Raw genomic sequence first — 42,514 nt, 5'->3', positions numbered from 1 at the left:
GGGGGGGGCCACCTCGCTTTTCCCCCCCCCGGGGGCGCGGTCGCGCGACGGGGGTCCCGGGGCGCGTGCCGCGCCCGTGAACGCCCGGACGAGGTCAGCCCTCGAAGGTGACGTCCAGCGTGATCTGGCCCACGCCGGTCAGGGCCTTCGAGATCGGGCAGCCGACCTTGGCGGCCTCGGCCGCGGCCTTGAAGCCCGCCTCGTCGATGCCGGACGCGAAACCGCGCACGGTCAGGGCGCTCTTGCTGATGTGGAGACCGCCGGCCGGGTCCGGGCCGAGCGTGACCACGGCCGAGACCTCGATCTGCTCCGGCGTGGCGCCGGCCTGGCCCAGCTCGTTCGTGAAGGCCATCGTGTAGCAGGACGAGTGCGAGGCGGCGAGGAGCTCCTCGGGGCTGGTGACCCCGTTCGCCTCCTCGGCGGCACGCGCCGGGAACGACACGTCGTACGTGCCGACGCCGGACGACGAGAGCTCGACCTGGCCCTTCCCGTCCTGGAAGGTGCCGTTCCAGGCGGTGCGAGCGGTACGTGCTGGCATGGTGCACTCCTTGAAGATCGCGTTGTGACCTCGGACGGGTCCCTGCGTGCCCGACCCTACGACGCCCGCCGGGCAGTCGCGTCACGGCGCGAAGTCGAGCGCCTCCTCGTCCACGGCCAGTACCGTCCAGCTGCTGCCCGCGGCGTCCGCGAGGTCGTACGCGGGCACCACCAGCACCGCGCCGTCTGGCAGGGTGTAGCCCACCTCGGTCAGCTCGGCCGACACGATCGTCACGTCCTGGACCGGCCAGGCGATCGGGCCGCCGGGCGCGGGCGACGGCCCGGCGTCCCCGTCCGGGGCGGCCTGCCGGGCGCTCGGCGCCGTGCCCGCGAACCGGGGGTCGCCCAGGCGCTCCACGGCCGCCTCCTCGCTGACCACCGGATACTCGCCCAGGCTCTCGCCCGCGGCGGTGCGCACCTCAGCCGTCCCCGGCGTGTCCGTCAGGCCGACGCCCGCGTGGAACACGAGCCGCGTCGCGGAGTCCAGGTCGCCGCCAGCGGTGAGCGGCTCGACGCTCTCGGCCTCGGCCCCGGACTCGTCCGGCGCCCCCATGACCGAGGGCCCGTCCTCGCGGGCCTCCGGCGCCGCCCCGGTGTCGGTCCCGCTGTCCAGCGCGGCGGGCAGGGCCCCCGGCCCGGACTCCCCGAGCAGGTAGCCGCCACCGCCCACCGCGACGACACCCGCCACGGCGGCCGCCACGAGCCACGGCGTCCGGCGGCGGTGCCGCCGCATCGCGAGCTCGTCCACCGACGGCGCGGCGGGCTCGGCGGGCGCAGGGGGCTCGGTCGCCGCCGGCCCCGGCAACCGCCCGCCCGACCCGGCGATCAGCGCGTCGACCTTGGCCCGGAGCACGTCGTCGGCCGGACCGGGCGCGCGCCGCGCCGGGTCCGCCGCCGTCAGACGGTCGAACGCCTGGTCCTCCGGTCGCTGGTGCTCGTTCATCGCTGTCCCTCCGTGCCGTGCCCGGCTCCGCGCCGCGCACACCCTCCATATGTGCTCATGCGTCCACCGCTTGCTCGTGGGCGTCCCACGCCTCGCGCAGGCGGGCCCGTGCCCGGGACAGCGCCGCGTCGGCGCCGCCGCGGGAGACGCCGAGCACCTGGGCCAGGTCGTCGCCCGACAGCCCGTCCCAGGCGACGAGCAGGAGGATGCGCCGGTCGCGCGGGGACAGCAGGGACAGGACCTGCCGCACGGCGTCGTCGTCGACGGCGAGCGTCGCGGGGTCCACGTCGTCTGGCTCGTCCGGGACCACGGCGACGGGCAGCGCCCGCATCTTGCGCCGGTGGTTCGCCAGCACGTAGCCGGCGGTGCGGTAGAGCCAGGGCAGCTCGGCGGCGTCGGGCACGTCGTCGCGCCGGCGCCACGCGGTGGCGAGCACCTCGGCGGCGAGGTCCTCGGCGTCGGAGGCGCGGCCGCCGTCGGGCAGCCGCCGCACGAAGTAGGAGTAGAGGGCGCGCGAGTGCGCGTCGAAGAGCGCGCCGAACCAGGCCTCGTCGTGCTGCGGCGGTTCGTCGTGCGGGGCGCCGGGGCTGTCGTCCACGCCCCCACTCTGTCGTGAATGCCGGGTTCCTTGCACCCTCGGACACAAGAAAACCCTGGCGGGCGACTCGCCCCGCCAGGGTTCTCCGATCAGGCCCGCTCAGGTCAGCAGGCGCCCAGGTCCTGCCACACGCCCCACTCGCCGGTGGTGCCGGGCGTCTCGCCCTGCGTCCACCACTTGGCGCGCCACTCGTGGCCGCCGTGCGACACGGTGTTGCCGCCCACGTAGGTCGACGACGCGCTCCACGCGGCCGAGGCGCAGGCCTCGCCGGGCGGGTCGGTCGGGTCGGTGGGCGGGTCGGTCGGGTCCGTCGGCGGGTCCGTCGGGTCGGTCGGCCCGCCGCCCTCGATCGGACCGGGGTTGCCGGAGCCGAGCACGTTCCACAGCGCGCCGGTCAGCGCGCCGGACCGGTCACCCGAGAGGTCCCACCACATGGCGCCGCCGAGCCCCTCGGACCGGATGTACTGCGCCTTCTTGGCGACGGACTGGTCGTTGTCGTACGACCACCAGGTGTTGCCGTCGTGCCGCCAGGCGGCCCCGAGGTCGGCGTCGTAGTAGCCGGTGCCGACGTTCTTGATCACGTCGTAGTCGTTGATCCCCGCCTCCCACTGGCCGGGAGCGGCGCTGGTCGCGGTGCCCCACGCGTCCGACGACGACGCACCGGTCCAGCCGCGCCCGTACATCGCGAGGCCCAGGCCGAGCTGCGCGGGAGCGATCCCGGCGTCGGTGTACGACTTCACCGCGAGGTCCGCGCTGAACTGCCGGGCCTCCTCCCGCGGGTCGGCCGGGTCGTGGTACAAGTTGCCCTGGTGGCCGGTCAGCGCCGGGTCCCAGGCGCCGTGCAGGTCGTAGCCCTGCACGTTGCCGAAGTCGAGGGACTCGAAGATCTCGGGGTCGTTCCAGCCGCCGTCCTCGATGTCCGCCGGGTTGGCCGGCAGGAACGCGGACAGCTCGTAGTCCTTGCCCGTCTGGGCGCCGACGGCGTCGAGCTGCTCACGGAACTCGGCGAGCAGGAGCTTGAAGTTCCGGGCGTCGTTCACCTCGTCGACGTGGTTGCCCACGTTGCCGTTCTGCGAGCCGGGCCACTCCCAGTCGATGTCGAACCCGTCGAAGACACCGGCGGCGGCACCGGCGCCGCCACGGCCGTCGATCACCGGCAGGTTGCCCTTGATGAACATGTTCACGCAGCTCGACACGAACTTCTCGCGCGAGGCGTCGGTCGCTGCGGCCAGCGAGAAGTTCTTGGACCAGGTCCACCCGCCGATCGACATCATGACCTTGAGGTCGGGGTGCTTGGCCTTGAGCTGCTTGAGCTGGTTGAACGAGCCGGCCAGGGGCTGGTCCCAGGTGTCGGCCGCACCGGAGACCGAGTTGGCCGCCGTGTAGCCCATGCCATAGTCGGCCCAGGCGTCACCCGCGCCGTCGGACCCGTTGGGGCCCTCACCCTGCGCCTTGTTGGCCTCGAAGCACTCGAGGTTCTGGTGGTGGATGTTGGCGAACGCGTAGTTGATGTGGGTCAGCTCGTCGGCCACGCCGGACGTGTCGATCTGCTTGACCTGGTAGCCGCGGCCGTACACGCCCCACTGCGTGAAGTAGCCGACGCTGCGGAAGCCGTTGATGGCGGAGCTGCTCGCCCCGGCGGCGGCGGGCTCGGCCTCGGCCGCGTTCGCCTCGCGCATGCTGGCGCCCGCCACGACGGCGGAGGCCGCCACCGCGAGCGCGGCCACCCCCGCGAGTATCCGTCGGGTGGTCTTACTGGCGCCTGATAGCGGTTCGTACGTCGAGTCCATCGTCTTCCCTCTCTGGTCCGGGCACTGCTCCGGTAACGGTGGTCGCGCTGGTCATGCTTCGTTAAAAGTAAGGAAACCTGCGTTAACGGGAAATAAGGGGATTCCACACGGTGGGACTACGTAGTGGTAAGGGGCGAACCGCACGCGGTTGTTTCGGTGTGAAACCTTCGCCACCGAAACAACTTCGTGCGGTATCAGGTACCCGGGCCGTCCGCGGTGGGGCAGGATCCCAGGCCCGGGGCCGGATCGCAGCAAAAGTCGCACGCTCAGGTTGATGCGGGTGAAACGTGTGGAGGTCATACTTGCGAGCACCGTGAACGAATCCGGGAGGCTCGACGATGACCGCGCTGCCGCAGCAAGTCGTTTTTCCGCTCCCCCTCGGTGACCGCACCGTGGCCCCTCACGTCGCGTGCGAGCTCACGCGTGTGGTGGGTGACGAACCTGGATGTGTGGACCAGACAGCACGGATGCTCGACGAGGAGCATCTGGTCGGGACGGCGCTGATGCCGGACCCGCTGCCTGCCGCACGTGCGGTCCGCGAGGCCGTAGGCCCGCTCGGGCTCGACGACGAGGCACGCCGTGTGCTGCTCGTCGCCGCAGTCGCCGTGGTGGACCGCACCGAGCTGTTGCTCGCCGCATCGGGCACAGACATCGACACCCTCATGGCCGGCCCCGCCGGCCGCCACCTCCATCTCGTGGGCGGCCGGTTCCGCTTCCACCATCCGCGCGTGCGCTCCGTGGTGCACGACGACGCCGACCTCGCCTCGCGCACCGCCGCCCACGTGGCGCTGGCGGAGGTGCACCGCAAGGCCGACGAGCCGCTCATCGCCATGTGGCACACGGCCCTCAGCACGCTCGCGGGAGACCCCCTGCTGGCGGACGGCCTGGTCGAGCTCGCCGAGCAGCACCTGGCGCGCGGCGACGTCCACCGTGCGCACGAGGTGGCGCGCGAGGCCGCGAGCCACGGCACCGACCGGGTGCGGGCGCGTGCCTTCGCGGTGGCCGGCCGGGCCGCGCTGTGGGCAGGGCACGTGCACGACGCCGTCGTGTACCTCCGGCGCGCGACCAGTCCCGCCGACAGCGGCTCGTCCGCGGCCGGCGCGCCCGACGCCGCACGCTCGCTCGGCGTGGCGCTGGCGCTGCTGGACGGGCGGCCCGACGCCGTCGTCCCCGAGGACGCGGCCGGACCCGACCGCGCCGCGATCGCCGCCGCCCGCAAGACGATCCGGCTGCTCGACGGCGCGCCCGGCGAGGCCGCCGCGATCCTGTCCGAGGTGGCGGAGCTGGCCCCTGCCCGCCCGCCGGGCTGGTGGTTCGACGGGCCGGACGAGGCCCTGACGCCGCTCGCGGAGGCGCACCTGCGGGTGGCGCAGGCGTACCTGGCCCTGCGCCTGGGCAACATCACCGGCGCCGCCTCGGTGCTCGACGACGCCGTGGAGCGCCTCCCCGTGGCCCTCGCCTTCGGCGGGCTCGGGATCGCGCTCGCGCGCCGGCTCGACCTGGTCCGGGACGGGCACCTGCGCCGGCCGACCGCCGCGCTCGAGGCGTCGGTGCCCGGCCAGGTCGCTCCGGTCGTCCGGGCGGCCACGCTCGGCGACCGGGCCCAGACCGCCGTCTTCGACGGGCGCTGGGTGGAGGCCGCGACCCTGCTCGGGCTCGCGGCCGAGCGCGGCGGCGACGAGCTGCGCCGGCTCTGGCTGCCCACGCCCGACCCGGTGGAGCTGCTGGTGCTCGCCGGTCAGGACCGGGCCGCGCGCCGCTCGCACGAACGCCTGCGGCTGCGCGTGCTGCCGTCCGTCGGCACGGACGCGGCCGGGAGCTATCCGGCCGGGGCCGGCCACGCCGGGCCGGGGCACGCGGTGTCCGGCACCGCCGGCCACCCGGGGGTGTCGAACGGCTTCGCCGGCGGCCCGATGCGCCGACGCCGCCTCGACCTGGCGCGCGCCGAGCTCGCGCTCGCCGACGCGTCGGGCGTGAACCGGGCGCGCGAGCGGGCCGTCGAGGCGTCGCTCCGCGTGGGCTCCACGTTCGAGCGCGGCCTCACGGAGCTGGTGGCCGCGCGCGCCTTCGCCCGGCTGGGCCTGCCCGGGGACGCCGCCGCGCACCTGCTGGGCGCGCACGAGCTGTTCGAGGAGTCCGGCGCCAAGGCCTGGCAGCACATCGCCGAGCAGGCGCTCACCACGCCCGGGTTCGTGCGGGAGGCGCCGGCCCGCCAGGCGAGCGCTCCCCCGCCGCCTGCCGCGGCGGCCGCCCCGGTCCCCACGCAGCCGCGGGACGAGCCGGCGGGCGCCCCGGTGATCGACGTCGGCGAAGAGCTGTGCGGGCAGTGGACCGACCTGCTCACGGAGCGAGAGCTCGATGTCGCGCGGCTCGTGGTGCAGGGCCGGACCAACCGGCAGGTCGCGGCCAGCCTCTACGTGTCGGTGCGGACCGTGGAGGTGCACCTGGGGCGGGTCTTCCGCAAGCTCGGGGTGCGGTCCCGCACGGAGCTGGCGGTACTGGCGCTGCGGGGGTAGGCCCCGCGGCGTCAGGCCTCCAGCAGGATGGTCACCGGCCCGTCGTTGACCAGCTCCACCTGCATGTCGGCACCGAACCGGCCCGTCTCGACCGTCAGGCCGCGCTCGCGCAGCGCGGCCACGACGGCGTCCACGAGCGGTTCGGCGACCGGCCCCGGCGCCGCCTGGTTCCACGTGGGGCGGCGCCCCTTGCGGGCGTCGCCGTAGAGCGTGAACTGGCTGACGACGAGCACGGGTGCGCCGACGTCGGCCACCGACTGCTCGTCGTGCAGGATCCGCAGGTCCGCGATCTTGCGGGCGATGGTCTCGACCTGGGCCGGGCCGTCGTCGTGCGTCACGCCGACCAGCGCCAGGACGCCGGGCTTGTCGATGGCGCCCACGACCTCGCCGTCCACGGTCACCGAGGCCCGGGTGACGCGCTGGAGCACCGCCTTCATCGACGGCCCTCGGCGTAGGCGTCCGCGAAGACGGCACGGACCTCGCCGACCGGGCGGCCGCCGCCGAGCACGGGCACGCGGCCCAGCCCGTCGAGCCCGCCCGGGTACACGCCCGGCAGGCCCGCCGCGCCCGCGGCACGCAGCGCGGCGGCGAGGATGGCGGGGCGGGCGCGGGCGGAGCCGTCGAGCACCTTGAACGCGAGCGCGGAGCCGTCGGGCAGGCCGGCGGCGTAGACGCCCTCGGCGCCGTCCTTGGCGACCAGGCCCGGCACCGCCTGCATGGCGAGCGTGACGTCGCGCCCCGTGCCGCCCACCATCTCGGGGTGCGCGGAGATCGCCCGGGCGGCGCGCGCCTCGTGCGAGCGGACGTCCTCCGTCGGCGCGGCGCCCAGCGTCGAGAACGCGCGCGCCAGGCCGAGCAGCGTCGTGGAGAACAGGGGCGCGCCGCAGCCGTCGACGGTGGTGTGCATGACGAGCTCGGTGTCGCCGGTCAGCTCCAGGATGGTGCTGCGGACCGCGCGCTGCAGGGGGTGCTCGGGCGACAGGTAGGTCTCGATGTCCCAGCCCTGCGTGAGGCAGGTGGCGAGCATCGCCGCGTGCTTGCCCGAGCAGTTCTGCGCGAGCGGCGCCGGGCCCGGACCGCCGTCGTGCGGGGCGATGTGCCAGTCCAGCGCGGCCGGCGGGTAGAGCGGCAGGTCAGGGGTGTTCCGCAGGGCGCCGGAGCCGAGACCCACGGAGCCCAGGATCTGCAGCACGCCCTCCAGGTGGAACTGCTCGCCGTTGTGGCTCGCCGAGGCCAGTGCGAGCAGGCGGTCCGGCAGCTCCAGGCCCGCGCGCAGCATCGCGAGGAGCTGCAGCGGCTTGAGCGACGACCGCGGCCAGATCGGCGCGGTGGGGTTGCCCACCTGGACCACGGGCCGCCCGGTCGGGTCGAGCACCACGAGGTGCCCCAGGTGCACCGACTCCACGATGTCGCCGCGGATCACCTCGGCCAGGGGCCCGGCGTCGGGACCGGCGTCCATCGGCGCGGTCACCATCCGCCCTGCGGTCCGCGCGGCTTGTTGCCCGTGCCGTACGGCTGCAGGCGGGGGCGCACGTCGGCCCAGTAGACGATGGCCGGGACCACCGCGATCACGTTCAGGAAGGAGTACGCCGTTACCATCATCGGCGGCAGCCCGAGCAGCCCGAAGACCGCCGCGACACCGAGGATCGCGAGCCAGATCGGCTTCGAGAGCTTGCCCTCGGACGTGTAGGCGTGGGCGGGACGCCGGATCGCGTCGACCAGGGCGATGACCTGGACCGCGAAGACGACGACGCCCAGCACGATGAAGACGAACGTTTGGAGAGCTCCGAACACAGCACGAGCCTACGGCAAGCGCGGCCGCGAATCGCCTGGTCCGGATGGTCAGCCGGCCCGGCGCGCGTCGTCCTCGTGCCTGGCGCCGAACAGCATGCTGGCCAGCATCAGCATGAACACCACCCAGCCGAGCACACCGGGGAGCCAGACCCAGGACCAGCTCACCGTCGTGCCGACGACGAGCACGGCGATGCCCGTCAGGCTCCACAGCGCCACGGTGTAGATGCCGAACCGCGCGGCGGCCGACGGGTCGCGGTCGAACCGGGTGCCGGCCTGCGCGTGCGCGGACTCCTGTTCGAGCACCCACTGCTTCTTCCGGTTGGTGGTGGTCGCAGCGAGCCACGAGAGCAGCACCACGCCGGCCACGAGCACGATCCCGTCCAGGACGAGCCACCCGTTCGTCCCGCCGAACAGGTGCACCAGGGCGAGCAGGGCACCCACGAGCACCAGGCCCCAGCCGAACCCGAACAGCGCGGCACGTCGGCGCGGCATCGGGTGGCTGGCCGTCGTCTCCTGGCTCAGCGAGCCGCCCACGACGGCGCCGAGCGCGAGCCCCGCCACCAGCGCGAGCGCGGTGGGCAGCAGGGGCCCGAGGTCCCTGTGCGCGTAGCCGACGGCGGCGAACACCGTGCCCACCACGCTCGCCGCGAGCACGATCGACTGCAGCACCACGGCCGCGACGAACGTCCCGGATGCCGGGACCCGGTTCCGGGCCATCAGGTCGTAGGAGGACGGTGCGGGCCGCTCGGCGTCGCGCGGGCCCGCGTCCGCCTCCTCGACCAGGGCGCGCACGTCGCCGAGCTCGCCGACCGCGCGCCGCGCGGCGTCGTCGGGCGCCACGCCGCCGGCGGCCAGCTCGGCCACGCGGTCCAGGAGGTTCGCGCGGATCTCCTCCTTGAGGTCCTGCACGTCGGGGGTCGTCGGGATGCCCGCGAAGGCCTCGTCCAGCAGGCGGTGCACCGAGGTGTTCGTCATCAGGAACCTTTCAGGTCGAGGAGGGAGTCGATGGTGCGTCGCGTGGCCACCCACGCGTCCACGTTGCGCCGGTACACGGCACGCCCCGCGTCGGTGATGCGGTAGTACTTGCGGCGTCCGCCCTGGGACTCGTCGCCCCAGTACGCCTCGACCAGCCCGTCCTTCACGAGCCGCCGGTAGGCCGCGTAGAGCGTGGCCTCCTTGATCTCGTGGTCGCCGCCGGTCGCGTCGCGGATCTGCTTGTAGATCTCGAAGCCGTAGCGATCCCGGGCGCGCAGCACGCCGAGCACGATCGTGTCGGTGTGCCCGCGCAGGAGGTCGGCGGCGAAGGGGTCTATCACGCCAACTACTGTATCTGATCAAGTACTTGACGACAACAAGCTCTGTGCACGGCCTGTGGACAGCCGGCTACAGCTCCGGCAGCGCCTCGCGGGCCTCGCCCGGGCCGGCGCCCGACGCCTCCAGGGCGTCGACGACCGGCGAGCGCAGCAGCATCACCAGGGACTGGACCTGCCAGTCGCCCTCGCCCACGGTCCGCGGGTCCAGCTGGGCGGCGAGGGCCGTCAGCAGCTCGCGCCCCCGGGCGGCGTCGCCCCCGGAGCCGAAGTCGGAGGCGAGGAGCCGCACGCCGGACGCGAAGCCCTCGACCAGCCCGGCGACCGGCTGCACGTCGTGGTCCCCCTCGACCACCGGGAGCACGCGGCGGGCCAGCACCCGCACGGACCGCATCACCCGGTCCACGAGCACCGCCTGCGCCTCCAGCCGGGCCAGCTCGCCGCGGTGGATGCGGCCCACCGAGATCCGCGCCAGCTCGCGGGCGTCGCGGGCGGCCTCCTGCCACTCGGCGAGCACCGGTTCCGAGGCGCGGCCGCGCACGAGCGCCGCGCGGACGTCGTCGACGTCGTCCGACCGCATGCCGCGGGCGAGCGTCTCCAGGGTCTCGGCCAGCTCGGTCACGGCGCGCTCGGCGAGCGCCCGCGGACGGCGCCGGGTGTCGCCCGGGGTGAGCAGCGCGACCGTGAGCGCGACGGCGCCGCCGACCAGGGCGTCGGTCCACCGCCCGAGCGGCCCGCCGGAGACCTGGGGCAGGCCCACCACGATGATCGCCTGGACCCCCGCCTGCGTGACCAGCAGCGTGCCCCGGTCGATGAACCGGGCGGCGATCGCGGAGATGAACAGCACCAGGCTGAGCTGCCACCAGCCCGAGCCGATCAGGTGCACGATCAGGTCGCCCATGGCGACGCCGACCGCCACGCCCACGGCCATCTCGGAGACCCGGCGCACGTCCCGCTGCGCCGTGAAGCCGAGCAGCACCCACGCCGCGACGGGCGCGAAGAAGGGCTGCTCGTGCCCCAGCACGTACCGCGCGATCAGGTACGCGACGCCGGCGGCGAGCGAGGCCTGCGCGATCGGGATCAGGCTCGCCCGCGCGCGGGTCCAGCCCTGCCGCAGCCGGGTGCGCAGCATGAGCGTGCGCATGGCCTTGCGCCACATCTCGTCGGCGGGGCCGGGCAGTGAGGTCACGGTGGCATCCTGCCACCCGGCCTCACGGACGCGTCAGATGAGCGACGCCGGGCCGCGCAGCCCCTTGGTGAGCGGCCCGTGCGACTCCGGCCGGTCGACCGACATGCCGTCGCCCGGGACCACGATCTCCTGCGCCGCCGACACCTCGATGGCCTGCCCCGAGACGTCGCCGGACACCATGAGCTCGGCGTCCTCCGGGACGTTGCGCTTGAGCACGGCCAGGCCGATGGGTCCCAGCTCGTGGTGGCGCGCCATCGAGGTCAGCGTGCCCACGACCTTGCCGGGCGCGCCGTCCGCCCCGGGCAGGCGCACCTCGGCCCCCGCCTCCGGGAGCAGGTGCTGCGAGCCGTCGAGGTGCAGCATCACGAGCCGGCGCGGCGGGCGGCCGAGGTTGTGCACGCGCGCAACGGTCTCCTGGCCGCGGTAGCAGCCCTTGTTGATGTGCACGGCGGTGCGCAGCAGGTCGAGCTCGTGCGGGATGGTGCGGTCGTCGACCTCGCGCGCCTGGCGCGGGCGCCAGGCCTCGACGCGCAGGGCCTCCGTGGCCCACGTGCCGGCGAGCGGCCAGCCGGCGGCCTCGCGGGCCGCGACCTGCGCCTCCAGCTCGGCGCGCGGCACCAGCACGAGCCGCCACGGCCGCATCGCGCCGGGGTGCTCGCCCTCGGCCGGGCCGTAGCGCGTGCCCCCGCCGACGACGTTGGGCCAGGCGTCGTGCCAGGTGACCGGCTCGCCCTCCGCGCCCTCGGCGGCCACGGGCTCGCCGATCGCCGCCCACTCGTCGGTGGCGTCGGTGATCTCGACGCGCAGCATGAACTTCATGCGGTCGAGCCAGCCGGCCAGGCCCGGCGCCGACTCGCGCTCGGTGATCAGCCAGGTGGCCTCGCCGTCGTCCACCACGCCCGCGACGTGCTCGATGTGGCCCTGCGGCGACAGGACGAGCAGCTCGGTGCTGGTCCGCGGCGCGAGGTCCTCGAGCTGCTGGGAGGTGATCGAGTGCAGCCAGCTCAGCCGGTCGGGGCCGGCCACGCGGACGATCCCGAGGTGCGACTGGTCGACGACGGCCCCGCCGCGCGACAGCGCGCGCTGCTCGGCCGTCGGGTCGCCGTAGTGCCAGGCGACCCCGGCGTCGGGCCCGGCGGCGGCGACCGCGCCGCGCCGGCTCAGCAGGGGGCTCTCGTAATCCATGCTCACCTCAGGTGCAGCGTCGGGAACGGGCGGGGCATTCCCGCCGGGGTTCGGTTACTGCCGGTCCAGCTCGGCCGAGGCGTACGAACGCAGCGGCTCACCGAAGGCGGCGAGCTCCTCGACCCACAGCAGCCGGCCCTGCACCAGGCCGTACAGCCGCTTGGAGGCGCGCACCTCGGACGCCGTCGACGTCCGGGCGATCGCGTCCGAGGCGAGGTCGATCCGCCCGTTGCCCGCGGCGCCGATGTAGACGGTGATGCGCCCGGAGGCGTCGGCCACGAGCACCTCGAGCGCGTGCTTGTTCTCCTCGAGGCCCTCGGGGCGGTCCGTGGAGACGCGCCAGTAGCCGGTCTCGGTGGACCAGACGGTGCCGGCCTCACCGACCTCGGCGGCCTCGGGCCACTCGCCGTCGTCGGGCAGCTTGTCGGGGACGACGCTCTCCAGGACCCGCAGCGTGGACTCGAACCGCAGGTAGGGGCCGCCGTCGTGGTCGAAGACCAGGTCCTGCACGAAGGTCTTCTTGCCGACGCCGGGGTAGTCGATCACACCCTCGCCGCGCCAGCGGCCGACCAGCCAGGCCAGCGGGTACACCTCGGGCGAGAGACCGTCCGGGAAGGTGAACGTCATCAGCGCTGGCCGGTGTACAGCTTGTAGACGACGTAGCCGGCGAACCAGGCGACCGCGACTGCGACCGCCACGATGAGGCCGGTGAAGATGAGCTCAAGGGCGTGGATCGACATGGTGCCGATCCTAACGTCCACCGCCTACAGTCGGCCCATGCGCCAGCTCGTGATCAAGACCACCTCAGGCCTGGACCGCCCCGAGGCCACCAACCAGGCCTTCACCGTGGCCGCCGCGGCCGTCGCGTCGGGGGCGGAGGTGAGCCTGTGGCTCACGGGCGAGTCGGCGTGGCTCGCACTCCCCGGCCGCGCGGCCGAGCTCGAGCTGGAGCACGCGACGCCCCTGCCCGACCTGATCGAGGTCATCCTGTCGGCCGGGACCGTCACGGTCTGCACGCAGTGCGCGGCGCGGCGCGACATCACCGAGGCGGACGTGCTGCCCGGCGTCCGGATCGCGGGCTCGGCACTGTTCACCGAGGAAATCCTGCGCGACGGGGCGCAGGCGCTCGTCTACTAGCCGGCGCCTAGGCGCGGACCAGGCCCGACCGGCGCAGCAGCAGGTACAGCTCGCACCCGAGGCACAGCCCGACGACGGCGTTGAGCGCGGCGGCGACGAACGCCGCGGCGGCCGCGATCGGCACGGCCGGCAGCACGCCGAAGAAGCCGAGGATCACGCCCACGCCGGTGACGAACAGGCCGACACCCTGCGCGAAGCGCGGCGGGCGGCGGTCCTCCATCTCCGTGGGCGGGCCGAGCCGCGGCCGCACGAACCGCTTGTAGAGCATGCCCTGCCACGAGCCCTCGGCGCCGCGCACCGTACCGAGCACGAAGCTCAGCATGATGAAGGTCAGCAGCCACAGCCCCGCGGTGCTCGCGCCCAGCAGGACGACGGCGGCCAGGAGCACCGCCGTGATGCTCGCCCCGACGCGTGGTCCCCGCGGGTCGATCCCCTTGCTCGCGTTCATGACTGCCCTTCCCCGTCTGCCTGGACCGCCGCTGCCGGAACCCGGCTCAGCGCCTGCCGCGCCTGCGTGTCGGACACGACGCCGCTCATCCGGGCCACCTCGTGCCCGCCGCCGTCGACCACGAGCACCGTGGGCGTGCGGAGCACGCCGAGGGTGCGCACCAGGTCGAGGTGGTCGTCGACGAGCACCTCGCGGTGCGCGACGCCGTCACCCTTGCCGGTCAGCCCCCCGAGCACCCGCGACGTGGAGCGGCAGGCCGCGCACACCTCGGCGGAGAACTGCACGAAGGTCACCCGGTCGGCCAGCGCGATCCCGGAGGACGCCCAGTCGATGCCGACCGGGGTCTCACGGGGTGCACGGACAGCCCCCTGCCGCGCGGACCACCACACGCCGAGCACTGCCGTGCCCAGCACGAGCACGGCCAGCGCGATCACCTGTCCCAACATTTAGCCCACCCTGCCGTGCCTCGCTCATCCAGACAAGTCCTGATCCGCGATATGGATGGGCAATGAGGCCGGTCACAGTGGGGGTGGCTGACCTTCTCGGGTGCCCGCCCACATGATTCCCTGGTCTGCACAACCAGTCGGAGCAGTATTTCTGGTGCCGAAATGCCACCCGGCCCGACGGGGCCCCGGTGGTAGCGTGCATGCATCCGCATATATAGGAGAATTGTCTAGGATGGAAGTTTTGCCAACTCGAACGTGGAATGGTCTGACCATTCCGGCGGCCGGGGTGTACCAGATCGACCAGAACCACAAGCGGCTCGGCTTCCTCGCCATGCACATGATGGTCAGCCCCGTCCGGGGCGAGTTCGCCGAGGGCACCGCGACGGTCACCGTCGGCGAGGACCCCCTGATGTCGCAGGTCACCTGCTCCATCCAGGCGGCTTCCGTGGACACCCATGTGGACGAGCGCGACACGCACCTGCGCAGCGCCGACTTCCTCGACGTGGAGAACCACCCCACCATCGAGTTCCGCAGCACCGGGTTCCGGATGCGCACCCAGGTGGACCCGATCTTCTCGTGGGCGCGCCTCAAGGCCGGCACCGCGGGCCGGCGGCCGCACGACCCGACCCAGGCGGACGGCTCGTTCACCAAGTTCGTCATGGACGGCCTGCTGACGGTGCGCGGCACGACGCGCCCGGTCACGCTGGAGTGCGAGTTCGGCGGCGTGGGGCACGACCCCTACGGGCAGGACATCTTCGGCTTCCACGGCAGCTGCGAGATCGAGCGCGAGGAGTGGGGCCTGCTCTGGAACGTCGCGCTCGAGGCGGGCGGCGTCCTGGTCGCCAAGAAGGTCCGCATCGAGATCGCGGGCGAGATGATCCGCCAGTCCTGAGGCGGACCGCGCCGGTCACCTCAGAGGATGACCATCCGGCCCACGACGAACACGAAGATGCCGCACACCGCGACGGGCAGCGCGGCCGCCGAGAGCCCGGCCAGACGCGCGCCGCGGGCAGGCAGCCGCTCCAGCAGCAGGTGCAGCGCCCCGACCACGATGCCCGCGACCAGGCCGCACCAGAGGCCGCTCACGGTGTCGATGTTCGGCAGCAGCGTGCCGGCCGCACCGCCCACCGCCACGGCGGCGACGGCGGAGATGCCGAGCGCCACCCAGCCGCGCACCGGCAGCGCCGACACCGCTGCCGCGACCGCGAGCGCCACCGCGCTGGTCACGACGAGGGCGGCCCCGGCGTCGGACCGGGCGGCGGCGATCCAGCCGGCGGCGGCGATCGCGACGACGACGCCGGCCACGGTGCCCGAGACGGACTCGGTGAGCTGGGGGCGCCCGTCGCGCCGGAGCATCTGCGCGATGAAGGCGAGCACGACCGCGCCCGCCAGCACCATCGGCAGGTGCCGCAGCACGGGCTCGCCCTCGGTGAGGTACACGGCGCCCGCGCCCCCGAGGCCGCAGAGCGCCACGACCACGCGCGTGCTCCCGGACGCGGGCAGGCGCAGCAGCGACGGCCACCCGAGCGCGACGAGAACCACCAGGACCACGACCGCGCCCACCAGGGGCAGGGGCCGGGGCTGGACGTAGGACGCGGCGGCGACGAGGGCCGCGAGCGCAGCGGTCGTCACGGCGCGGGTGGAGACGGACACGGCTCAGAGTTTTCCAGAGAGTTCGCGAGTTGCCTCAATCGCGGCCCGGCAGGCCCGATATCTCGGGCCTGAGCGAGACGAGCAACACACGCGTCATGCGAACGTCACGGCTCCTGACCAGCATGGTGGTGCTCAGGAAAAGGGCGTGTAACATGCACGCAACAAGCAACAGGGCAGACTTCCGCAGAGCCAGTTGGACGCGACGGACGTCTCGCTGCAGCGAGACCCGAGCCAGGGACGGTAGCAGGACGCCGGTTCCGAGAGGAGGTGCGTCAATGGCAGAACTGTTGATCCTCACGCCCGCCACCGGCGGGTCGGCCGAGGTACTGCCCGCACTGGGACTGCTGTCCCATCGGGTGCGGGTGCTCCCGATGGAGCCCTCCGCGCTCGTCGACGCCCCGGACGCGGACGTCGTGCTGCTGGACGCCCGCCGCGACCTGGTCGCGGCCCGCACCACCTGCCGCCTGCTGCACGCCACGGGCCTGACGGTGCCGCTCGTGCTGATCCTCACCGAGGGCGGCCTGACGGTCGTGACCCACGAGTGGGGTGCCGATGACCTCCTGCTGGAGTCGGCCTCGCCCGCCGAGGTCGAGGCGCGGCTGCGTCTCGTGGTGGAGCGCTCGGCGCGCGGCCCGGCCGAGGAGTCGCAGCAGGAGATCTCCGCGGGCGAGCTCGCGATCGACGCCGGCGGGTACACCGCCCGGCTCCGCGGCCGCCCCATCGACCTGACCTACAAGGAGTTCGAGCTCCTCAAGTACCTGGTGCAGCACCCGGGCCGCGTCTTCACGCGGGCCCAGCTGCTGCAGGAGGTCTGGGGCTACGACTACTACGGGGGCACGCGCACGGTCGACGTGCACGTGCGGCGCCTGCGCGCCAAGCTCGGCCCCGAGCACGAGCAGCTCATCGGCACGGTGCGCAACGTGGGCTACCGGTTCGACCCGCCCAAGGAGCGTGCGGTCGAGGAACCGCCGGCACCGGAGAGCAAGCCGGCGTCCGACACCAAGCAGGCGGACGACCCGAACGGCGGCCCCGCCGGGAAGCGTGTGGCGCAGGCCGGGAACTGACCCGGCCCGGAACCCGCGCAGACCGCGCGGTGAGCACGTAAGTTCGTAACTGTGACCGCACTCTCGGCCAGGACGGCCGTCCGCACGGCAGCCGCCAGCGACTACACGAGCGCCCTCGTCGAGGGCCCGTGGCAGCACGAGTTCGTGTCCTCGGGCGGCTCCCGCTTCCACGTGGCGGTCGCCGGGCCCGAGGGCCGCTCCGCTCCCCTGGTGCTCCTGCTGCACGGCTACCCGCAGTTCTGGTGGGCGTGGCGCGCGCAGATCCCCGTCCTGGCCGACGCCGGCTACCGCGTCGCCGCGATGGACGTGCGCGGCGTGGGCGGCTCGGACAAGCCGCCGTCGGGCTACGCGATCCCGGCCCGGGCGGCCGACGTCGCCGGCGTGGTGCGCTCCCTCGGGCGCGAGAAGGCGGTGGTCGTGGGGCACGGCACGGGCGGCATGCTCGCCTGGGCGGTCGCGGCCCTCCACCCGGGCACGACGACGGCGATCGCCGCGCTGGCGAGCCCGCACCCCGCCAGGGTGCGCCCGCGCCACGGCGCGGCGCTCACACCGGCCGCCCTGCGCGCGCTGGCGTACCTGCAGGTCCCGACGCTGCCGGAGCGGGCGCTGATCAAGGGCGACCTGGTGCGCCGCACCCTCGACCTGGGAGCCGGCGCCCCGCTGCCCGACGACGTCGTGGACCGGTACCGGGCCGTCATGCGCATCCCGTTCGCCGCACACTCCGCGGCCGAGGCCCTGCGCTGGGCGGTGCGGTCGAGGCCCCGGATGGACGGGCGCCGGTTCGGCGCCGCCCTGCGCCGTCCGCTGGAGGTGCCCGCGCTGCAGGTCCAGGGCGCTCTGGACGGGTTCCTGCGGGCCGGGCGCGGGGACGTCGACGAGCTGGTCCTCGGGGCCGGGCACTTCCTCCCCGAGGAGGCGCCCGACCGGGTCAACGAGATCCTGCTGGACTGGCTCGCCCGGGTGGCCTAGCTACTTCAGCGGCAGGCCCGCCAAGGCCGAGCGCTCGGGCGCTGGCCGCACCAGCTTGGCCGCCTTGTCGGGGTCGGTCTCGCCCGCGCCGTACGACGGGCACAGGTCCTTGATGCTGCACGCCCCGCACGCCGGGGTGCGCGCCAGGCACACGCGCCGCCCGTGCCACACGAGGTGGTGGCTGAGCATGGTCCACTCCTTCTTCGGGAACAGCTCGCCCACCTCCGCCTCGACCTTCACCGGGTCCTCCTCGGTGGTCAGGCCCAGCCGGCGCGCCAGCCGCCCGAAGTGCGTGTCCACGGTGATCCCGGGTACGCCGAACGCGTTGCCGAGCACGACGTTCGCCGTCTTGCGCCCCACGCCGGGCAGCGTGACCAGGTCCTTCAGCTTTCCCGGGACCTCGCCGTCGAACCGCTCGACGAGCGCCTTGCCCAGGCCGATCACGGCCCTGGACTTGGCCCGGAAGAAGCCGAGCGGGCGCAGGATCTCCTCGAGCTCCTCCGGGTTGGCCTCCGCGTAGGCCTGCGCGTCGGGGTACATCACGAACAGCTCGGGCGTGGTCTGGTTGACGCGGACGTCGGTGGTCTGCGCGCTCAGCACGGTCGCCACCAGCAGCTCCAGCGGCGTGCGGAAGTCCAGCTCGGCCCGGGCGTCCGGGTAGGTCTGCGCGAGCGTGCGGTTGATGCGCCGTGCCCGGCGCACGAGCGCCAGCCTGCTCTCCGGCGCATTCTTGGAGTGCTTCTCGGATTCGCGTTCGCTGACGGTCACGTCGCCACACTAACGATCCCCACTGACATCGGGCCGGGGATCGCCGGTACCGGGAACTTGGCGCGGGTCTGGTCCGTGTACCTAGGACGCGGAGTATGAGAAGGTCAAGGACGCATCCGCCGTCCACCAGCCGAGCGGTCGCGACCCGATGCCCGCCCGACGGTCCGGGCAGACCGACGGACCACACGACGGTCCACGTGAATCGAGGAAGAGTCACCATGCCGTACACGCACCACCTGCGCGTCTACCCGTCCGCCGAGCCGCTCAAGCGCACCGACCAGCTCGCCTGGAAGCTCGCGGAGCTCGCCACCGACACCGTCGAGCCCACGGCCGAGGTCACCGACATGGTGATCAACCGCGTGATCGACAACGCCGCGGTCGCGGCGGCCAGCCTCACGCGCGGACCCGCCGTCGCCGCCCGGTCGCAGGCCCAGGCGCACCCGTACACGCCCGGTTCCACGGTCTTCGGCCTGGCCCCGGAGGCCACGAGCAGCCCCGAGTGGGCGGCCTGGGCGAACGGCGTCGCCGTCCGCGAGCTCGACTTCCACGACACGTTCCTCGCGGCCGAGTACTCGCACCCGGGCGACAACATCCCGCCGATCCTGGCCGTGGCGCAGCACGCGGGCCGCTCGGGCCGGGAGCTCGTGCGGGGCATCGTGACCGGCTACGAGATCCAGGTGGACCTGGTCCGCTCGATCAGCCTGCACAAGCACAAGATCGACCACGTGGCGCACCTCGGCCCGTCGGCGGCGGCCGGCATCGGCACGCTGCTCGGGCTGGACACCGAGACGGTGTTCCAGGCGATCGGGCAGGCCCTGCACACCACCACGGCCACGCGGCAGAGCCGCAAGGGCCAGATCTCGACCTGGAAGGCCCACGCGCCGGCCTTCGCGGGCAAGCTCGCGGTCGAGGCCGTGGACCGCGCGATGCGCGGGCAGACCTCCCCCGAGCCGATCTACGAGGGCGAGGACGGCGTCGTCGCCTGGCTCCTGGACGGGCCCGACGCCGCCTACGACGTCGTGCTGCCCGCCGCCGGCGAGCCGCGCACGGGCATCCTCGACACGTACACCAAGGAGCACTCCGCGGAGTACCAGGCGCAGGCGATCATCGACATGGCCCGCGCGCTGGGCGCCGAGCGCCCCGAGCTGCGCGACCCCGCGAACGTCGCCTCGATCGTGCTGCACACCAGCCACCACACCCACTACGTGATCGGCTCGGGCGCGAACGACCCGCAGAAGTACGACCCGACGGCGTCGCGCGAGACGCTCGACCACTCGGTGCCCTACATCTTCACGGTCGCGCTGCAGGACGGCGGCTGGCACCACGTGGACTCCTACGCGCCGCAGCGCGCGCAGCGCCCAGACACGGTCGAGCTGTGGCGCAAGGTCACCACCGCCGAGGACCCGGAGTGGACGCGCCGCTACCACTCGACCGACCCGGCCGAGAAGGCGTTCGGCGGCCGCGTCGAGATCACGCTGACCAGCGGCGAGACGGTGACCCGCGAGATCGCCGTCGCCGACGCCCACCCCCTGGGCGCCCGCCCGTTCGCCCGCGCGAACTACGTGGCCAAGTTCCGCACGCTGGCCGCGGGCGTCCTGACGGACGCCGAGATCGACCGCTTCCTCGACCTGGCCGAGCGCCTGCCCGAGCTCACGGCCGCCGAGGTCCGCGAGCTCACGATCGTCGCCGCCCCCGGCGTCCTGGACGCCGTCCCGGCCCCGACTGGCCTGTTCGAGCTGGGGCGTGCCTGATGCTCTACTCGCACCTCACCCCCGCCGCGAAGCGCCGCGCGTTCCGCGAGGCCCTCGCCGGGCCGGACCTGCTGCGGCTCCCGGGCGCGTTCAACCCGCTGAGCGCCAAGCTCATCCAGGACAAGGGGTTCGACGGCGTCTACGTCTCCGGCGCCGTGCTGTCCGCCGACCTCGGCCTGCCCGACATCGGCCTGACCACGCTCACCGAGGTGGCCGGCCGGGCCGGACAGATCGCCCGGGTCACCGACCTGCCCGTGCTCGCCGACGCCGACACCGGGTTCGGCGAGCCGATGAACGTGGCCCGCACGGTCCAGACCATGGAGGATGCCGGCGTGGCCGGCATCCACATCGAGGACCAGGTCAACCCCAAGCGCTGCGGCCACCTCGACGGCAAGGAGGTGGTCGGGCTCGGCGACGCCGTCCGGCGCATCCGGGCCGCCGTCGACGGCCGCCGCGACCCCGACTTCCTCATCATGGCGCGCACCGATGTGCGCGGCACCGAGCCGGGCGAGCGCGGGCTGAGGCTCGCGATCGACCGCGCCAAGGCCCTGGCCGACGCCGGGGCGGACGCGATCTTCCCCGAGGCGATGAAGGACCTCGCCGAGTTCGAGGCCGTCGCCTCGGCCCTCGACGTGCCGGTGCTGGCGAACATGACGGAGTTCGGCAAGTCCGAGCTGTTCACGGCGAAGCAGCTGCACGACGCCGGGGCGCGGCTCGTGATCTACCCCGTCACCCTGCTGCGCATCGCGATGGGTGCCGCCGAACGGGCGCTGGACCAGATCGCGGCGTCGGGCACCCAGGCGGACCTGGTTCCCGAGATGCAGACCCGCGCGCGGCTCTACGAGCTGACCGACTACGCGGCCTACAACCACTTCGACTCGAACGTCTTCACCTACCAGCCCTGACTTTGTCTCGACACGAAGGAGTGCTCATGACCGAGACCACGGAGATCCGGAAGGGTCTGGCCGGCGTCGTCGCCGACACGTCGGCCATCTCGAAGGTCAACCCGGACACCAACTCGCTGCTGTACCGGGGCTACCCGGTGCAGGAGCTGGCCGCGAAGAAGTCCTTCGAGGAGGTCGCCTACCTGCTGTGGCACGGCGAGCTGCCGACCCCCGCCCAGCTCACCGAGCAGACGGCGGCCGAGCGGGTGCACCGCGAGCTGCCGGACAACATCCGGGACGCGATCCTCGAGCTGCCCACCGACTGCCACCCCATGGACGTGTGCCGCACCGCGGTGTCGATCCTGGGCGCGCACGACCCGCAGGCCGAGGACTCCTCGCCCGAGGCGGAGCTCGCCAAGGCGCTGCGGCTGTGGGCGGTCCTGCCCGCCGTCGTCGCGCTCGACCAGCGCCGTCGCCGGGGCCAGGAGATCGTGCACCCGCGCGAGGACCTCGGCTACTCCGCCAACTTCCTGTGGATGACGTTCGGGGAGGAGGCCGAGCCCGCCGTCGTGCAGGCGTTCGAGGCCTCGATGGTGCTGTACGCCGAGCACTCGTTCAACGCGTCCACGTTCACCGCGCGCGTCATCACCTCGACGCTCGCCGACCTGCACTCGGCCGTCACGGGTGCCATCGGCGCCCTCAAGGGCCCGCTGCACGGCGGCGCGAACGAGGCCGTGCAGGCCACGTTCGAGGAGATCGGCACGGCCGACAAGGCCGAGGCCTGGCTCGAGGACGCGCTCGCGCAGAAGAAGAAGATCATGGGGTTCGGCCACCGGGTCTACAAGAGCGGCGACTCACGCGTGCCGACCATGCGCGCCGTGCTCGGCGACCTCGCCGCGCACTACGGCGACACCGAGGTGATCGACCTGTACGACACCCTCGAGAACGCCATGGTCAGCCGAAAGAACATCAAGCCGAACCTGGACTACCCGGCCGGGCCGGCGTACCACCTGATCGGGTTCGACACGAACATCTTCACGCCGCTGTTCGTGGCCTCCCGGATCACCGGGTGGACGGCGCACGTCATGGAGCAGCGGGCCGCCAACTCGCTGATCCGGCCGGTCTGCGAGTACGTCGGACCGGAGCAGCGCGAGGTTCCCTGACCGGTTCCCAGGACGCCCGTTCCGAACTCCCAGGTGACACCCCTAGGATTTATGGACGGGCGTCCTACTTCGTGCTGGGCAAAGCCGACATCCCGCATGAGGCGGACGATCGCGTCGGGCTGCACGCCACGCGGACGCCACGAGAGACACCGATGACCCGGCAATCTCGTGACATTGAGGCAGACTGAGAGGTGGAAAAGACTGATGGACGAAAGTCCCCGACACGTGAGGACACCACTGGTGGACGACGAAGTCGTACTCTCTGCCCCCCTCTTCGCGGACATGGAAGGCGAGGAGACGCACGCGCTCTTCGAGTCCATGGTGCCCGTGGAGCTGGTCCGGGGTGACGTGCTCTTCCGCGAGGGCGAACCGGGTGACCGGCTCTATGTCATTGCGCAGGGCAAGATCAAGCTGGGTCGGCGGTCGAGCGACGGCCGCGAGAACCTGCTGTCGATCCTGGGCCCGGGCGAGATGTTCGGTGAGCTGTCCCTGTTCGACCCGGGTCCCCGCACGGCGTCGGCCTCGTCCGTCTCGGACTCGGTGGTCTACGAGCTGCGTCACGACTCGCTCGTGAAGTGGATCGCGGATCACCCGGGTGTCGCGACCCAGCTGCTGGGTGCGCTCGCGCGCCGGCTGCGCCGCACCAACGAGACCCTCGCGGACCTGGTGTTCTCCGACGTCCCCGGCCGTGTCGCCAAGGCGCTGCTGGACCTCTCGACCCGGTTCGGCGAGCCCAACGACGACGGCATCCGCGTGGCGCACGACCTCACGCAGGAGGAGCTGGCGCAGCTCGTCGGCGCCTCCCGCGAGACCGTGAACAAGGCCCTGGCCGACTTCGCGACCCGCGGCTGGGTGCGCCGCGAGGGCCGCGCCGTCGTGCTGCTGGACCTCGACCGGCTGGAGCGCCGGGCCCGCTGAGGCGCGACGAACAAGAGGCCAGGTGATCCGCTCGGATCACCTGGCCTCTTTGTCGTCTGCTCAGACCCCGCGGGCCGTCAGGGTCATCAGCGTCGCCTCAGGGGGGCACGCGAAGCGCACCTGGGCGTACGGCGACGTGCCGGCGCCCGCCGAGACGTGCAGCCACGTCGAGTCCTCGCCGCCCTCGCGGTCGGGGCGCGGGCCGGGCCAGCCGTGCAGGCCGGACGCGCGGCCGCGGTCCAGGTCGCAGTTGGTCACGAGGGCGCCGTACCACGGCAGGCACAGCTGGCCGCCGTGGGTGTGGCCGGCGATGATCGCGTCGACGTCGTCGTCCTTGAGCTGGTTCAGCACCCGCTGGTACGGCGCGTGCACGACTCCGAGGCGCAGCACGGCGTCCTCCTCGCCCGGCGCCCGGCCCGGCTCGGGCATGACGTCGAGGTCGAGGTGCGGGTCGTCCATGCCGACCAGTCCGACAGTGCGTCCGTCCCGCAGCTCGACGAGGCCGCGCCGGTTGTCCAGGTCGACCCAGCCGGCGTCCGTGAACGCCTTGCGGAGCGACTCGGTGGGCAGCGGGATCTTCTCGCCGCCCTCGACGCGAGCGTCCGGCAGCAGGTACCGGGCCGGGTTCTTGAACGCCGGCGCGTAGTAGTCGTTCGACCCCATGACGAACGCGCCGGGCACGTCCATGAGCTGGCCCAGGACGTCGAGCAGCGGGGCCAGCGACTGCTGGTGCCCGAAGTTGTCGCCCGTGTTGATCACCAGGTCGGGCTCGAGCGCGGCCAGCGACCGGACCCAGGCCTGCTTGGTGCGCTGGCTCGGGGTCAGGTGCAGGTCGGCGACGTGCAGGATCCGGATCGGGCGCTGCCCCGGGGGCAGCACCGGCACGGTCACCCGGCGCACCTGGAAGAGCTTGCTCTCCAGGTGCGCGTAGGCGATACCGGCGGCGGCGATGCCCCCGACGATCCCGAGAGCCTTGCCGACGTTACCCAGCGTCCCCATGCGGATCAGTCGTCTCCGCCGTTGTCGCCACCGCCGGGGCCGCCACCACCGGGGCCACCGCCGCCGTCGTTGCCGCCACCGCCACCGCCGTTGCCGGAGTCGCCCCCGCCGCCGTTGTCGCCGCCACCGTTGTTGCCACCGCCGTTGTTGCCGCCACCGTTGTTGCTGTTGTTCGGCTTGGGCGCGACGGGCTGCTTGCCGACGAGCTTGGGGTCAGCGGCGGGGAAGGCCGTCTTCGGCAGGCCGGCCACGGCCTGGTCCATGTACCGGCGCCACGTGGGCGCGGCGATGGTGCCGCCGTACATCGGGCCGACCTTGGCCGAGCTGTCGTACCAGGACATCGCCGGCAGGTACACGTTCATGTGCGGCACGTTGCCGCTGGCCTCACCCACCCAGACGGAGGTGGAGAGCTCGGGCGTGTACCCGGTGAACCAGCTCTGCATGGCGTCGTTGGTCGTACCGGTCTTGCCGGCCACCGGGCGGCCGTCGGCGAGCCCCGGGGACAGCGACCAGGCCGTACCGAACGGGCTGGTCTGGAAGACCTTGGTCATGGCGTAGGCCACGGTGTTGGCGACCTCGGGCTCCAGCGTCTGCTTGCAGTCGGCCGAAGGGACGTCGATGTCCTTGCCCTCGTGGTCCTTGACCTCGAGGATCGCGACGGGCTTGCAGTAGGTGCCGCCCGAGGCGAAGGTCGCGAACGCGGCGGCCTGGTTGACCGGCGTCGAGGCCTGGGTGCCGAGGGTCATCGACGCCATCACGTCGATGTCCTTCTGCTTCGGGTCGTCGATCGTCCGGAACTGCCCCACGCCCTCGTACGACAGGCCCGACGTCATCGGCCGGAAGCCGACGTCCCAGGCCGTCTTCTGCACCTGGCAGAGGTCGAGCTGCTGCGACATCCGGGCGTACACCGTGTTGAGGGACTGGAAGGTGCCCTGGAGGACGCTCACCGTCCCGCTGGCGGCCCCGTCCACGTTGGACACGTTCCACGGCTGGTGCGTGAAGGCGTGCACGCAGCCGTTGGCCGTGAACTCCGTCTCGTAGGCCGAGTAGGAGTTGGCGCTGACGCGGTCCTGGAGCGTGTGCCCGCTGCGGAGCCACTCGGCGAGCACGAACGGCTTGAAGTTGGAGCCCACCTGGAACCCGCGCGAGTTGCCGTGGTTGTAGTCGGCCGAGTAGTTCTGCGCGGTCGTCCGCCCCGCCGACTCTGCGCGGGGGTCGTACGGCACGTTCTGCGCCATCGCCTTGATCTTGCCGGTGCCCGGCTCGACCGAGGTGACCGCGGCCTCGAGGTCGTAGGCGTTGTCGGCGGGGACCGCCTGCCGGATCGTCTTCGCGGCAGCCTTCTGCATCTTGACGTCCATGGTGGTGACGATCCGGAGGCCGCCGCGGTACAGCAGGTCGTACCGGTCCTGACGCGTCTCCCCGAACTCGGGGTTCGCCATGATCTCCTTGATCACGTAGTCGCAGAAGAAGGCCGCGCCGCCCGCCGAGTCGCAGCCGACGTCGATGGGCTGGACGTCGAGCGTGTCCGCGAGCTTGGTGGCCATCGCCTCGTCGCGCTCGGCGGTGGAGATGTAGCCGAGCTGCCACATCTTGCCGATCACGAGGTTGCGGCGCACCTCTGCGTCCTCGGGGTTGGCCACCGGGTCGAACTGGCTCGGCGCCTTGGTGATGCCGGCGATCGTCGCCGCCTCGACGACCGACAGGTCCTCCGAGGACTTGTTGAAGTAGTGCTGCGAGGCCGTCTCGACGCCGTACACGCTCGTGCCGAACTGCGCGATGTTGAGGTAGCCCTGGAGGATGTCGTCCTTGGACATCTCCTTCTCGATGGCGATCGCGAGCTTCGCCTCGCGCAGTTTTCGGGTGAGCGAGCTCTCGCGGGCCTCCAGCACGCCGAACGTGTCGCCGGCGCGGATGGACTCCTCGATCAGCACGTTCTTCACGTACTGCTGCGTCAGCGTCGACGCGCCCTGGGTGTCACCGCCGCCGAAGTTCTGCAGCGCGGCACGCGAGATGCCCTCGGGGTCGACGCCGCCGTGCGTGTAGAACCGCTCGTCCTCGATGGCGATGACGGCGTTCTTCATGTGGTCGGAGACCTTGTCGAGCGGCACGACGATGCGGTTCTGCTGGTAGAACGTCGCCAGCTTCGTCTTGCCGTCGGACGCGTAGATCTGCGACTGCTCCGACAGGGGTCCCGGCACCAGCTCGGCGGGTACCTCCTCGAACACCTCGACCCCGGTGTCGACCGCAGTGTCCATGCCGGACGCCAGCGGGATCACCAGCCCGGCCGCGATCACACCACCGGCACCAGCCGTGAGCACGAATGCAAGAAGGAGTCCGATGAGCTGAGCCGCGGGTATGGTCCGAGTGATCCGGCGCGGCTCGCGAGGGTTCGCCATGGCCATGCGCCCAGGTTACGGGGTGTCACTGACAGGGCACGCCGAAAACCGTCCCGGCCGGTGTGCAGGTCTCGTGCGGAATCGCCGTCGCCGATCGCGGGCTAGCATCGTCGGCATGGCAACGAAGTGGGAGTACGCGACGATCCCCCTCCTCATTCACAACACCAAGGCGATCCTCGACCAATGGGGCTCGGACGGCTGGGAGCTCGTGCAGGTGGTCCCCGGACCCGACGGCACCGGGCTCGTCGCCTACCTGAAGCGCCCCACGGGCGGTGACGCATGAGCCACGAGCAGCGCCTCGCGGAGCTGGGCATCACGCTCCCCGAGGTGGCGGCCCCGGTCGCCGCCTACGTGCCGGCCGTGCAGACCGGCCGCTACGTCTACACGTCCGGCCAGCTCCCCTTCGCGGAGGGCACCCTGCAGGCCACCGGCAAGGTCGGTGAGGGCGAGGGCCTGGTCTCCCCCGACGACGCCGCGGGCTACGCCCGCACCTGCGCGCTCAACGCGCTGGCGGCCGTCCGGTCGATCACCGGCTCGCTCGACTCGATCTCCCGGATCGTCAAGGTCGTGGGTTTCGTCGCGAGCGACCCGTCGTTCTCGGGCCAGCCCGGCGTGATCAACGGTGCCTCCACCGTGCTCGGCGAGATCTTCGGCGACGCCGGCCTGCACGCCCGCTCCGCGGTCGGCGTGGCGGTCCTGCCGCTGGACTCGCCGGTCGAGGTGGAGCTCGTCGTCGAGCTCGCGTAACGCCCTCGCGGGTGGCCCGGAACGGGCGTGATCGGAGCCACTACGGATTCGGTTTCCGTTCCGGGCCATGCGTCGGCTATTCTGAGCAGGCTTCCGCGGAAGGGCTTCGTGCCTGATGCGCGGTGGACTCCATCGGGGTGTGGCGCAGCTTGGTAGCGCGCTTCGTTCGGGACGAAGAGGTCGCAGGTTCAAATCCTGTCACCCCGACCATGTGAGAGGCCCTCCGGCCGGCAGAAATGCCAGGCCGGAGGGTCTTTTTCGTTGCCTAGAGTTCTCCCTCGCCAGTCACCAGAGGGACTAATTGAGGGACTAACGTCTCCCCGAGTAGGAACCCCAAGAGGTTGCGCGCTCCATCACGCGCGGGTCGGTGAAGACTACTGTGGTGCTGCCGGACAAGTGGAGGACGCCGCCATGGACGCTGACTACGACTGGGCAACCTGATCGTGCAGGTAGTGATCGCGCTCGCAGTGGCGTCACGCCGCCCGCAGCGGGCGACGAGCCGCGGCGGTCGAACGTGTTTCTGATCGGTGGCTACGCAGGGAGCGGCAAGTCCGAACTCGCTCGCGTGCTCTCCCGGCTCACCGGTGCCGCCATCATCGACAAGGACACGATCACGCGCCCCGTCGTCGAGCGGCTCCTTAAGGATCTGGACCGCCCCGCGCACGACCGTGAGTCGCAGACCTACCTTGAGCAGGTCCGGCCCCACGAGTACGAAGCTCTGCTCGCAACGATCCAGGAGAACGCGGATATGGGCGTGGGAGTGATCGCCACAGCACCCTTCATCCGGGAGTTCCACGACAGCGCATGGATCGAGCGGATGAGCACTCGCCTCGACGCGGCAGGGGTGGGCCTGACCGTGGTCTGGGTCCGCTGCGACGCCACCACGATGCACACCTACCTCAAGCGCCGAGGGGCCGCCCGCGACACAGGAAAGCTTGTGGACTGGAACGACTACATCGCGGGGATCGACCTGGAGTTCAAGCCAGCGGCAGACCACGTCATCATCGACAACTCCGCGTCCAGCGAGCCCTTGCAGAGCCAGGCATCCAAGATGCTCGCGACGATCGCGGCAGCAGCATGACCACGCGTCCACCGAGCGCGGCCCAGGCGATCCGCGATTCCCGGCTCCTAGCGATCCTTCGCGGCCCGGACGTCGACCGCCTTGCCGACGTCGCGGAAGTGCTGGTGTCCCAGGGCATCCGGGCGCTGGAGTTCCCGATCGCCCGACCCGAGGTGCTGTCAGTGGTGACAAAGATCGCCAACCGCCTTGGAGACACCGCGTGGCTCGGCGCCGGCACAGTACGGAACGTGGCCGATGCGCAGCGCGCGATCGATGCGGGAGCGGCCTTCCTGGTCGCTCCGAGCATGTCCATGGAGGTGGTCGACTATGCCCGGGAACGTGGCATCGGGTTCGTGCCTGGCGTCTTCACGCCGAGCGAGATCGATGCGGCCACCCAGGCAGGGGCCGAGGTGGTCAAGCTCTTCCCGGCGAGCTCACACAGTCCGAGATTCATTCGCCAGCTCCTGCCACCCCTACCGGACGCCGGAATCATGCCAACCGGCACGATCACGCGTGAGGATGCCCGCGAATGGCTCGATGCCGGGGCGGTCGCCCTCGGCGTCGGCTCTGACCTCGTCGGCGACAGCATGAGAACCGGCGACTACGACGCGGCCCGGACCTCGGCACGCGAGTGGCTGAAGATTGTCGCTGACACCGTGTAGCCCTACTTGTCGCGCCGCATGCAAGCAGCAGTACCGAGTGAGGCCCACACCCGTGTTGGGTGTGGGCCTCACTCGTCAGCACGTGCGGATCGCGAGTGCGATCTTGTGGCAACCGCCGTGGCCGGAACCATGGCGGCAACACTGCGGACTGCTACTGCGGGTCCGTTGTCATCTCAACGAGCTGTAGCACTAGCGCGGAAGCAGCGATCGCAACTTCCGCACTTCCGTGGAGATCCCAAACGATCGCAGTAACCACTCCAGCAAGTACAACAAGGTGCACACGAAACTTGCGACGATGTTCATTGCCTGGTTCTACGCTTAGACTCACAACGTTCCTCTCTGTCGATGACTCCTTCGATGACTCTTCGAGATACGAGGACACCCGACCCCACCTGCGCCAACAGGTGGGGTCGCCTCGTTGCAGGCAATGCTGCCATGCGTCACCGACCGTTACGCAGTGCCGAATCCGTTACGCACCTGGCGCGCAGGTCTACAGGGGTGGCAGTCGCGGCTTCCGGCGATAAAACACCAGGTCAGGGCGTCGAGCGGCTAGCATCTGCCAGCCCAAAAAAGATCCGGAAAAATTGACCAAACCAGTCCACCCGTGTCCAGGTCAGCGGTCATGTGAGACTCCGGGTCACACAAGTTCGCGTTGGCAACAGAGCGTGCGACGGCTCACCGCCGCTTGACTGCGCTGGCCCATACCCAGACGAAGCCCTCACGGCCTCATGATCGGCGTAACTGACCCATACCTGATCCGCAGTCCAGGCCACGGCATCGGCCTTAGTCCAGTAGTGCCCAGGGGTTCGATGCCAAAGCCACACCCAGACCACTACAGGAGGATCGGGGTAGTAGGCCACGTGAGACGCCCGCGCTTGGGCGGGCGCGCCCTCAGCAAGGTCCCAACTCGGCACAGGCTTCGCGCTCGGGGTGTACACGGCATTGAAGCGCCCCGGCCCGGATCTGAGACAGCCGACCGCCAGGGCGACCGGGGCCGGCCTCACGGAGCAGCCCTCCGGGAATCTGCGGGACGGTCGCCTCGGCCGGGAACTGCCGTCGGCCGGTTCGGCCGGGACCTGCGGGGCGGTCGGCTCGACCGGAACCTGCTGCGATGGCGGCCCGTCGAGGCTGATCTCGGCTCACGACGCCGTTCACCGGCACCGGCCGCAAGCCGACTGGAACCAGGCGACACGCAAGCCGAGGTTCGGCAGCTTCCGCACTCGTCGGATCGGATCGCAACCGCTGCCAGTACGTTCTGCTGTGGGCAGATCGGGTCGGTTCAGCGAGCGGTACGAACGGGTGTGCCATATGTTGATGGCATGACGCGAACCGGTGGAGTGCCAGAACGAGCAGGCAAGCAGCCTGCTCGATCGGTGCTGCCCGGGAGCGGGCCGGGACTGCCTGGCGGGTCCACGCTGCCCGGGGGTGCCGGGTCGTCGAGGGCCGCCGGTGCGTTCGGTGCCGCCGGTACGTCCGTGATTGGCGGAGCCGTCGACGTCGCGGGGGTGCGGGCGGTGCGGAAGGCCCTCGCAGGCATGATTCTGCCCGGTGCCACTGACACTCCCGCGCCCTCGCCGGGGCTGGTGCCGGGGCAGGTGCAGGCCGAGTGGGTGGACCTGCTCGGCGAACTGGAAGCCGTGAAGAACGCCATCACCGCGACCCAGGCCCGGCTGGCGATCGCGCTGGACGAGGCCACCCGCGCCGACGAGGCCCGGCAGAGCATCCGGGCCGAGCGGCGTGGACGGGGCGTGCCCAACCAGGTCGGCGCCGCCCTCCGGGTCAGCCCGCACGCGGGTGCCGGGTTCGTGACCACGTCGAGGGTCTGGGTGACCCAGATGCCCCACACCTTCGCCGCCCTGCAGTCCGGGGTGCTCTCCCAGTGGCGGGCCACCCTCCTGGTGCGAGAGACCTCGCACCTGTCCGTGGAGCACCGTGCCCTGATCGACGAGGAGATCTGCGGACCCGCACACCTGGCCGAGTTGGCCCGGATGGCTACCCGCCGTCTCGTGGCACGGATCAAGGAACTGGCCGCACAGCTGGATGTGCACGCGTGCGTGAAGCGCAACGCGAAGGCTGTCACGGAGCGGCGCGTTTCGATCCGTCCGACACCGGACCTGATGGTCTACCTGACCGCACTGGTCCCGATGGCGCAGGGTGTGCAGGCCTACGCCGAGCTCAAGACCTACGCCGAGACCACCAAGGCCACGGGCGACGAGCGTGGGGTCGGGCAGATCATGGCCGACACCCTCATCGAACGGGCCACCGGTCGCGAGGCCGGCCGCGCGAACGATGTGCCGGTCACGATCAACCTCCTGGTCTCCGACGACACCCTCCTCGCCGGCGGCAACCAGCCCGGTGTGGTGGTCGAGGGCGCACCGGCAGGTGCGGGAGTGGTCCCGGCACCGGTCGCGAGGAACCTCGCCGCGCACGCGATCGACACCGACACGGCGTGGCTGCGCAGCATCTACGTGAACCCGCACGGCCGGCTGCTGGCGACGACGTCGACGTCCCGGTTCCACCCGCAGGGCCTGTCGAGCCTGCTGCGGGCCAGGGAGCAGGGCATCTGCGCCACTACCTGGTGCGACGCACCCGTGCGCCACCTGGACCACGTCACCCCACACGCCGAGGGCGGACCGACCAGCCTCGACAACGGCCAGGGCCTGTGCGCGAGATGCAATCACGCCAAGCAGGCACCGGGCTGGTCGCAGAAGACCACCCACCTCAACGGCCTGCACGCCGTCGAGACGATCACCCCGACCGGGCACACCTATGTCGCGGTCGCGCCCACACCACCGACACCAGCCAGGACCAGCGACAAGACACTGGTTCGCAATGCGGACTCCGAAGGAGCAGCACCTGACTGCTCGCCAGTAGCCGGTCAGACGGGGCGAGACGTCGGCTCGGCCCCCGCCCGAAACACGGCCGCACCCGGTGACGGGCACGCGTCGGCGACCGGTGAGCCCCGTGTCGGCCAGGACACGACCCCGGCCCGCGAGCGCACCACGACTCCACCCTGGACCCCGGCGGTCGGCATGACCGGCCCCGCACCCGGCCGCACCCCACGCAGCCGCTACTCGATCGGCTGCCACACCAGCCCAACCCACGGCACGATCGCCTACCGACCGAGCCCACCGCCCCGCCAGCCACGCCCGACCCACCAACCCTCCGACCGGCCACGAGGCCGGTCCCGCCGACCCGACCTCTCCTGGACCCACCCCATCTGAACCCGCGCCCACGACCTGGTGCCTCCACCCCGGCCGGATGCAAGACTGATCGCCTACCCAGGAGTCCGATCCCAGGAGGCGTCCGATGAACCCGTACGTTCTGATCGGCGGTGGACTGACGACCGCCCGTGCCGCGGAAGCGCTGCGCAAGGAGGGGTACCGCGGCGACCTGGTGGTCGTCACGAGCGAGCCCCATCACCCGTACGAGCGCCCGCCGCTGAGCAAGGACTACCTGCGGGGCGAGGCCGAGCGCGACGCCGTCTTCCCGCTGGACCAGGCCTGGTACCGCGAGCACGAGGTCACCGTCCGCACCAACGAGACCGTCGTCGGGCTGAACCCGGACGAGCACACCCTGACGCTCTCCGACGGCGCGACCCTCCCCTTCGCGAAGCTGCTCCTCGCGCCCGGGTCGACGCCGCGCCCGCTCGACGTCACCGGCACCGACCTCGCCGGCGTGCACTACCTGCGCACCATCGACGACTCCGACCGTATCTCCAGCATGCTGCTCGAAGCGTCGCTGGAGGGCGTCGGCCGGGTCGCCGTCGTCGGCGACGGCTGGATCGGGCTCGAGGTCGCGGCGTCGGCCCGGACCCTCGGGCTGGACGTCACGATCGTGGGCCGCGGGACGCACCCCCTGGGGCGCGTGCTCGGACCCGAGATGGGCGACTTCTACGCGGGCGTGCACGCCGAGCACGACGTCCGCCTGCTGCGCCGCACCTCCGTCACCGGACTGCAGGGCGCGGAGGGCCGGGTCACCGGCGTCGACCTGTCCGACGGGACCCGGATCGGGGCCGACGTCGTGGTGGTCGGCGTCGGCGCCACCCCGAACATCGGGCTCGCGGAGGTCGCCGGGCTGGACCTGCGGCCCGCCTCGGAGGGCGGCGGCATCGTCGTGGACGGCACGCTCACGACGTCGCACCCCGACATCTTCGCGGCGGGCGACGTCGCCAGCATCCCCTCGCCCCACTACGGACGCCCCCTGCGGGTGGAGCACTGGGCGACCGCCGAGCGGACCGGCGCGCACGCCGGACGCGCGATGCTCGGCGCCACCGACCCGTTCGACCGGCTGCCCTACTTCTACAGCGACCAGTACGACGTCGGCATGGAGTACACCGGCTGGGTGGACGTGCCCGGCGGGTACGACGACGTGGTGGTCTCCGGCGACCTGAGCGCCCGGGAGTTCGTGGCGTTCTGGCTGCTCGACGGCCAGGTCGTGGCCGGGATGGCCGTCAACGTGTGGGAACAGATGGACCGTGTGGAGGAACTGATCAGGTCTCGGAGGAAGGTCCCGCGCGAGGAGCTGGACGCCTTCGTGAGCTGACGCCCCGGTGGGACGATCTCGGGGTGCCACCACTCCCCCGGGTCCTGACGCTCGCCGCCGTCTCCGTGCTGGTCCTGGCCGGATGCACGCCGTCCGCCGATGTGCCGCCCGCCGAGGTGACCTCGGCGGCCGACGCCGTCCGTGAGCTCCCCGGCGTCGACGACGTCGCGGTCACCCGGACCACCAGCGCGGCCGAGCCCGTCCAGGGCAACTTCGGACAGCGGAGCGAGCCGAAGCCGAGCACCGTGAGCGTCGAGGTCGCCCTGGCGGGGACGCTCGAACCGCGCGCCGCGGGCCAGGCCGCCGGGGAGGCCCACCGCCTCCTGGTCGCCGCGGCGGGGCGGGTGGACGACCGGGAGAACATCACCGTGGCGTCGAGCTTCGTCGGCGGACCGGGGCTGGGCGTCAGCACCGGACCCGACACGACGTCGGAGGTCGTGGCCGACGCCGTGGAGGACGGCTTCGGCCTCCTCGCGGCGGGAGCCACCACCGTGGGTCTCGGCCTCGGCGGTCGGGGCGACGGTTCGTGGGACGACGACCCGATCGCCGCGACGGCCCACGTGTCCGCCACGACCCGCGACGACCTCGTCGGACTCGCTCAGGCGGCGGAGGAGCTGGAACGCGGCGTGGAGCTCGAGGCTCCCGGCGTCCACTACCGGGCCGCGACGCGCGTGCCCGACGTCGACGCCGTCCGGCTGCTCGTCGCCGCGGCGGGCCGGCCCGGTGTCGTGGACGCCACCTACCTCTCCCAGGAGCAGCGGATCAACCTCCGGTCCGACGCCGAGGCAGGGTCGCAGAGCCTCGCTGACCTGCACGGATGGCTCGAGACCCAGGACTTCGCGACGGCAGACCACCCGCTCGCCTACACGGTCATGGATGCCGCGTACGCCGAGACGACCGGCTGGGTGTCCGGCGTGGAACCCGCCTCGTACACGCCCCACACCCTCGACCCGTTCGGCGACGCCGAACCCTGGGCCGATGACCCCTCCGCCCCGGACTGCGCCGGTCCTGACCTGGAGGTCACGTTCGGCGTCGTGGACTCGGCGGCGGGCACCCGGGGCGCGTCGGTCCAGGCCACCAACGTGTCGGGCGGGCCGTGCGCCGTCGAGAACGTGCCCGACCTCGTCTTCGAGAACGAGGCCGGGCAGCCCCAGCAGGACGTCACGGTCGAGCCCTACGAGCCGGGCGTGGTGCCCGGCCGCGTGGTCGTGCCCGACGGCGGGACGGTGCTCGCCCCCCTGCTCTGGCGCGCCATGTCGACGACCAACGACCCGGACACGACCACGACGGTCCAGGTCACCGCGGTCCCGGGCGCCGACCCGGTACCGCTCGACGTGACGACGGACGGAACCCCCGCGACGGGGCTCGACGTCCTCGACGGCGCCGAGATCCGCGTGGGCCCCTGGACGCAGGGCCGATGAGCTGTCAGGCGCCGCACGCCTCCTGCAGCGCCGCGCCGAGCTGGTCGCCGTCCTTGCCGCCGCCGACGTAGAGCGTGCCGGGCAGCCGGACCGAGGACTCGCGCTCGACGCCGAGCGTCCGCAGCGTCACGGGCACCTCGTCGAACTCGTACCAGACGGAGGAGGAGTCCTGGACGCTGCCCCGCTGCGGGTCCACGATCCACATCGTGACCTCACGCCCCGGCGGAAGCACGACCTGGCCGGAGGCGTCGGCGGGCGCGGCGCCGTCTGCGGACGAGACCGTGGTGTCGTCCGCCGGATCATCGCTCAGCGCCTCGAACCGGAACACCTCCGGATCGGAGCTGATCACCGTGACCGGCCACCGCGTCGGGTTGCGCACCGTCTGCCCCACGACCACGTCGTCGCTGGTGCCGTAGACCGCCAGGGCCATCTTGGGAAGGCAGTCCGGGAACGTCATGCCCGCGCTCAGGGTGACGCCCTCCGCGACGATCCGGGCGTTACGGGCCGCGTACTGCCAGACGCCGATGCCGGCGACGAGCGCCACCACCACGACGGCCACGCCCACGATCCAGGCCGTACGCCGGCCAGCCGCATCCACCATCCGCACAGGATAGGGGGCATGACGAAGCCGGCCGGGCCGACTGGCCCGACCGGCTTCGACCAGGATCAGCCCCGACGCTCGCGTACGGCCTTGGCCAGGTCGCGGAGCAGGTCCTCCGTGGTCTCCCAGTCCATGCACTTGTCGGTGACCGACTGACCGTAGGTCAGCTCCGACAGCGGGCCGGGCTGCTGCGCGCCGGCCTCCAGGAAGCTCTCCATCATGAGGCCCGTGATGCCGTGCTCGCCGTCGGCGATGCGGTTGGCGATCTCGTGCACGACGCCAGCCTGGCGCACGTGGTCCTTGCCCGAGTTGGCGTGGCTCGCATCGACGATCACGCCGGTCTCCACGGCCCCGCCGAGGCCGGAGCCGCGGGTCACGCGCAGGGCGGCGGCGACGTCCTCGGCCGAGTAGTTGGGGCCGGAGCGGCCGCCGCGCAGGATCACGTGGCAGTCCGGGTTGCCGGTCGTCTCGACGGCGGCGGCGCGGCCCTCGGCGTCGGCCCCGAAGAAGGTGTGCTCGCTCGCGGCGGTGATGCAGCCGTCGACGGCGATCTGCACGTCGCCGTCGGTCGCGTTCTTGAACCCGACCGGCATCGACAGGCCCGAGGCGAGCTGGCGGTGCACCTGCGACTCGACGTTGCGGGCACCGATGGCGCCCCAGGTCACGGCGTCGGCGATGTACTGCGGGCTGGTGGGCTCCAGGAACTCGGTCGCGGCCGGCACCCCGGCGTCGAGCACCCCGAGCAGCACCTCGCGGGCCAGGTTGAGGCCGTGGCGCACGTCGTGCGAGCCGTCCAGGTGCGGGTCGTTGATGAGGCCCTTCCAGCCCACGGTGGTGCGCGGCTTCTCGAAGTACACGCGCATCACGACGACGAGGTCGTCGGAGAGCTCGCGCCGGAGCGCGGCGAGCCGTCCGGCGTACTCCAGCGCGGCGGCCGGGTCGTGCACCGAGCACGGGCCGACGATCGTCAGGAGACGGTCGTCCTCGCCGGTCAGGACGTCACGCACCTCGCGGCGGGACGTCGTCACGAGGTCGCTGCGGGCGGTGCCGAGCGGCATCGCCTCGAGCAGGCCACGCGGGGCGGGCAGCGGGTCGAGCGCGCGGATGCGCAGGTCGGAGGTGCGGGTACCGAGGTCGGTCGTCGCCTCGGTGCTGGGTTCCGCAGGGGTGATGCTCATCGGGATCGGGGCTCCAAGTTGGCGGGGTCTGGTTCGAGGAACCGGACGGCCCGCCACCGACTCCTGTCCGGAGCGGCCCGTCTCGGTAAAGACGAAGGGCCTGGACGCGATCGGCGTCCCAGGCCCTGGCTCCGGGTGGAAAGTTGGTCAGGCGTGCGCCCGCCGAGCTCCACCAGGAGCCGACGTAAAGCGCCAATACCAACGGATGTCCACGGCCAAAACGGTAGCCGCACCCCTGGCGGCTGTCTACCGGATCTTAGGATGCGGTCGATCACACACGTGCGTACCGCTCCACGAACGCCCGCATGATGCGCAGCGGCTCCGTGACCTCGACGGCGAGGCAGCGCTCCCGCACCGCCTCCGCCTCCTCGGGCGGGAAGTAGCCGTAGTCGCGGTAGACGGCGATCCGCTGGTCGATGCCCTGGCCGTCGAGCTCGGGGTGGAACTGCGTGGCGTACAGGTTCTGCTTGATCCGGAACATCTGGACCGGGCAGCCGGCCGACGACGCGAGCAGCACGGCGTGGTCGGGCAGCTTGCGCACCGCCTCCTTGTGGCCGACGTACGCGGCGAACGACGCCGGGAGCCCGGCCAGCAGCGGGTCGTCCGCGGCGTCCGGGGTGAGCTCGATGGTCACTGGCCCGACCGGCTCGGCGTAGGTCGCGTCGATCACCGCGCCCTGGTGCGCCCCGAGGGTGCCGACGCCGTAGCAGGCGCCCAGGAACGGGAAGTCGCGCGCCACGATCTCGTCGAGCAGCCCGGACAGCTCGGCCTCGACCCGCCGCTGCGCGGGACCCTTCAGCTCCGCGGGGTCCGAGGAGTTGAAGGGTCCCCCGCCGACGAGGACGCCCGAGTAGTCGTCCAGGTCGACCGGCGGCAGCGGGTCGCGCTCGAGGCGCACCCGGTGCAGCTGCTCCGGTTCGAGGCCGCCGTACCGGCGGAACGCCTCGTGCTCACCGTCCGCGGCGAGGTCCTCCGCGCGCGTCGCGAGCAGCAGAAACGGCTTCATGACACGAGCGTAGGGGACCCCTGACCAGCGGTCACGTCCAGCGGAAGAGCTTGACGCCGAGCGGGAAGAGCACCACTGTCCAGCCGACCAGGACGAGCACCTGCGCGAGCGGGAAGCCCTCGGTGCCGAACCAGCCGGCGGTGAGCCCCTGGGCCGCCGCGCCGAGCGGCAGGTAGAGGCCGATCGTCTCCATCCAGTCCGGCATGACGGACAGGGGGACCCACACACCGGAGAACATCAGGGACGGGAAGTAGAGGAGCATGCCCAGCCCGGACGCCGTCGCGCCCTTCTCGGCCCGCGCTGCGACGAGCAGCCCGAGCGAGAACATGGCGGACGTCGACAGCACGAGCACGAGCAGCACCGTCAGCGGGTCGGCCGCGAACGGGACCCCGAGCACCACCATGCTGCCGACCACGGCCGCGCAGGTGGACACGATGAGCGCCAGCACGTTGATCACCAGGTGCGCGCCGATCAGGTTCTGCGGCGGCATCGGCGTGGTCGAGAGCCGCTTGAGGATGCCCTTCTCGCGGAAGGTCGCGAACTGCACCGGCATGGTGGTCAGCGCGATGGTCCCCACCGCGAGCGCGATGATGGTCGGCAGGTAGCTGGTCACGCCGGGCGCCTCGTTCCAGGGCGGCGGCGCGTCGGTCATCGGCTTGGAGAAGTCGGGGATGGCCAGCCCGAGGCCGAGCAGCAGCAGGCTGGGGAAGACGAGCGCGAAGAACACCGCGGTCGGCTCCCGCAGCCACACCTTGAGCTCGGTGGCGAACAGCGTGCCGAAACCCCGGGCCTTGATCCCGCCCCGCGGGGCGACAGCGGTCGCGACGGCGGTCATGCCGCCACCTCCTCGTTCTCCACGGCCCGGTACGCGCGACCGGTGACCTGCACGAACACGTCCTCCAGGGTGCGCTCGACGGTCCGCACGTCGTCGGGGACGACGTCGGCGGCCGCGAGCGCCTGCACGACGGCGAACAGCACCTTGCGGGTGCCGGTCACCTCGATCTCGTCCCCGGCCGGGACGACGCCGACGACGTCGGGGTCCCGCTCGGAGAGCGCGGTGAGCAGCCGGGCCGCGCGGGCGCGGGCGACGTCGTCGGCGATCCGGAGCCGGACGCCGCGGTGGCCCTCGAGCCCCTCGATCAGGGCGGCGGGCGTGCCCTCGGCGACGACGCGGCCGGCGTCGATGACGACGAGCCGGTCGCAGAGCCGTTCGGCCTCGTCCATGAAGTGGGTGACCAGCAGCACGGTGACGCCGGAGTCGCGGACCCGTTCGACGAGGTCCCAGGTGGCGCGCCGGGCGGCGGGGTCGAGCCCGGTGGTGAGCTCGTCGAGGATCGCCACCTGGGGCCTGCCCACCAGGGCGAGCGCGATGGAGAGCCGTTGCTTCTGGCCCCCGGAGAGCTTGCCGAACTGCTGGTCGCGGTGGGCGGTCAGGTCGAGCAGGTCGAGGAGCTCGGCCGGGTCCGCCCGCTGCGGGTAGAAGGAGCCGAAGACGTCGAGCGCCTCGCCGACGGTGATCTTGTCGTGCAGGGCGGCCTCCTGGAGCTGCACGCCCACGTGCTCACGGACGGCGGCGGGGTCGGCCTGGGGGTCGTGGCCCAGCACCCGGACGCTGCCGCCGTCGGCGTGCCGCAGTCCGGCGAGGCACTCGACGGTGGTGGTCTTGCCGGCCCCGTTGGGGCCGAGGATCCCGAAGATCTCGCCGCGCGCCACCTGGAAGGACACGTCGGCGACGGCGGTCTTGGGGGCGGCGCCGCGGCCGGCGCCGGGATAGGTCTTGCGGAGGTTGCGGACTTCGACGACTGGGGACGTCATGGTCGCTCCTTCAAGATCGTGGGGGGTGGGTCAGGCGGGGCGCACCGGGACGGTGCGGAGCAGGGCGCGGAGCACGACGGCGGCGATCACGACGGCGAGGGCGGCACCGCCGAGGCCGATCAGCATGGTCGCGAGGCCCTCGCCCGGCGGTACCTCGGCGTGCTCGATGTCGGGCACGAGCTGGATGTTGGCGATGGCGCCGATGACGCCGGTCCGGGTGGCGACGTCCGCGAGCACCGCGGGCAGGGCGAGCGGGACGATCAGGAGCGTGCCCCAGGCCCCGGCGTGGCTGAAGCCGGTGCCGATGCAGGCGCCCACCAGGATGTAGGTGACGAGCACGAGGGCCTCGGCGACGGTGGTGCCGAGCACGGCCAGGGGCGAGTCGAAGGGCAGCGCCCCGAGGCGGCGCCAGGTCATGCCGAGCGACGTGCTCAGCAGGCGTTCGCCGAGCAGCGCGAGCGTGGTCACGACGCCGAGCCCGCCGCCGACGACGAGCGCGCCGCGCAGCACGCCGTCGAACAGGGACCGGCGGCTGCCGCCGGCGGACACGTGGAGGGCGAGGATCCCGGAGGAGGCCACGACGCCGAGCCAGATCATGGGCCAGCGCGCCGCGCCGAGCGTCGCGTCGAGCGCGCTGATCTCCAGGTCGTTGCCGGCGGCGGCGTTGCCGACGCTGATCCCGACGGCGTAGAGCGCGTAGACGCCCCAGAACCAGATGCCGATGGTGAAGCCCGAGACGCGGAGCCTCCGGGCCACGCCGGCGACGCCCCGCAGGTGCCCGGCCCGGGCGAGCCGGGTGCGGCTCATCGCGGTCTCCTCGATGGTCGGTGTTGTCATCGTCGTCCTCCTCAGAGGGATGGCCGCAGGTGGACGGTCCGGACAGGCGCGCTGAACAGCCAGGCCGCCAGGGCGACCGCGACGGCGCCGCCCGCCAGCCCGAGCAGGGTGCCGGGCAGGTTCTCCGGCCCCACGACCAGTGCGGTGACGCCGGTGTGGGTGGACAGGTCGGCCAGGGCCGCCGGGACGAGCGCGGCGAGCACGTAGAGGGAGCCCCGCACCACGCCGAACCGGTAGTAGCCGGCCGAGACCGCGGCCCCGGCCAGGTAGTAGGTGGCGGCGACGAGCGCCTCGGACAGCACCGTCAGCGCGACGCCGGCGACGCCGTCCACCGGCAGCCCGAACTCGCGGACCCAGGGCTGGTCGAGCGCGGCGAACAGCGCACGCTCGCCGAGCAGGTAGAGCGCCGTGACGAGCCCGATCAGCACGCCGCTGACGAGGGCGCCCTGGACGGTGCCGACCGCGAGGGACCGGCGGGTGCCGCCGGCCGCGACGTGCAGCCGGAGGTAGGCCGCCGGGATGATGATGCCGAGCACCAGCAGGAACCAGCGGGACGGGCCGCCCATCTGGGCGTCGAGGACGCCCTGGTCCAGGCCGGAGCCGAACCGGTCGTTGCCGATGATGACCGCGGCCGCCACGACCACGAAGATCGCCCAGTACCACGCGCCGATCGTGACGACGACGCGGACCGTGACGCCGGCCGTCCTCCGGGCGCCGCGCTGGTCGGCCTCGCGGGCCAGGGCCGTCACCGCGCTCATGACGGCACGTTCCCGGAGCCGGTGAGGCGCACGAAGAGGTCCTGCACCGGCACGGTGCCGACCTCGACGCCCGCCTCGCGCGCGGCGGCCCGCTCGGCGTCCTCGAGCGCGCCCTCCAGCGTGACCTGCACGGTCGCGCCGAGCTGCTGGCGGTGCAGCACGCGGCGTCCCCCCGCGAGGCGCTCGACGGCGTCCTTGGTGCCGGTGAGGCTGAACCCGCGCGCCCGCATATCGTCCGCGGACTCGGCCAGGAGCACGCGCCCCCGGTCGATCACGACGACGTCCTCGAACAGCCGCTCGACCTCCTCGACCAGGTGGCTGGACAGCAGGATCGTGCGGGGGTGTTCGGCGTAGTCGGCGAGGAGCTCGTCGTAGAACGCGTACCGCGTGGGGGCGTCCATGCCGAGGTAGACCTCGTCGAAGATGGTCAGCGGCGCGCGCGTGGCCAGGCCGATGCTGGCCCCGACCGCGGACCGCTTGCCGCGCGACAGCGCCGACGGGTTCTTGCGGACGTTGACCTCGAACAGGTCGAGCAGGCGCTCGGCCGTCTCCGCGCTCCAGTCCGGCCGCATGTCGGCGTAGTACTTGAGCGAGGTGGAGACCTTCTCGTCGGTCATCAGGTCGCCGCTCTCGCGGACGAGCTGCGTGCCGGAGGTGATCCACGGGTTCTCCCACGGGTCCTCCTGCGCGCCCTCGGGCCCGACCAGGACGCTGCCGCTCGTCGGGCGGGTGAACGCCGCCAGCAGCGAGAGCATCGTCGTCTTGCCGGCACCGTTGCGGCCCAGGACACCGGTGATGGCGCCGGGGCGGATCGTGAGCGAGGCGCCGTCGAGCGCCGTGCTCGCCTCGTCCCGGACCATGGTGCCGTTCTGCAGCACCCGGTGGCTCCTGCCGAAGTGGACGACGACGTCGTCCAGGCGGGCCCCGAAAGGTGCGGTCGTCGTCATGACTCCTCCGTCTTCTTCTTGCCGGCGCCCAGGACGTAGGCGACGACGTCCTCGGTCGGGATGCCGAGGATGTCCGCCTGCTGCAGCGCGGGCGCCAGGACCTCCTCGAAGTAGCGCTTGCGGTGGTCCGCGAGCAGACGCTCCCGCGCCTGCGGCGCGACGAACATCCCCAGACCACGGCGCTTGTAGAGCACGCCCTCCTCGACCAGACCGGCGAATGCCTTCTGGGCGGTGGCCGGGTTGATGCGGAACGTCGTCGCGAACTGTGTGGTGGACATGACCTGTTCCTCCTCTTTCAGCTCACCGGCGAGTACCTGTGCACGGATCATCTGCGCGATCTGGATGTAGATCGGCTCGGGCCCGTCGAACACCGGCTCACCCCCTCCGTTGGTTCGTTACTCGACTAATGAACCATAGAACCAGGTGGGCGCGCAAGGGGGAAACACAAGAGGGGCGGGACGGACCGTGGTCCGTCC

General features: G+C 72.3%; 43 protein-coding genes and 1 tRNA gene. 17 read left to right on the top strand and 27 right to left on the bottom strand.

Going from position 1 to position 42,514, the window contains the following annotated elements:
- Window positions 1–94 precede the first annotated feature (94 nt).
- The 4 genes from ACFU5G_RS10615 to ACFU5G_RS10600 form a co-directional block, all read right to left on the bottom strand.
- A complete protein-coding gene (locus ACFU5G_RS10615) occupies window positions 95–538 on the bottom strand; it encodes an OsmC family peroxiredoxin (protein ID WP_377243478.1) in 444 nt (147 codons plus the stop codon).
- Window positions 539–619: 81 nt separating this feature from the next.
- Window positions 620–1,480: a hypothetical protein gene (locus ACFU5G_RS10610; RefSeq protein WP_377243476.1), complete on the bottom strand. Its 861-nt coding sequence runs from the start codon at window positions 1,478–1,480 to the stop codon at window positions 620–622.
- A 55-nt stretch (window positions 1,481–1,535) separates the two neighbouring features.
- Window positions 1,536–2,078, bottom strand: a complete 543-nt coding sequence (locus ACFU5G_RS10605) for a sigma-70 family RNA polymerase sigma factor (RefSeq protein ID WP_121386471.1) — start codon at window positions 2,076–2,078, stop codon at window positions 1,536–1,538.
- Window positions 2,079–2,182: 104 nt separating this feature from the next.
- Complete coding sequence (locus ACFU5G_RS10600) at window positions 2,183–3,805, bottom strand: glycosyl hydrolase family 18 protein (protein ID WP_377243474.1); 1,623 nt, start codon at window positions 3,803–3,805, stop codon at window positions 2,183–2,185.
- Window positions 3,806–4,317: 512 nt separating this feature from the next.
- Here ACFU5G_RS10600 and ACFU5G_RS10595 point away from each other — a divergent pair.
- Window positions 4,318–6,384: a LuxR C-terminal-related transcriptional regulator gene (locus tag ACFU5G_RS10595; RefSeq protein ID WP_377243472.1), complete on the top strand. Its 2,067-nt coding sequence runs from the start codon at window positions 4,318–4,320 to the stop codon at window positions 6,382–6,384.
- A gap of 11 nt (window positions 6,385–6,395) precedes the next feature.
- Here ACFU5G_RS10595 and dtd read toward each other — a convergent pair whose 3' ends face one another.
- The 8 genes from dtd to ACFU5G_RS10555 all read right to left on the bottom strand — a co-directional run bounded on the left by dtd (window position 6,396) and on the right by ACFU5G_RS10555 (window position 12,489).
- Window positions 6,396–6,821, bottom strand: a complete 426-nt coding sequence (dtd, locus tag ACFU5G_RS10590; protein WP_121386463.1) for a D-aminoacyl-tRNA deacylase — start codon at window positions 6,819–6,821, stop codon at window positions 6,396–6,398.
- Window positions 6,818–7,858 (bottom strand): asparaginase, encoded by a 1,041-nt coding sequence (locus ACFU5G_RS10585; protein ID WP_377243470.1) that lies wholly within the window; start codon window positions 7,856–7,858, stop codon window positions 6,818–6,820. The genes dtd and ACFU5G_RS10585 overlap by 4 nt, the downstream gene beginning before the upstream one ends.
- On the bottom strand, window positions 7,852–8,178 hold the full coding sequence (locus ACFU5G_RS10580) for a DUF2516 family protein (protein ID WP_377243468.1): 327 nt from the start codon (window positions 8,176–8,178) through the stop codon (window positions 7,852–7,854). Before ACFU5G_RS10580 ends, ACFU5G_RS10585 begins: the two co-directional genes overlap by 7 nt.
- 48 nt (window positions 8,179–8,226) lie before the next feature.
- Window positions 8,227–9,153 carry a permease prefix domain 1-containing protein gene (locus tag ACFU5G_RS10575; RefSeq protein ID WP_377243466.1) on the bottom strand — a complete coding sequence of 309 codons (927 nt, stop codon included), beginning with the start codon at window positions 9,151–9,153 and terminating at the stop codon, window positions 8,227–8,229.
- Entirely contained in the window at window positions 9,153–9,494 is a 342-nt protein-coding gene (locus ACFU5G_RS10570) for a PadR family transcriptional regulator (protein ID WP_377243464.1), read from the bottom strand. Before ACFU5G_RS10570 ends, ACFU5G_RS10575 begins: the two co-directional genes overlap by 1 nt.
- Before the next feature lie 67 nt (window positions 9,495–9,561).
- The gene (locus ACFU5G_RS10565) at window positions 9,562–10,677 is read right to left on the bottom strand and encodes an aromatic acid exporter family protein (RefSeq protein WP_377243462.1); all 1,116 of its coding nucleotides are present in this window, start codon (window positions 10,675–10,677) and stop codon (window positions 9,562–9,564) included.
- Window positions 10,678–10,710: 33 nt separating this feature from the next.
- The gene (locus ACFU5G_RS10560) at window positions 10,711–11,862 is read right to left on the bottom strand and encodes a YgfZ/GcvT domain-containing protein (protein ID WP_377243460.1); all 1,152 of its coding nucleotides are present in this window, start codon (window positions 11,860–11,862) and stop codon (window positions 10,711–10,713) included.
- A gap of 54 nt (window positions 11,863–11,916) precedes the next feature.
- Entirely contained in the window at window positions 11,917–12,489 is a 573-nt protein-coding gene (locus ACFU5G_RS10555; protein ID WP_377243458.1) for an FABP family protein, read from the bottom strand.
- 150 nt (window positions 12,490–12,639) lie between these two features.
- On the opposite strand from ACFU5G_RS10555, the gene ACFU5G_RS10550 reads away from it, so the two are divergent.
- Window positions 12,640–12,999 carry a DsrE family protein gene (locus ACFU5G_RS10550; protein WP_020017900.1) on the top strand — a complete coding sequence of 120 codons (360 nt, stop codon included), beginning with the start codon at window positions 12,640–12,642 and terminating at the stop codon, window positions 12,997–12,999.
- Window positions 13,000–13,006: 7 nt separating this feature from the next.
- Here the strand turns inward: ACFU5G_RS10550 and ACFU5G_RS10545 are convergent, their stop codons facing one another.
- Window positions 13,007–13,447, bottom strand: a complete 441-nt coding sequence (locus ACFU5G_RS10545; RefSeq protein ID WP_020017899.1) for a DUF4395 domain-containing protein — start codon at window positions 13,445–13,447, stop codon at window positions 13,007–13,009.
- A complete protein-coding gene (locus tag ACFU5G_RS10540; protein ID WP_377243455.1) occupies window positions 13,444–13,893 on the bottom strand; it encodes a thioredoxin family protein in 450 nt (149 codons plus the stop codon). The genes ACFU5G_RS10545 and ACFU5G_RS10540 overlap by 4 nt, the downstream gene beginning before the upstream one ends.
- Before the next feature lie 286 nt (window positions 13,894–14,179).
- Between ACFU5G_RS10540 and ACFU5G_RS10535 the strand changes: the two genes are divergently transcribed.
- Window positions 14,180–14,785, top strand: coding sequence for a YceI family protein (locus ACFU5G_RS10535; protein ID WP_377243453.1), 606 nt, complete (start codon window positions 14,180–14,182; stop codon window positions 14,783–14,785).
- 20 nt (window positions 14,786–14,805) lie between these two features.
- On the opposite strand, the gene ACFU5G_RS10530 is transcribed toward ACFU5G_RS10535, so the two are convergent.
- Window positions 14,806–15,546 (bottom strand): hypothetical protein, encoded by a 741-nt coding sequence (locus ACFU5G_RS10530; RefSeq protein WP_377243451.1) that lies wholly within the window; start codon window positions 15,544–15,546, stop codon window positions 14,806–14,808.
- Between the two features lie 275 nt (window positions 15,547–15,821).
- Here ACFU5G_RS10530 and ACFU5G_RS10525 point away from each other — a divergent pair, with 275 nt between their 5' ends.
- Both ACFU5G_RS10525 and ACFU5G_RS10520 read left to right on the top strand, forming a co-directional pair.
- Window positions 15,822–16,610 carry a winged-helix domain-containing protein gene (locus ACFU5G_RS10525; protein WP_377243449.1) on the top strand — a complete coding sequence of 263 codons (789 nt, stop codon included), beginning with the start codon at window positions 15,822–15,824 and terminating at the stop codon, window positions 16,608–16,610.
- Window positions 16,611–16,661: 51 nt separating this feature from the next.
- On the top strand, window positions 16,662–17,579 hold the full coding sequence (locus ACFU5G_RS10520; protein WP_377243447.1) for an alpha/beta fold hydrolase: 918 nt from the start codon (window positions 16,662–16,664) through the stop codon (window positions 17,577–17,579).
- Here ACFU5G_RS10520 and nth read toward each other — a convergent pair whose 3' ends face one another.
- A complete protein-coding gene (gene nth, locus ACFU5G_RS10515) occupies window positions 17,580–18,347 on the bottom strand; it encodes an endonuclease III (RefSeq protein ID WP_377243444.1) in 768 nt (255 codons plus the stop codon).
- A gap of 218 nt (window positions 18,348–18,565) precedes the next feature.
- On the opposite strand from nth, the gene ACFU5G_RS10510 reads away from it, so the two are divergent.
- The 4 genes from ACFU5G_RS10510 (at window position 18,566) to ACFU5G_RS10495 (ending at window position 23,063) form a co-directional block, all read left to right on the top strand.
- Window positions 18,566–20,098, top strand: coding sequence for an MmgE/PrpD family protein (locus ACFU5G_RS10510; protein WP_377243441.1), 1,533 nt, complete (start codon window positions 18,566–18,568; stop codon window positions 20,096–20,098).
- Entirely contained in the window at window positions 20,098–21,003 is a 906-nt protein-coding gene (gene prpB / locus ACFU5G_RS10505; protein ID WP_377243438.1) for a methylisocitrate lyase, read from the top strand. Before ACFU5G_RS10510 ends, prpB begins: the two co-directional genes overlap by 1 nt.
- A 26-nt stretch (window positions 21,004–21,029) precedes the next feature.
- Window positions 21,030–22,145 carry a bifunctional 2-methylcitrate synthase/citrate synthase gene (locus tag ACFU5G_RS10500; RefSeq protein ID WP_377243435.1) on the top strand — a complete coding sequence of 372 codons (1,116 nt, stop codon included), beginning with the start codon at window positions 21,030–21,032 and terminating at the stop codon, window positions 22,143–22,145.
- A gap of 240 nt (window positions 22,146–22,385) precedes the next feature.
- The gene (locus tag ACFU5G_RS10495) at window positions 22,386–23,063 is read left to right on the top strand and encodes a Crp/Fnr family transcriptional regulator (RefSeq protein ID WP_026366137.1); all 678 of its coding nucleotides are present in this window, start codon (window positions 22,386–22,388) and stop codon (window positions 23,061–23,063) included.
- A gap of 60 nt (window positions 23,064–23,123) precedes the next feature.
- Here the strand turns inward: ACFU5G_RS10495 and ACFU5G_RS10490 are convergent, their stop codons facing one another.
- Window positions 23,124–24,062: a metallophosphoesterase gene (locus ACFU5G_RS10490; protein WP_377243432.1), complete on the bottom strand. Its 939-nt coding sequence runs from the start codon at window positions 24,060–24,062 to the stop codon at window positions 23,124–23,126.
- 5 nt (window positions 24,063–24,067) lie between these two features.
- Window positions 24,068–26,467, bottom strand: a complete 2,400-nt coding sequence (locus tag ACFU5G_RS10485; protein ID WP_377243429.1) for a transglycosylase domain-containing protein — start codon at window positions 26,465–26,467, stop codon at window positions 24,068–24,070.
- A 109-nt stretch (window positions 26,468–26,576) separates the two neighbouring features.
- On the opposite strand from ACFU5G_RS10485, the gene ACFU5G_RS10480 reads away from it, so the two are divergent.
- From ACFU5G_RS10480 to ACFU5G_RS10445, 8 genes are all read left to right on the top strand, one after another.
- A complete protein-coding gene (locus ACFU5G_RS10480; protein ID WP_020017885.1) occupies window positions 26,577–26,744 on the top strand; it encodes a DUF4177 domain-containing protein in 168 nt (55 codons plus the stop codon).
- Window positions 26,741–27,208: a RidA family protein gene (locus ACFU5G_RS10475; protein ID WP_182619570.1), complete on the top strand. Its 468-nt coding sequence runs from the start codon at window positions 26,741–26,743 to the stop codon at window positions 27,206–27,208. The genes ACFU5G_RS10480 and ACFU5G_RS10475 overlap by 4 nt, the downstream gene beginning before the upstream one ends.
- 133 nt (window positions 27,209–27,341) lie before the next feature.
- A tRNA-Pro gene (locus ACFU5G_RS10470) sits at window positions 27,342–27,418 on the top strand.
- Between the two features lie 172 nt (window positions 27,419–27,590).
- Window positions 27,591–28,289 carry an AAA family ATPase gene (locus ACFU5G_RS10465; protein ID WP_377243426.1) on the top strand — a complete coding sequence of 233 codons (699 nt, stop codon included), beginning with the start codon at window positions 27,591–27,593 and terminating at the stop codon, window positions 28,287–28,289.
- Window positions 28,286–28,930, top strand: coding sequence for a bifunctional 4-hydroxy-2-oxoglutarate aldolase/2-dehydro-3-deoxy-phosphogluconate aldolase (locus ACFU5G_RS10460; RefSeq protein WP_377243423.1), 645 nt, complete (start codon window positions 28,286–28,288; stop codon window positions 28,928–28,930). Before ACFU5G_RS10465 ends, ACFU5G_RS10460 begins: the two co-directional genes overlap by 4 nt.
- 1,535 nt (window positions 28,931–30,465) lie before the next feature.
- Window positions 30,466–32,154: a DUF222 domain-containing protein gene (locus ACFU5G_RS10455; protein ID WP_377243420.1), complete on the top strand. Its 1,689-nt coding sequence runs from the start codon at window positions 30,466–30,468 to the stop codon at window positions 32,152–32,154.
- 85 nt (window positions 32,155–32,239) lie between these two features.
- On the top strand, window positions 32,240–33,475 hold the full coding sequence (locus ACFU5G_RS10450) for an NAD(P)/FAD-dependent oxidoreductase (protein WP_377243417.1): 1,236 nt from the start codon (window positions 32,240–32,242) through the stop codon (window positions 33,473–33,475).
- A 23-nt stretch (window positions 33,476–33,498) separates the two neighbouring features.
- Window positions 33,499–34,896 (top strand): DUF4232 domain-containing protein, encoded by a 1,398-nt coding sequence (locus ACFU5G_RS10445; RefSeq protein ID WP_377243414.1) that lies wholly within the window; start codon window positions 33,499–33,501, stop codon window positions 34,894–34,896.
- Between the two features lie 4 nt (window positions 34,897–34,900).
- On the opposite strand, the gene ACFU5G_RS10440 is transcribed toward ACFU5G_RS10445, so the two are convergent.
- From ACFU5G_RS10440 to ACFU5G_RS10400, 9 genes are all read right to left on the bottom strand, one after another.
- Window positions 34,901–35,497, bottom strand: coding sequence for a hypothetical protein (locus tag ACFU5G_RS10440; protein ID WP_377243411.1), 597 nt, complete (start codon window positions 35,495–35,497; stop codon window positions 34,901–34,903).
- Window positions 35,498–35,562: 65 nt separating this feature from the next.
- Window positions 35,563–36,675, bottom strand: coding sequence for a 3-deoxy-7-phosphoheptulonate synthase (locus ACFU5G_RS10435; protein WP_377243409.1), 1,113 nt, complete (start codon window positions 36,673–36,675; stop codon window positions 35,563–35,565).
- Window positions 36,676–36,946: 271 nt separating this feature from the next.
- A complete protein-coding gene (locus tag ACFU5G_RS10430) occupies window positions 36,947–37,681 on the bottom strand; it encodes a glutamine amidotransferase (RefSeq protein WP_377243406.1) in 735 nt (244 codons plus the stop codon).
- A gap of 31 nt (window positions 37,682–37,712) precedes the next feature.
- Complete coding sequence (locus ACFU5G_RS10425) at window positions 37,713–38,516, bottom strand: ABC transporter permease (RefSeq protein WP_377243403.1); 804 nt, start codon at window positions 38,514–38,516, stop codon at window positions 37,713–37,715.
- Window positions 38,513–39,496: an ABC transporter ATP-binding protein gene (locus tag ACFU5G_RS10420; protein ID WP_377243400.1), complete on the bottom strand. Its 984-nt coding sequence runs from the start codon at window positions 39,494–39,496 to the stop codon at window positions 38,513–38,515. Before ACFU5G_RS10420 ends, ACFU5G_RS10425 begins: the two co-directional genes overlap by 4 nt.
- Before the next feature lie 30 nt (window positions 39,497–39,526).
- Window positions 39,527–40,333 (bottom strand): hypothetical protein, encoded by an 807-nt coding sequence (locus ACFU5G_RS10415; protein ID WP_377243397.1) that lies wholly within the window; start codon window positions 40,331–40,333, stop codon window positions 39,527–39,529.
- Between the two features lie 11 nt (window positions 40,334–40,344).
- A complete protein-coding gene (locus tag ACFU5G_RS10410; RefSeq protein WP_377243394.1) occupies window positions 40,345–41,091 on the bottom strand; it encodes a hypothetical protein in 747 nt (248 codons plus the stop codon).
- Complete coding sequence (locus ACFU5G_RS10405) at window positions 41,088–42,038, bottom strand: ATP-binding cassette domain-containing protein (RefSeq protein ID WP_377243391.1); 951 nt, start codon at window positions 42,036–42,038, stop codon at window positions 41,088–41,090. The genes ACFU5G_RS10410 and ACFU5G_RS10405 overlap by 4 nt, the downstream gene beginning before the upstream one ends.
- Window positions 42,035–42,409 (bottom strand): GntR family transcriptional regulator, encoded by a 375-nt coding sequence (locus ACFU5G_RS10400; protein WP_142040690.1) that lies wholly within the window; start codon window positions 42,407–42,409, stop codon window positions 42,035–42,037. Before ACFU5G_RS10400 ends, ACFU5G_RS10405 begins: the two co-directional genes overlap by 4 nt.
- Window positions 42,410–42,514 lie beyond the last annotated feature (105 nt).

Source organism: Promicromonospora sp. NPDC057488, from assembly GCF_042802395.1.
Lineage (GTDB): Bacteria > Actinomycetota > Actinomycetes > Actinomycetales > Cellulomonadaceae > Promicromonospora.
The sequence above is the reverse complement of the archived record's forward strand: the minus strand, read 5'-3'. Positions and strand labels throughout refer to the sequence as shown.

Bases quoted from the DNA above. Each gene is read 5' to 3' on its own strand.
- ACFU5G_RS10615 (WP_377243478.1), bottom strand. From the start codon at position 538: ATGCCAGCACGTACCGCTCGCACCGCCTGGAACGGCACCTTCCAGGAC.
- ACFU5G_RS10610 (WP_377243476.1), bottom strand. From the start codon at position 1,480: ATGAACGAGCACCAGCGACCGGAGGACCAGGCGTTCGACCGTCTGACG.
- dtd (WP_121386463.1), bottom strand. From the start codon at position 6,821: ATGAAGGCGGTGCTCCAGCGCGTCACCCGGGCCTCGGTGACCGTGGAC.
- ACFU5G_RS10585 (WP_377243470.1), bottom strand. From the start codon at position 7,858: ATGGTGACCGCGCCGATGGACGCCGGTCCCGACGCCGGGCCCCTGGCC.
- ACFU5G_RS10575 (WP_377243466.1), bottom strand. From the start codon at position 9,153: ATGACGAACACCTCGGTGCACCGCCTGCTGGACGAGGCCTTCGCGGGC.
- ACFU5G_RS10560 (WP_377243460.1), bottom strand. From the start codon at position 11,862: ATGGATTACGAGAGCCCCCTGCTGAGCCGGCGCGGCGCGGTCGCCGCC.
- ACFU5G_RS10555 (WP_377243458.1), bottom strand. From the start codon at position 12,489: ATGACGTTCACCTTCCCGGACGGTCTCTCGCCCGAGGTGTACCCGCTG.
- ACFU5G_RS10550 (WP_020017900.1), top strand. From the start codon at position 12,640: ATGCGCCAGCTCGTGATCAAGACCACCTCAGGCCTGGACCGCCCCGAG.
- ACFU5G_RS10545 (WP_020017899.1), bottom strand. From the start codon at position 13,447: ATGAACGCGAGCAAGGGGATCGACCCGCGGGGACCACGCGTCGGGGCG.
- ACFU5G_RS10540 (WP_377243455.1), bottom strand. From the start codon at position 13,893: ATGTTGGGACAGGTGATCGCGCTGGCCGTGCTCGTGCTGGGCACGGCA.
- ACFU5G_RS10525 (WP_377243449.1), top strand. From the start codon at position 15,822: ATGGCAGAACTGTTGATCCTCACGCCCGCCACCGGCGGGTCGGCCGAG.
- ACFU5G_RS10510 (WP_377243441.1), top strand. From the start codon at position 18,566: ATGCCGTACACGCACCACCTGCGCGTCTACCCGTCCGCCGAGCCGCTC.
- prpB (WP_377243438.1), top strand. From the start codon at position 20,098: ATGCTCTACTCGCACCTCACCCCCGCCGCGAAGCGCCGCGCGTTCCGC.
- ACFU5G_RS10500 (WP_377243435.1), top strand. From the start codon at position 21,030: ATGACCGAGACCACGGAGATCCGGAAGGGTCTGGCCGGCGTCGTCGCC.
- ACFU5G_RS10490 (WP_377243432.1), bottom strand. From the start codon at position 24,062: ATGGGGACGCTGGGTAACGTCGGCAAGGCTCTCGGGATCGTCGGGGGC.
- ACFU5G_RS10485 (WP_377243429.1), bottom strand. From the start codon at position 26,467: ATGGCCATGGCGAACCCTCGCGAGCCGCGCCGGATCACTCGGACCATA.
- ACFU5G_RS10480 (WP_020017885.1), top strand. From the start codon at position 26,577: ATGGCAACGAAGTGGGAGTACGCGACGATCCCCCTCCTCATTCACAAC.
- ACFU5G_RS10475 (WP_182619570.1), top strand. From the start codon at position 26,741: ATGAGCCACGAGCAGCGCCTCGCGGAGCTGGGCATCACGCTCCCCGAG.
- ACFU5G_RS10460 (WP_377243423.1), top strand. From the start codon at position 28,286: ATGACCACGCGTCCACCGAGCGCGGCCCAGGCGATCCGCGATTCCCGG.
- ACFU5G_RS10455 (WP_377243420.1), top strand. From the start codon at position 30,466: ATGATTCTGCCCGGTGCCACTGACACTCCCGCGCCCTCGCCGGGGCTG.
- ACFU5G_RS10450 (WP_377243417.1), top strand. From the start codon at position 32,240: ATGAACCCGTACGTTCTGATCGGCGGTGGACTGACGACCGCCCGTGCC.
- ACFU5G_RS10440 (WP_377243411.1), bottom strand. From the start codon at position 35,497: ATGGTGGATGCGGCTGGCCGGCGTACGGCCTGGATCGTGGGCGTGGCC.
- ACFU5G_RS10435 (WP_377243409.1), bottom strand. From the start codon at position 36,675: ATGAGCATCACCCCTGCGGAACCCAGCACCGAGGCGACGACCGACCTC.
- ACFU5G_RS10430 (WP_377243406.1), bottom strand. From the start codon at position 37,681: ATGAAGCCGTTTCTGCTGCTCGCGACGCGCGCGGAGGACCTCGCCGCG.
- ACFU5G_RS10425 (WP_377243403.1), bottom strand. From the start codon at position 38,516: ATGACCGCCGTCGCGACCGCTGTCGCCCCGCGGGGCGGGATCAAGGCC.
- ACFU5G_RS10420 (WP_377243400.1), bottom strand. From the start codon at position 39,496: ATGACGTCCCCAGTCGTCGAAGTCCGCAACCTCCGCAAGACCTATCCC.
- ACFU5G_RS10415 (WP_377243397.1), bottom strand. From the start codon at position 40,333: ATGACAACACCGACCATCGAGGAGACCGCGATGAGCCGCACCCGGCTC.
- ACFU5G_RS10410 (WP_377243394.1), bottom strand. From the start codon at position 41,091: ATGAGCGCGGTGACGGCCCTGGCCCGCGAGGCCGACCAGCGCGGCGCC.
- ACFU5G_RS10405 (WP_377243391.1), bottom strand. From the start codon at position 42,038: ATGACGACGACCGCACCTTTCGGGGCCCGCCTGGACGACGTCGTCGTC.